This is a genomic window from Rivularia sp. UHCC 0363 (assembly GCF_034931125.1).
GTDB lineage: Bacteria > Cyanobacteriota > Cyanobacteriia > Cyanobacteriales > Nostocaceae > Rivularia.
In genome coordinates this window covers 1-42,002 of the sequence record NZ_JAYGHM010000068.1, presented here as the reverse complement: position 1 = coordinate 42,002, position 42,002 = coordinate 1, and the positions used below count along the sequence as shown (strand labels likewise).

37 protein-coding genes and 3 pseudogenes are annotated in these 42,002 nt (G+C 39.8%); 22 read left to right on the top strand and 18 right to left on the bottom strand.

What is annotated here, in order from left to right; translation table 11 throughout:
• Positions 1-216, bottom strand: a pseudogene (locus tag VB797_RS28160) (ATP-dependent helicase); the annotation flags it as partial.
• 333 nt (positions 217-549) lie between these two features.
• On the opposite strand from VB797_RS28160, the gene VB797_RS28155 reads away from it, so the two are divergent.
• Positions 550-1,956 carry a WD40 repeat domain-containing protein gene (locus tag VB797_RS28155; RefSeq protein WP_323241073.1) on the top strand — a complete coding sequence of 469 codons (1,407 nt, stop codon included), beginning with the start codon at positions 550-552 and terminating at the stop codon, positions 1,954-1,956.
• Between the two features lie 51 nt (positions 1,957-2,007).
• Here the strand turns inward: VB797_RS28155 and VB797_RS28150 are convergent, their stop codons facing one another.
• Both VB797_RS28150 and VB797_RS28145 read right to left on the bottom strand, forming a co-directional pair.
• Positions 2,008-2,145 carry a calcium-binding protein gene (locus VB797_RS28150; RefSeq protein ID WP_323241072.1) on the bottom strand — a complete coding sequence of 46 codons (138 nt, stop codon included), beginning with the start codon at positions 2,143-2,145 and terminating at the stop codon, positions 2,008-2,010.
• Between the two features lies 1 nt (position 2,146).
• Positions 2,147-2,377, bottom strand: coding sequence for a calcium-binding protein (locus VB797_RS28145; protein ID WP_323241071.1), 231 nt, complete (start codon positions 2,375-2,377; stop codon positions 2,147-2,149).
• A gap of 125 nt (positions 2,378-2,502) precedes the next feature.
• Between VB797_RS28145 and VB797_RS28140 the strand changes: the two genes are divergently transcribed.
• The 4 genes from VB797_RS28140 (at position 2,503) to VB797_RS28125 (ending at position 5,296) form a co-directional block, all read left to right on the top strand.
• Entirely contained in the window at positions 2,503-3,306 is an 804-nt protein-coding gene (locus VB797_RS28140) for a hypothetical protein (RefSeq protein ID WP_323241070.1), read from the top strand.
• A 2-nt stretch (positions 3,307-3,308) separates the two neighbouring features.
• On the top strand, positions 3,309-3,620 hold the full coding sequence (locus VB797_RS28135) for a hypothetical protein (RefSeq protein ID WP_323241069.1): 312 nt from the start codon (positions 3,309-3,311) through the stop codon (positions 3,618-3,620).
• A gap of 105 nt (positions 3,621-3,725) precedes the next feature.
• Complete coding sequence (locus VB797_RS28130; protein ID WP_323241068.1) at positions 3,726-4,109, top strand: hypothetical protein; 384 nt, start codon at positions 3,726-3,728, stop codon at positions 4,107-4,109.
• A 46-nt stretch (positions 4,110-4,155) separates the two neighbouring features.
• Positions 4,156-5,296, top strand: a protein-coding gene (locus VB797_RS28125; protein WP_416350944.1) for an IS630 family transposase whose coding sequence is annotated in 2 segments (ribosomal slippage) — positions 4,156-4,941 and positions 4,943-5,296 — 1,140 coding nt in all. Because the reading frame shifts where the segments join, the coding sequence is not laid out codon by codon here.
• Positions 5,297-5,457: 161 nt separating this feature from the next.
• Here the strand turns inward: VB797_RS28125 and VB797_RS28120 are convergent.
• Both VB797_RS28120 and VB797_RS28115 read right to left on the bottom strand, forming a co-directional pair.
• Positions 5,458-6,641, bottom strand: a pseudogene (locus VB797_RS28120) (IS630 family transposase).
• A gap of 330 nt (positions 6,642-6,971) precedes the next feature.
• Complete coding sequence (locus VB797_RS28115) at positions 6,972-7,898, bottom strand: LysR family transcriptional regulator (protein ID WP_323241067.1); 927 nt, start codon at positions 7,896-7,898, stop codon at positions 6,972-6,974.
• A 94-nt stretch (positions 7,899-7,992) separates the two neighbouring features.
• Here VB797_RS28115 and VB797_RS28110 point away from each other — a divergent pair, with 94 nt between their 5' ends.
• Positions 7,993-8,763, top strand: coding sequence for an SDR family oxidoreductase (locus VB797_RS28110; RefSeq protein WP_323241066.1), 771 nt, complete (start codon positions 7,993-7,995; stop codon positions 8,761-8,763).
• Between the two features lie 71 nt (positions 8,764-8,834).
• Here the strand turns inward: VB797_RS28110 and VB797_RS28105 are convergent, their stop codons facing one another.
• Positions 8,835-9,518: a TetR/AcrR family transcriptional regulator gene (locus VB797_RS28105; RefSeq protein ID WP_323241065.1), complete on the bottom strand. Its 684-nt coding sequence runs from the start codon at positions 9,516-9,518 to the stop codon at positions 8,835-8,837.
• Positions 9,519-9,651: 133 nt separating this feature from the next.
• On the opposite strand from VB797_RS28105, the gene VB797_RS28100 reads away from it, so the two are divergent.
• Entirely contained in the window at positions 9,652-11,067 is a 1,416-nt protein-coding gene (locus VB797_RS28100) for a cytochrome P450 (RefSeq protein WP_323241064.1), read from the top strand.
• Between the two features lie 42 nt (positions 11,068-11,109).
• Here VB797_RS28100 and VB797_RS28095 read toward each other — a convergent pair whose 3' ends face one another.
• On the bottom strand, positions 11,110-11,451 hold the full coding sequence (locus VB797_RS28095) for a hypothetical protein (RefSeq protein ID WP_323241063.1): 342 nt from the start codon (positions 11,449-11,451) through the stop codon (positions 11,110-11,112).
• Between VB797_RS28095 and VB797_RS28090 the strand changes: the two genes are divergently transcribed.
• Together VB797_RS28090 and VB797_RS28085 are read left to right on the top strand one after the other, a co-directional pair.
• Complete coding sequence (locus VB797_RS28090; protein ID WP_323241062.1) at positions 11,450-12,118, top strand: Coq4 family protein; 669 nt, start codon at positions 11,450-11,452, stop codon at positions 12,116-12,118. The two genes, VB797_RS28095 and VB797_RS28090, sit on opposite strands and share 2 nt — an antisense overlap.
• A 137-nt stretch (positions 12,119-12,255) precedes the next feature.
• Entirely contained in the window at positions 12,256-13,464 is a 1,209-nt protein-coding gene (locus VB797_RS28085; RefSeq protein WP_323241061.1) for an MFS transporter, read from the top strand.
• Between the two features lie 344 nt (positions 13,465-13,808).
• Here the strand turns inward: VB797_RS28085 and VB797_RS28080 are convergent, their stop codons facing one another.
• Complete coding sequence (locus VB797_RS28080) at positions 13,809-14,438, bottom strand: NADPH-dependent F420 reductase (RefSeq protein ID WP_323241060.1); 630 nt, start codon at positions 14,436-14,438, stop codon at positions 13,809-13,811.
• Between the two features lie 468 nt (positions 14,439-14,906).
• Between VB797_RS28080 and VB797_RS28075 the strand changes: the two genes are divergently transcribed.
• The gene (locus VB797_RS28075) at positions 14,907-15,713 is read left to right on the top strand and encodes a DUF928 domain-containing protein (protein WP_323241059.1); all 807 of its coding nucleotides are present in this window, start codon (positions 14,907-14,909) and stop codon (positions 15,711-15,713) included.
• Here the strand turns inward: VB797_RS28075 and VB797_RS28070 are convergent.
• The 3 genes and pseudogenes from VB797_RS28070 to VB797_RS28060 form a co-directional block, all read right to left on the bottom strand.
• A pseudogene (locus tag VB797_RS28070) lies at positions 15,710-16,147 on the bottom strand (CHAT domain-containing protein). The gene VB797_RS28075 and the pseudogene VB797_RS28070 overlap by 4 nt on opposite strands.
• 1 nt (position 16,148) lies before the next feature.
• Complete coding sequence (locus VB797_RS28065; protein ID WP_323241058.1) at positions 16,149-16,391, bottom strand: CHASE2 domain-containing protein; 243 nt, start codon at positions 16,389-16,391, stop codon at positions 16,149-16,151.
• 75 nt (positions 16,392-16,466) lie between these two features.
• Positions 16,467-16,883 carry a VOC family protein gene (locus VB797_RS28060; protein WP_323241057.1) on the bottom strand — a complete coding sequence of 139 codons (417 nt, stop codon included), beginning with the start codon at positions 16,881-16,883 and terminating at the stop codon, positions 16,467-16,469.
• Positions 16,884-17,198: 315 nt separating this feature from the next.
• Between VB797_RS28060 and VB797_RS28055 the strand changes: the two genes are divergently transcribed.
• A complete protein-coding gene (locus tag VB797_RS28055) occupies positions 17,199-17,417 on the top strand; it encodes a DUF928 domain-containing protein (protein WP_323241056.1) in 219 nt (72 codons plus the stop codon).
• Between the two features lie 19 nt (positions 17,418-17,436).
• Here the strand turns inward: VB797_RS28055 and VB797_RS28050 are convergent, their stop codons facing one another.
• From VB797_RS28050 to VB797_RS28040, 3 genes are all read right to left on the bottom strand, one after another.
• Positions 17,437-20,097: a CHAT domain-containing protein gene (locus VB797_RS28050; RefSeq protein ID WP_323241055.1), complete on the bottom strand. Its 2,661-nt coding sequence runs from the start codon at positions 20,095-20,097 to the stop codon at positions 17,437-17,439.
• Positions 20,094-23,261: an S-layer family protein gene (locus VB797_RS28045; protein ID WP_323241054.1), complete on the bottom strand. Its 3,168-nt coding sequence runs from the start codon at positions 23,259-23,261 to the stop codon at positions 20,094-20,096. The genes VB797_RS28050 and VB797_RS28045 overlap by 4 nt, the downstream gene beginning before the upstream one ends.
• Before the next feature lie 255 nt (positions 23,262-23,516).
• Positions 23,517-25,838 carry a CHASE2 domain-containing protein gene (locus VB797_RS28040; protein WP_323241053.1) on the bottom strand — a complete coding sequence of 774 codons (2,322 nt, stop codon included), beginning with the start codon at positions 25,836-25,838 and terminating at the stop codon, positions 23,517-23,519.
• A gap of 360 nt (positions 25,839-26,198) precedes the next feature.
• Between VB797_RS28040 and VB797_RS28035 the strand changes: the two genes are divergently transcribed.
• From VB797_RS28035 to VB797_RS28000, 8 genes are all read left to right on the top strand, one after another.
• Positions 26,199-27,128, top strand: coding sequence for a calcium-binding protein (locus tag VB797_RS28035; RefSeq protein ID WP_323241052.1), 930 nt, complete (start codon positions 26,199-26,201; stop codon positions 27,126-27,128).
• A 268-nt stretch (positions 27,129-27,396) separates the two neighbouring features.
• A complete protein-coding gene (locus VB797_RS28030; RefSeq protein WP_323241051.1) occupies positions 27,397-28,566 on the top strand; it encodes a calcium-binding protein in 1,170 nt (389 codons plus the stop codon).
• A gap of 261 nt (positions 28,567-28,827) precedes the next feature.
• On the top strand, positions 28,828-29,568 hold the full coding sequence (locus tag VB797_RS28025; RefSeq protein WP_323241050.1) for a hypothetical protein: 741 nt from the start codon (positions 28,828-28,830) through the stop codon (positions 29,566-29,568).
• Between the two features lie 28 nt (positions 29,569-29,596).
• Positions 29,597-30,409, top strand: a complete 813-nt coding sequence (locus VB797_RS28020; RefSeq protein ID WP_323241049.1) for a peptidylprolyl isomerase — start codon at positions 29,597-29,599, stop codon at positions 30,407-30,409.
• 153 nt (positions 30,410-30,562) lie between these two features.
• Positions 30,563-33,469, top strand: a complete 2,907-nt coding sequence (locus VB797_RS28015) for a peptidase domain-containing ABC transporter (protein ID WP_323241048.1) — start codon at positions 30,563-30,565, stop codon at positions 33,467-33,469.
• Between the two features lie 54 nt (positions 33,470-33,523).
• Positions 33,524-35,050 (top strand): HlyD family efflux transporter periplasmic adaptor subunit, encoded by a 1,527-nt coding sequence (locus VB797_RS28010; RefSeq protein ID WP_323241047.1) that lies wholly within the window; start codon positions 33,524-33,526, stop codon positions 35,048-35,050.
• 19 nt (positions 35,051-35,069) lie between these two features.
• Entirely contained in the window at positions 35,070-35,456 is a 387-nt protein-coding gene (locus VB797_RS28005; protein WP_323241046.1) for a HEAT repeat domain-containing protein, read from the top strand.
• Between the two features lie 64 nt (positions 35,457-35,520).
• Positions 35,521-36,117, top strand: a complete 597-nt coding sequence (locus VB797_RS28000) for a HEAT repeat domain-containing protein (RefSeq protein ID WP_323241045.1) — start codon at positions 35,521-35,523, stop codon at positions 36,115-36,117.
• Here VB797_RS28000 and VB797_RS27995 read toward each other — a convergent pair.
• The 4 genes from VB797_RS27995 to VB797_RS27980 form a co-directional block, all read right to left on the bottom strand.
• The gene (locus VB797_RS27995; RefSeq protein WP_323241044.1) at positions 36,114-37,490 is read right to left on the bottom strand and encodes an AAA-like domain-containing protein; all 1,377 of its coding nucleotides are present in this window, start codon (positions 37,488-37,490) and stop codon (positions 36,114-36,116) included. The genes VB797_RS28000 and VB797_RS27995 overlap by 4 nt on opposite strands.
• Before the next feature lie 298 nt (positions 37,491-37,788).
• The gene (locus tag VB797_RS27990; protein ID WP_323241043.1) at positions 37,789-38,133 is read right to left on the bottom strand and encodes a hypothetical protein; all 345 of its coding nucleotides are present in this window, start codon (positions 38,131-38,133) and stop codon (positions 37,789-37,791) included.
• Positions 38,134-38,277: 144 nt separating this feature from the next.
• Complete coding sequence (locus VB797_RS27985) at positions 38,278-39,081, bottom strand: dienelactone hydrolase family protein (RefSeq protein ID WP_323241074.1); 804 nt, start codon at positions 39,079-39,081, stop codon at positions 38,278-38,280.
• A gap of 69 nt (positions 39,082-39,150) precedes the next feature.
• Positions 39,151-40,053, bottom strand: coding sequence for an AraC family transcriptional regulator (locus tag VB797_RS27980; protein ID WP_323241042.1), 903 nt, complete (start codon positions 40,051-40,053; stop codon positions 39,151-39,153).
• A 301-nt stretch (positions 40,054-40,354) separates the two neighbouring features.
• Here VB797_RS27980 and VB797_RS27975 point away from each other — a divergent pair, with 301 nt between their 5' ends.
• The 3 genes from VB797_RS27975 to VB797_RS27965 are packed head-to-tail and all read left to right on the top strand — an operon-like array spanning position 40,355 to position 41,772.
• Positions 40,355-40,702: a metalloregulator ArsR/SmtB family transcription factor gene (locus VB797_RS27975; RefSeq protein WP_323241041.1), complete on the top strand. Its 348-nt coding sequence runs from the start codon at positions 40,355-40,357 to the stop codon at positions 40,700-40,702.
• Positions 40,686-41,183 (top strand): SRPBCC domain-containing protein, encoded by a 498-nt coding sequence (locus VB797_RS27970; RefSeq protein ID WP_323241040.1) that lies wholly within the window; start codon positions 40,686-40,688, stop codon positions 41,181-41,183. Before VB797_RS27975 ends, VB797_RS27970 begins: the two co-directional genes overlap by 17 nt.
• Before the next feature lie 31 nt (positions 41,184-41,214).
• The gene (locus tag VB797_RS27965) at positions 41,215-41,772 is read left to right on the top strand and encodes an SRPBCC family protein (protein WP_323241039.1); all 558 of its coding nucleotides are present in this window, start codon (positions 41,215-41,217) and stop codon (positions 41,770-41,772) included.
• Positions 41,773-42,002 lie beyond the last annotated feature (230 nt).

The following is a 42,002-nucleotide window of genomic DNA, read 5'->3' as shown; positions in this document are numbered from 1 at the left end:
CTGTTTGATAACTTTCTTGGCAGTTTCAATTTGGTACCAGTGTTTGTCAATATTGTAAAGTTCCGCCAGACATACTAATTGGTCGTAGTCAGCCAATATAGATAAATTAAATAGGGACAGTCTGGCTTCATAGCTTTCATATGAGCTAAATTGGCGGTTTTTGAGAGCATAGGCAGCTTGTGAATCTTCAAATTTCAGCGAATAACTATCAGTCATTTGAAATTTAAAATGGTACTAATTTTAATTTTGGCAGAAAAAATAGATTCCGATTACTTTTGATACAACTCTTTAGCTTAACCAAACGCCTAAAAGCTGTTTGAGAATCTAGATTAACTTTTGCTGAAGTAATAAAACTATAAAATAAAAATGTAACTTGATTGTGTCGCTTTTTACACTATTTTAGCTTGTATAGTGATGGTGTATTTAGGTAGACCTCCCATTGGTTAAAGTTTTCGCCTTTAGTAATCCCAAAAAGAAACACATTTTCAGTAATTCCTCAAACCCTGGCTGTATATAAGTTAGAGAACATCTTAGTTTAAAATAAATTTTATGTATAAAAAATCCTTGAAGCTATTTACATCTGTTGCTGTTAGCGCCATCCTCAACATCACATTTGTTAATTCAAATACCTCAGCGTCTACATTAGTAACTGAGAAAAATACTGATGCCAAATATTCCTCAGCCGCTAATACCAAGCAACTGAAGAATCAAACACCATATAAAAAAATTCTAGTCGCTCCCGGTCAGTGGAAGATAGCTCGTTCTGTAGCAGTCAGTCGGGATAGTCAAATAATTGTTAGCGGTGATGATCAAGGAGAAGTGCAGTTTTGGTCGCGAGATACGGGAAAATTAATTCGTACTTTATCCGCACATTCCAATTGGGTTCAGTCCATTGCGATTGCCCCAGATGATAATACTATTGCTAGTGGCAGTGTGGATGGTACCATCAAACTTTGGAATCGGAATGGTGAATTAAAGAATATTTTAAGAAACTCTAAGCCAGTATATGCAGTAGTTTGGAGTCCTGACGGTCAAATACTTGCTAGTGGGGATGGTGATGGTATTTCACTTTGGAATAGAAATGGCAAATTAATTCGTTCTATCAAAGCCCATTCTGGTAATGTTGTTTCTGTAGCAATTAGTCCTAATGGCAAGATAATTGCTAGTAGAAGTTTTGGTGATGAACAAATCAAGCTTTGGGACTTGAATACAGGTAGATTAATTCGCAGTATCGCTGCTGATAGTGTCGGTGGGGTTAATTCTTTAGCTATCAGTCCTGACGGTAAGAAACTAGCTGGGTATTTCAACGATCAAACGGTGAAAATTTGGCTCCTGGAGACGGGGGAAGCTGTTGAAACTTTAGATATTGGAATTAATCGACCCCATGCGATCGCTTTTAGTCCTGACTCTGAAACTCTAGCTGTTGGGGGATTTGGTTCGGAAATTCAAATTTGGAGTGTGTCCACAAGCAAGAAGCTCAGTACTCTTTTTTCTCCCGATCATACTTATTCTCTCACTTTCGCTCCCGATTCCAAAACTCTTGTTAGTAGTGGTGGTCAAAATGGAGGTTCGGTAACTATTTGGTCGTTAAATGAATCTACAAGTAATAGTGGTAGTAGAGCATTTAATCTCACTTTTGATAAAGACAAAATATCTACGGTAGTTTCAAATAGTGTGATCCGTGGAGAGCGTGACAAGTATTACTTTAATGCTCAACCCGGACAGCAGACTTCCATTGCTATAGCTTCGATTGAAAATAATGCTGTATTCCAATTGTCTTATAAACAAGGGGGTATATGGCGAGAAGTTCCCGATACCGCAGAAGGACAAGACACAAGAGTTTGGCATGGTAAGTTACCAACATCTGAATCTAATAGTTATCAGATTTCAGTCGGGGGAACCCGTGGTAATGCTACTTATGATCTGTTTGTTGGCATCTCGGCGGTTAATTATTAAATGAAGCTTAGTATTTTGATAAGAAAACCTTAGAAGATATGCCGACATTAGTTAAAATTCGTATCCCATATCTACCCAATAATGCCAATCAGCCGTAGCTTCCGCCGTTTCTTCATCAACCTCAATCGGATGAATATCTTCAAGACGTGCAGAAAATATATCATCAACTTCCCCTTCTCTGTACCGCACCTCAACAAACCGGACAGCGCATACATTCGTCTGACGGTGACATTTCTACTACCTCAATTTCCTTCCCTTGGGGACGCTGACGATTCACCCACTTAGCTTGGAAAGGAAATTCTAGCTTGTCTTCCAAGTAATAGTACCATCCCATTACTCTTTCATCTTCGTTGTAAGCATCGACAACAACTTCCATGTCAATGCGTTCTTCTCGACTTTTATCTGGTGCTATATCGGACATAAAATTTATCTCCACTGATCGGTTTTGTTACAGTATTTAATTAAAATATCTTCCATTATTTTCCCATCTTTGAATACATTTATGTTTAAAATTTAATTGATGGAGATAAATTTAGGAAGGGTGCTGTGAGCGAATACCAATATTACGAGTTCCTAGCATTAGATAAACCGCTAACTGCTACAGAAAAAGCTGATATTGAAAGTCTTTCTAGTCGAGTACACATAACGTCTAATCAAGCAACATTTGTTTACAATTACGGAGACTTTCGTGGTAATCCCCAAGAAGTTCTAGAGAAATGCTTCGATATCATGCTGTATATGGCTAATTGGGGTTCGCGTCAATTGATGTTTCGTTTCCCCAAATCTTTAATAGATGTTGCAGCACTAGAACCTTATTGCTTAGAAGATTATATTACAGTTTCAACGAAGCGCAATTCTGTAATTTTAGACATCAATATCAGGGACGAAGATATTAGCGGTTGGATAGAAAGTGGTGAAGGTTGTTTGTCTGGTATGGTATCGCTGCGGGATAAAATATTGCAAGGTGATTATCGGTGTTTATATCTTGCTTGGCTAAAAGCTGCGACGATTCATTTTGATTGTGAAGAAGAAGATTTACTCGAACCTTCGGTACCTCCTAATTTGGATAATTTATCAGGTTCGCTTTCATCTTTCATTGAGTTTTTTGAAATTGATCAAGATTTGATTGCTTCTTCGGTTACAGCTAGTGAATTCCAACAAGAGGAAGGGGAATTGGAAGATTTGATACCAAAATTGAGCGAACGAGAAAGAAATGATTTTTTAGTTCGACTCCTCAAAGGTGAATCTCATCTTGGCATACAGCTAACTCACCGACTAAGAGAGTTAACGGGTAAAAGAGAGTCAATGTTAATAGTAATACCAGCAGACGTACTTTATCCCAATTATTAGGATTGGCAGAGAAAGAAACCAATCAACGACTTGAAAAAGAAGGAGAATTAGAACGTCAAACTAAGATACAAAAATTAGAAACATTAGCGAAAAAAGTAGATAAAGTATGGGAGCAGGTATTTGAAGCAATTGCACTTAAGCAAGCGAAACCCTATGACCAAGCTGTTGCTAGTTTGATTGATTTACGGGATTTGGCTGAGTATCAAGGAAAGTTAGAAGAGTTTCAAACAAGCATCAATAAAATACAAAAAGATTATAGTAAACGTCCTGGGTTAATATCGCGGTTGCACAAAGCAGGATTGTTAGAGAAGTAGAAATATTTATAAAAATTATTTGATTTTGATATTTATGGGTACTGTTCTTGATTAATCAATACTTGTCGTTGAAGTACGCGCTGCCACAACATTACCAACTTTGCAGTGGTGCGTGAAAAAGATGCTGTGGTTGGATTCCAAGTCACTCTGGCAGAAGGTGTTACTAAAGCCAGAATTGAAATCAGCCCTGGAAGTAACGACAATACCTTAACGGTTCATCATATTCTTCTTCCTCAACAGCAGTGTTGTTGTTTTTTAAAAACTTTAAGTAAGGTTTATATGTTGGCGGATTATTCGCACATTCACCTGAAATGTCTGGTGCGTTTGGTTTCTAAAAAACTTTGTACTCCTAGTAGTCTACCAAGCCAACTTTGCAGCTTGGGTGAGGGAGTAGGGAGCAGGTTTGGGAGGAGTAGTGGAAATAAAATTACCCTGCAAACTTCCCTTGGTGGAATACTAGTAGTCTGTCACATCAACTTTGACGGGTAGATTCAATTTGTGGTAGGTTATTTTCGGGTGCTTGAGGCTGAAGCTTATGAGTAAAAAGTATACCGTAAATTTAAGCGAACCAGAAGTTGAAAAATTGCGATCGCTAATTAGGTCTGGAAGAAACAAGGCAAGGGTTGTAACTCGTGGACGAATATTGTTAATGAGTTCGAGCGGATGTATTGATTCTGAGATTGCGACAACGCTTTGCGTGAGCGTATCAACAGTTGAACGAACTCGTGCAAAATATGTTCAAGGTGGTTTAGATATGGTTATCGAGGAGAAACCACATCCACCTAAACCAACTAGATTAGACCTCAAGCAAGAAGCACATTTAATCGCCACTGCATGTTCAAATCCATTCAACGGGAATGCACGTTGGAGTTTGAGATTGTTAGCAGGGAAAATAGTTCACCTGGGAATTATAGATTCAATCAGTCATGAAACAGTACGGCGAACCTTGAACAAACATTCTGTAAAACCTTGGTTGAAAGAACAGTGGTGTATACCTACTGTTGATGCCGAGTATGTTTTACGGATGGAAGACCTGCTTGATCTATACAATGAACCATATGACCCAAAACGCCCTGTAGTCTGTTTTGACGAACGTCCATACGCATTGTTAGAGGATGTTAGAGAACCATTACCACCCGAACCAGGACAACCATTACGATATGACTGCGAATATACACGTAATGGTTGTGTAAATTTATTTGCAATGATTCAGCCTTCTGCTGGTTGGCGTCATATTGAAGTTACACAACGACGCACTAAAAGAGACTTTGCTCTCCAGATCAAGGACTTAGTAGATGTTCACTTGCCCCATGAGTCACGTTATTCGTTTGGTAGTTGACAACTTGAATATTCATAGTCGGGCAGCATTATATGAAGTATTTGAGCCATCTGAAGCACGTCGAATTGTCCAAAAATTGGAGTTTCACTACACACCAAAGCATGGTTCATGGCTCAACCAAGTTGAAATTGAACTTTCAGTTTTATCTCGTCAATGTTTGGAGCGACGAATCCCTGATGTTGAAACATTATCTCACGAAATAGCAGCTTGGGAGGAAGAACGGAATAGTCAGTGTATAGGTATTAATTGGCGCTTTACAACTACTGATGCACGCAATAAAATGGGGCGACTATATCCAGATATTTCACCCGTCAAAGTTGGTGTGACAGACTACTAGTACTTGACCACATAAGTTATGAGGGGTTAACGTAGTGCGAGCGTCTCGCTCGCTCGTTGCTTTTAGCCCGCTCGCTGGTTGTAACGAGCGACCAAGATGGTCGCACTACGAATTTATTACCCATCAAAGTTAATGTGACAGACTACTAGTAGTCCTTTTCATTAGTTCTGATGGGTTGGATAAATCTTAGATAGCTTATTCCTAGCATCTTCTGTACGAAAACGCCAATCTACACAAACTTTATTATTATTGCGATCGCCCTCCCAAATGGAAACTTCTTTTTCTAAGGTTTCGACATTCGGAATTCGTCGATTTAAGCATTGCCGCGCAAGTACAGATAGCTCAGATTCAACCATATTTAACCCTTCGGGTTCGCCAGTTGCTTCAAGTCGGGGAACCCGCCCAACGCACTGGCTCACCAACTGCCATGTTTGGGTGTATGGTGAATCTCTAATTTCTTGGCGATTCTTCTGGCATATAAGGGGGTAAATACTTCATATAAAGAAGCGATTGTATGAGTGTTCAAATTATCCATGACTAATCGAATTACTTCGGCATCAGTGAAATGAATATCAACTAGTTCTTTCATGCAGTACGCAAAGTCGATTTTGGTTCTTCTACTAGTAACTTTGATGTGTCTCCATCCTAAATATGGAGCAAAAAATGCGAACAAATTACAAGTTCCATTACGCTCGTATTCATAGTCAATTTTTTCTTTTTTACCTGGTTTATTTTCGATTTTAGGGGCAGGTGGGATAGAGTCATAAACATCCTCTATTAATGGGCATAGTTTTTCATCGAAACATACTAATGGACGTATTGGGTCTAATGGTTGAGCGTATAGATAAGCGTACATCTTCCATTTTAGAGACAAACTCCGAACTCACTTTAGGAATACACCATTGTTGCTTTAACCAAGGCTTTAATTCGTTTTTTTTAACGTGCGAAAAACTGTACTTTCACTCACAGCATCAACGACTTCTAAATTCACTAGTTTATCTGCTAACATTTTTAAAGTCCAACGAGCATAACCACTTGGTGGATTGCTACAAGTTGTTGCGATTAAATATGCCTCTGCTGAACTTGTTAGCTTCGCTGGCTTACCACTACGTGGACGTTCTCTAAGCGTTGTTTCTAAATTTTCTAAACAGAATTTTTTACGAGTTCTTTCAACAGTTGGGATTGATATATGTAAAGTTTCAGATATCGCTTTATCTGTTTTACCATCACTTGCCATTAATAGGGTATGCGCTCTACGAATTTCTCTAGCACTACTTGAACCTTTTTTTACAATATCAAGTAGTTGTTGCTTTTGTTCTGCACTAAGATCAATTTTATGCTTCATAGTAAGTACACCCATCTGACTGGCGATCGCAATCTGCTCGTGAACTTAAAAGTTCACATTGCTGCTATAAGTAGTATAGAATAAAAAGCCATCAAAACAAATGAAATGGACTACTAGTACTTGACCACATAAGTTATGAGGGGTTAACGTAGTGCGAGCGTCCCGCTCGCTAGTTAATAGGAGGGAGCGGGACGCTCCCACTACCAATATCTTACCCCGCAAAATTAATGTGGTGGAATACTAGTTAATAATTGTACTTTGAGTTGTAAACACAATAGCAAGCCGATTTGTCACTGCCGTAGAAAATGCTACCGTTCGACTCTTTTCGGCTTAGGTTGTCTCAACGTTTTGAGAAATCATCTTGATTGCACTGCGTAACCAACAATTGGCTTCATCTTGATCGCTCAGCGTACTCCACAGCATCGAAACCGTCCATCGGTTCGTTTTGACTGGCAGTTCAAACATTGTTAGATTACAGACCTTTGCCAACCGGAGGGCGATGCGACGGGGAACTGCTGCGACTAAATCACTAGATGCGATCGCAAACGGTAGAACCATCATATGCGGGGTTGTGAATGCAATCCGACGCTTCTGGTTTTGTTCATTCAACGCCTTATCGATTGCGCCTGTGGTATCTCGACGTAGGGTTGCAAGGGCATGGGAAAGCTGGGTAAAAGTTTCCAAACACATGGTTCCCTGCTTGAGTGCCGGATGTCCTTGACGGGCAATTCCTACAAATCGCTCTTCAAAGATGGGTTCCCATTGGGTTTGTCGGGGCGGCACAGGGAAAACACCCAAAGCCACATCGATCGCCCCTTGCTCTAGCAAATCTCCCACACTGTCTTTTTCAAATCCAATCATCCGAAAGTTGATGAATGGGGACGCTTGATGACTATACTTAAGCAGCGATGGCATCAAGACAAAGCTGGTGTAATCTGAACTACCAATGGCAAAAGTGCGATCGCTAGAACTTGGCACAAAGGAGTGACTGGCAGTGACAGTTTGGCGGATATGTTGCAATGCTGCCAAGATGCCTGGGGCAATTGATTGGGCTTTGAGCGTTGGTTGCATCTGCTGCCCTAACCGCACAAACAATTTGTCTTCAAACAAAACACGCAGACGACTGAGCGCTGCACTCATCGCAGGCTGACCGATCTGAAGCTGTTCGGCAGCTTTTGTAACACTGTGCTGTTCGAGGAGGGCTTCAAAAGCAACCAACAGGTTCAAATCAATCGCCGCTAAATTTATTGATTTCATTGATACTATTTATCTAAAATATCATCTTGTTTAATAGTTTAGGGGTTATTACATTTAATGATGTACCTAATTTATTCAAAGGAATTTGACGAACATGACACAGAAAGTCGCCGTAATCACGGGTAGTTACAAAGGATTAGGCTACGCGTTGGCGACAGCCACTCCCTCCGGGAGTATCGCTCGTCAGCTAGCTCAGCAAGAGGATATTCGGGTTGTGTTGACGAGTCGTCAGGAACAAGATGGTTTAGCCGCTCAAAAGCGTCTATCCAGCGAAAATATTCAAGTCGATTTTCATGCGCTAGATGTCACAAGCGATATCAGCGTGCAACAGTTCACGACCTGGTTGCAGCAAACTTACGGTAAAGTCGATATTTTGGTCAATAATGCGGGCGTTAACCCCACCATGCAGCCAGAAGAATCCAGCCTGCTCACGGTTCAAATGGAAACGATGCTGGCAACCCTGACAACGAATGTTTTAGCCGTTGCTCGCATCACCCAAGCGCTTATGCCATTGATGAAAGCACAAAACTACGGACGAATTGTCAATGTGTCTACTGAAATGGCTTCCATCTCCTCTATGGGCAGCGATTACTATCCTTTGGCTCCGTCCTATCGCCTTTCCAAAGTTGGGCTGAATGGTCTAACGGCACTCTGGGCGAAGGAACTCCAGGGCAGCAATATTTTGGTGAATGCCTATTCTCCTGGCTGGATGCAAACCGACATGGGTGGCTCTAATGCGCCGTTCACAGCGGATGAAGGCGCGGAAACGGCTGTATATCTAGCAACACTCCCAGAGGGTGGCGTACAAGGTCAGTTTTTTGCCGAAATGCGGAAGTTTGGGGGTGCAGTGGCGCTGCCTTGGTAATTGAATAAATTTGAACGCTTTTACCCTTTTACCCTTCCACTTAACCCTGCCTTCGTTAGTTTAGCGGACTACTAAGAGCTTTCTTCCGTCCGCTGCCGTGAAGTGTTAGGTGGCATTTCACCCGAAGGAAAATAGCTTTGTAGATAGCTCAACGTCAAACGTTTTGTCTCGATCGCAAGCTGCTGGCGAAAGGGTTGCTCCTGACTAAGAGCCAACCACAGCAATGTCCCGATCGCCTTCACTAACACAAACGCGATCGCTTCATAATTAGCCTGCTCTAAATTTGAAGTGCGTAATGATAGAAATGTTGCTAACTCATGGATTAATTGGGCATCGGCGGCAGTTTCAATCGCCTCCAGTTCCGGGATTTTGTTTTGAACTTGCATGAAGATAGCGTAATAGCCAGGATGATCGGTAAAGAATTGATCGGTAGCGTCAATCACCCGATCAACATAGCTTGATAAAGGAAGAACGGCGGTTTCAGAAGTGTGCAGAGAGGCAAAGCGCTGGTGGAGTAGCTCCATGTAGCGCATTGTTAACGCTTGTACAATTGCCGCCTTATCAGGAAAAAACTGGTAGAGCGACCCAATCGGCACTTTGGCACGAGCAGCGATCGCATTGGTCGTCGTGGCATCGTAGCCCTCAGAAATAAACATCTGTTCCGCCACATCCAAAATTTGCTTGACCCGCTCTTGGCTCCGAGCTTGGCGGGGTTGACGGCGCATTCCAGACGGTTTTGATGAATTCGTAGCCATGTATTGGGGTTGTACCTCTGAAAATAAATGAGTGATACTCACATTTGGGTTGACAAAACATGATTGATACTCGTATTTTAAATAAGTGAGCTTTACTCATATCTCAACCCAGTCTATCATAGAGGAAATGGCAATGAGTCAAAATCTAGCGACCTTACCTAGCCCTAAAGCGAATCAAGCCCTCACGGAATATAATCGAGACCCGTTAGGGTTTATGACTCGCTGTGTCCGTGAATTTGGGGAGATTGTTCCATTACGGTTTGAAGGAGAGTTATTTTGTCTGCTTACCAACCCCGACCATATCACCGAAGTTCTTAAAGATAGATCGTTGTTTATTAAGGCGAAAGACTTACGTATTCTGCGAGGGTTACTTGGCAATGGTTTGCTCACGAGTGAAGGAGATTTCTGGCAACGGCAGCGACGGCTGACTCAACCTATTTTTCATCAGCAACGCATCAATTCTTATGGTGCCGTGATGGTGGACTATACACAACAGATGTTACAAACTTGGTACGAAGGCAAGGTTGTCGATGTGCATGATGAGATGATGCGGCTAACGCTCAACATTGTGATGAAGACGATCTTTGACCAAGACGTAACAGACAGGGAAGCAAGTCATGTATCTCATGCCTTAGATGAAGCAATGCATTGGTATACATCAAGGGAAATATATGAAGACTCTGAAGCTAGTACCAATTCCAACAATATTCAAGCCTGGATCAATTGTGGAATGAAGGCTGTGGCGAGATCGCTTCAAGTGCTTGGGTTGGGCGATGTATCTAATGGTGATGACAATCGCCGCTACCGAGAGGCGATCGCGCTGCTAGATGAAACCGTGTATGCCATGATCGCTCATCGTCGGGTTAGTGGATCGGAAGGTGATGATTTACTGGGAATGTTGATGCAGGTACAAGATACTGACGATGGTAGCCGCATGAGCGATCAACAATTGCGCGATGAAGTAGCTACGTTAATGTTGGCGGGGCATGAAACCACAGCAAACACTTTGTCCTGGGTATGGATGCTGTTAGCGAACCATCCCCAAGTAGGCGAGAAACTGACTGAGGAATTAAAAACAGTGCTGAATGGGCGCACCCCAACGATCGCTGATTTACCTCAGTTGTCTTACACACATAGAGTGGTCAAAGAAGCCATGCGGCTTTATCCACCCGTGACGGATATTAGTCGGGAGGCAACGCAAGATTGCGAAATTGGCGGCTACTCGATTCCAAAAAGCACCACGTTGATTGCCAGTCAGTGGGTGATGCACCGTAATCCGCGTTACTTTACCGAGCCAGAGGCGTTTAACCCAGAACGGTGGACGGATGATCTAGAGAAGCGATTGCCACGGGGCGTTTATTTTCCCTTTGGCGATGGTCCACGCATCTGTATTGGCAAAAGTTTTGCCCAGATGGAAGCTGTGTTAATTTTAGCAACAATTGCTCAAACCTTTGAGTTAGTGCTGATTCCCGACCAGACGATAGAGCTTCAGCCTTCCATTACATTACGCCCAAAACATGGCATTCAAGTTGTGCTGAAAAAAACCTAGATTCATCAAATTTTCAGACGCTTGATTTTTAACTCGCGAGTATTAAATCAAGAATTTACCATCAAAGTGTTTTACTAAAATTGTTGGGATGCAATTATGAGTTGCTCGTGTTTTATCAAGTGCTACTTTGTTGGGTTTCGCTTTCTGCGCTACAAATTCTACCCCTGGATTACTCTGGCGATCGCACTGCTCAACCTGCTGACAACTTCGGGTGTCGATCGCACCAATGCAAAAAACCGCTATATGAGCGCGATGAGCAAAATTAACTTCGCGGATGTTTACGCTTTGCTCAATGAATTGCTGTGGTAAATAGATGATTTCCAAGATTGATGGATGGCGCTCAGTCAGTTGATTTCTTCTTGATTCTCTAGAGGTTTTGATCATGAAAGTCGTTCAAATAATGCTGATTTTTAAGTCTTTCTTTGCCATGCTGGCGGGTGACGAGAGCCTGCAATCAGTCGGTGAGATGTCATACGCTTTGTTGGAAACCCCTGCTTTTGATTTGGCGGCTCAACATCTAAACCGCGATCCTGCTTGTGTTGAACTGATTTGCGATCGCTATATTCCCCCTGCCCATGACCTCGATCAATTACTTACCTATCCTGAAAATTCCCTAGGCTATATCTATGCCACAGCTATGAAAAAATCAGGATTTGACCCGAATTTACACGCCGGGATGACTGCCAAGTCGGATGCTCACTATGTGGAACTACGACTAAGCCAAACTCACGATATCTGGCATATCATCACTGGATTTGATACTTCCGCGATCGGTGAAATTGGCTTGCAGGCATTTCATCTCCCTCAGTTTCCTTACCCATTGGCGACAATGTTGATTGCCAATAGTTTGATGGCTAGCACTTTGTTCGATCCAAAACAATTGCCATCCTTGCTAAACGCGATCGCCCAGGGTTGGCAGATGGGCGAAACATCTCAGGCTTTATTCGCCCAAAAGTGGGAAGAGGCGTGGGATAAACCCGTAACACAATGGCAAACAGAGTTGAACATTCAGCCTGCTCAGAATTTTTATACACATAGCCTTACTAGTTAGGACGTGGGAGTGTGTGTTCGTAGGGATGCGCTAGATTAGCACCCAAATCTTCTCTCAAACCTAACCTTTTGACTTGTCTAACTACAGCTAAAGTTTAGTTTTCAGATTTTCAGTGCCGAGTTGTAGTGAGGTAAATTATGTTGCGCTCTGTATTGCAACTGCCCAACTTTCGTTTGCTTTGGTTAGGACAGACTTTTATTCTCTGTGCGTCTCAGTTCTGGTTTGTAGCATTAACCTGGCTGATACTGGAAAAAACGGGTTCAGGTTTGGCGATTGGCACCGTATTGATGGCAGCCGCAATTCCACGCGGAATTTTCATGCTAATCGGAGGGGCGATCGGCGATCGCTTGCCAACGAACTCTGTTGCTGCTATTGCCGCATCGGTCAATACCGTTTTGATCGGACTGGTTGCGGTGCTGCTATTTTTCGATGTCTTTCAACTGGGTACTGCGGTTCTTATTGCTGCCCTGTTTGGCTTATCAGAAGCTTTTTTGTATCCCGCGATTCTTGCTTTGGTTCCCCAGGTAATAAGCAAACCTCGTTTAAGACAGGCAAATGCTTGGATGCAAGGAAGCGAACAAATTACCAACGTCATTGGACCGGCGGCGGCTGGAATCATCATTGGTGCGCTGGGTTTACCGATCGCTTTTACAATCAACATGGTACTGCTTACGGTCGGGAGTGGCTTTATTTACTGGGTACGAATTCGACGGCGATCATGGACGGGCGATCAACTCAGCACAGGTGCATTAGCTGGAGAAATTATGGCAGGTCTTCGCTATGCGTGGAAACAGCCTGCGATTCGGATCAGCTTGCTGCTGATTGCCACGATCAACTTCGCAATTTTAGGTCCAATCGTCATTGGCGTTGCTGAACTGGTGACGGTACGTTTTGGCGGCAGTGCCACTATGTTTGGTTACTTGCAATCTGCCTACGGCATTGGAGCATTACTGGGAGTTTTGATTGCCAGCCGCTTGAGTGCTATTAAAAATCTCAAAACACCTTTAGTTCTGCTTGCCTGTAGTCTTGGTGTAGGATTAATTTTACTGGGATTCATGCAACAGGCTTGGATGGCAGCAGTAGTCATTGCTCTAATGGGTGTGGGTGGTGGCATTGTGGGGGTGCTAGGACTCACCTGGTTACAACAGCAGACTGCAACTTATATGCAAGGAAGAATGATGAGTTTAGTTATGTTTGCTGCGATCGCGCTTGATCCATTTTCTCAGGCAATTTCAGGAGTGTTGCTGGAAATAAACTTGACAGGTTTATTTGTATCAGCAGGTATGATGATGCTGCTGACTGCTCTAGTTTCATCCCTGAGCCAAACCAGCGATCGTTCTAGATAAAATCTTTCAAGCAGGAGCAGAACCGCCTCGCAGTTACTGCTCAGGTGACACCTAAAGTTTTGAGAATGAGTTTCCCAATATGTTCGAGACTAGCATCATATTTGCGTGAGACAAGCAACTAAGCGATCGGGCATGAAAAAGAAAGGACTGTGAGATGAAGGCAGTTGAAATCGCTGTATCACACTAACGCGGCTCAACATCAAAGTTTGTAATTGATGGCTAACAGCGTAAATATTAAATGTTCCAACAGTTTGTGTTCTGCTCTAAATAAGACTTAACAGCAAATAGAAAGCGATCGCCTTTTATCTATCAGCAAAATCCTGTTGGAAAGACTTTTATGTGTCTTAGCGACGCAACAAACTAAAGGCGACCTGTCCCATTTGTTGTACATAAGCAAGCTGAATCAACACCATCATCGCGGGTTCAATATATCTAGCCGTACTCAGTCCGCCTACGTCGATTGCTTCTACTGCTGTTTCCTTGAGTAATCCAGCAACAACAGTTTTTGCCTCTGCATCATCACCGCAATAAAACACCGTGGCTTCGGTTCCATTGAAGCTTGTATCGCCAGATTGTAAGACTTCGGCAAACAAAGGTAAGCCTTCCACTACTCGCGCTCCTGGTGCTAGTTTGGCAATTTCTTCGGCTGCCGAAGTCGTGGTTCCGACTGCCATCCCACTCATATCGGGTTTGAGGGCATTGACGCAACTAAAGAGGATTTTACCATTGAGCGAACCTGCTGCTTGCAATGCTTCCGGAACAGCTACCCAAGGTACAGCGAGTAAAACCACATCAGCAAATTGTACAGCTTCCGCAGGTGTTCCCACTTGGGCAGTGTCGCTTACCGATGCGGCTAAATCTTTTAACTTTTGTTCATTTCGAGAAAAACTGAACATTAACTGATGTCCATTCTTTGCCCAGAACTTGCCTAAGCCATTCGCCATATTACCGCCGCCAATAATGCCAATTTTCATAATTTGAGTCCTTGCGATCGCTTGTAGTTGTATATTTCAGAACGTCTAAACATTAGACTTCTCTAATGACTATTAGCATTTATTGGTAAACAGAGAAAGCAATTGTGCATTATCTAGCTGAGCGATTTGCGAACTGATCTGAAAATACCTTTTTCTTCTAATTTCTATAGAGTTATTAATCATTTTTTCTTGTTCAGCCATAGCTTGAAAAACTTGCTAAACTACATTGTAGTGTGTGGATTATCAATTGTAGCCAAGCGAAAATCATGATTAACCTACAGGCTCATTCCGTGCGGCTGAACGCGAGTTAAGACAAGCTCACTTTTATGTATCGCTTTTTTTGCCATAGCTGACAGCCAGCTTTCTGAAAGAATACAGTTAGACTTTGTAGTTATATTGGCGTGAATCTTGTCTCCGGGATTCTCCCCGTTACAAAGTTCATGTGACAATAAATAAAAAATGTAGCCAATGTTGTTAAATCGTACAAAAAGTTTATTTTTCTTCCTGTGGGTATTAGTTAGCTGGACTAGCTATTCAATAATTTTATTTGCATCAGCACAAACGGAAGTTACCAAAAACCCAATATCTCTAGCAGAAACTAATTTAATTTCAGTCGAAAAAGATCCCCCAAGCAGGGGAACACCTCCAGGAAAGGAGGGAACGGGAAGCAGAGGTGATTGTATTCCTCAGCAGGATAAACCTCCTCTAACTCGCATGGTTGGTGGTAATCAATCTTATTTTACTGTTAGGGATTATCCAACTATTTGGGTTTATTTGCCTTATACCGATCAAGACGCAACTAGCGGAGAATTCTCTTTACAAGATGGGGATATTGAGGTTTATCGTACTAATTTAAAGTTACCTAATAAATCTGGGATTGTTGGTATTAGTTTACCATCAACCATTCCAGCTTTAAAAGTTGGTAAAGAATATCGATGGTATTTTGATATTAATTGTTCTGGGAATAGTGATGTTAATAATTCACCAACTCCTGCTTCTGTTACAGGTGTTGTACGAAGGAAGTTAATATCGGTAGAATTTGCTAGAGATTTAAAAATAGCAAAAACTCCATTACAGAAGATTTTTGTTTATGCAAAATACAATATTTGGTATGAGGCAATAACTGACCTAGCTAAATTACGTTTAAGTGAGCCAAATAATGCGACTTTGAAGAAAGCTTGGGTTGACTTGTTTAATAATGGTAATCTGGATTTAGAAAACATTTCTCAAGAACCAATTGTTGGAAGCATAAATTTGAAGCCAACAAATCATTAAAGCCAATTACATACTAAAATAAATGTACCCCAATGATAGAGACGATTGTAATCTCTATGTGTAGATTCTTTTAAAAAGGCAATTTGAGTATTTCTTAAAGCTTCCGCTTTTGTAATTTGTTTACGATTAAGTTCTTGGTAAAACTTCACCATAAATTCGGCTATAGAAGCATCATTAATTTGCCACAAACTAGCGAGAGTAGTCCTAGCACCCGCTCGAATGGCTACTCATGCTAATCCCAAAGTCGCTCTTTTATCACCAGTTGCTGTTTCACAAGCACTCAGGATTAATAATTCAATTGGTTTAGTAGTTCTTTGATAATTCAAATGCAGTAATTGGTCTAAATCTTTAACATTAATACGTTCTTTCCAGTCCAGAATATAGGTTTGTTCGGGACTAGAACTAAATTTACCGTGAGTTGCTAAATGAACGATATTAAAAATTTTTGATTTTTTCAGCTAAGTTTTTGTATTCTGCTCCTAAAGAAGATTCCCGATAAATATCCAAACCGATGGCTCGTGGTTTTGCTTGTTCTAATTTTGTCAGTAATTGCTCAAAAGCACGCTCGCATAAAGAAGCAGCTTTACGTTCTGTAATCGGTTGAGACTGCACATCTTTGTCTGTAATAGTCACTAATAACAACCGTTTATCCATACCTTCATGGGGACGCGATCGCATTATTTGGTCGTAAGCTTAAGATGTGAAATAATTTATTCTTTGGAAGTCCCTAACATATTACGCAATCGCGACTAATTAGATAGTTTTTGCCACCGTCAAACCAATTTCCTGTCCGTAAGATAGTTCGAGAGTGTGACCATCTGGATCGTGTAAAAATGCCCAATAACCGATTGGATATCCAGAGTTTTTTGGTTCTTCAATCAGTACACCTGACTGACTAGCCTGCTCACAAAGTGCATCCATCTCTTCGCGACTTTTACAACCAATTCCTAGATGTGCTAACGGAGACAACACAGGATGTACGGAATCTGTCTGAATTAAAACAATTACAAAAGGTCGAGTATTGTCAGTGAGCCAAACTACGGCAACACCTGTTTCTGCATCAATGCGCCGATGAACAACCTGCATTCCTGCGTAGGTCGAATAGAATTCGATACTCCGCTCTACATTTGAAACAGGAAGCGCGATATGAGTAAGTCCAATATCAATCATTGTCAGTTGCAGAAGATGCTAATTAATAATCTTCTTTCTAAAATTATAAATAGTTTCAACCAGTGATCTTTATAACTAACAATTCGTAACAATTATTTAGCACAGTCATAACTTATATGTTGACTATACTACAAATCAGCTTCATTTTGTTCCAACAGAATCCTTTTTTCTAATCTAAATATCGTTTTTTGTAAAATCTATACTTCATTTTTCTTCACTATCAATACTTTTTTTCTCTTTTTTCGTACTATAACAGCCTTTGTACAACTATTTAATTGTTAACTTATATGTGACTAATGATAGTGAATTCTCTCAGTGGAACTTGCTAAGGATTTAAAAATAGCAAAAACTCCATTTGAGAAGATTTTGGTTTATGCAAAATACAATATTTGGTATGAGGCAATAACTGACTTAGCTAAATTACGTTTAACTGAACCTAATAACTTTATTTTCAAAAAAACTTGGATTGATTTTTTCACAAAAATAATCTGGATTTATAAAACATTTCTCAAGAACCAATTGTTGGAAGCATAAATTTGAAGTCAACAAATCATTAAAGCCAATTGCCTACTAAAATAAATGCACCCCAATGATAGGGACGATTGTAATCTCTATGTGTAGATTCTTTTAAAAAGGCAATTTGAGTATTTCTTAAAGCTTCCGCTTTTGTAATTTGTTTACGATTAAGTTCTTGGTAAAACTTCACCATAAATTCGGCTGTAGAAGCATCATTAATTTGCCACAAACTAGCGAGAGTAGTCCTGGCACCGGCTCGAATCGCTACTCCTGCTAATCCCAAAGCCGCTCTTTTATCACCAGTTGCAGTTTCACAAGCACTCAGGATTAATAATTCAATTGGTTTAGTAGTTCTTTGATAATTTAAATGCAGTAATTTATCTAAATCTTTGACATTAATGCGTTCGTTCCAGTCAAGAATATAGGTTTGTTCGGGATTAGAACTAAATTTACCATGAGTTGCTAAATGAACGATATTAAAAGGTGTTTTATTAATCTTGGCTTGAAGATTTTTCTTAATAAATTCTTGGTTTTCCAGCGTCTGATTCTGTTGAGTATTCGCTTTAATTCCTTCTAGTTCAACTGCGACATTATCAATCGCGCTTAATCTTTCTTTTTTAAAGCTGGGAGCATCAGTTGCACCAGCAATCAAAACGCTGACTGCTTCTCTCTGTAAGGGTTTGGGTTCAAGTAGCTGTAATGTGGGGGTTACACTCACAGCATATCTTTCGACTAAGTATCTTTGTCCATCATGCAAAACTGCCATTGGAAGATTCCGCAACGAACCATCAAGGACAAATATTAAAGTTTTAATCTGGCTTTGCGATCGCGTTTTTGTGGTTTCTAGTTCCGATGCAAAAGGTTTAATTAACCAATCATAAAATTGTTTCGATTCAGTTTTTAGCTGCTGTAAACTCGTACTGCGTCGTTTGAGGGACTTTTGCAGTTGCGTGACTGCTGCATCAATTTGGCTTTCCGAAATATTCATATTGGCATAATGCCGTAAATTATCCGAACCCGGTAATTTAACAATTACTTCCAAACGATTTGGTAAAATAATTGGGTAAATAACGGCTGCATGAGAATCTAACTGGTCAATATTTACCTGTTGAGGCTTAGCGCAAGCATCACCGAAAAAGTTATCTAATTCAGCTAATTGCAACGCTTCCATGACCTTACGAGCTTGAATAAGATAATCTCGATTTGGTAATGCCGATCGCACATGAGTGTCCACTGTAGGCGATCGCAACAGTAAATCAACTAATTGCCGATACACAGGTTCGACACTTTCTCGAAAGGAAAACTGCACTTCTGGATTCAATGCAACTAAATCACTGCGTAAATCACTGATATTTTTAAAAGCCCCGGTGTAATATGTAATTGCTTTTTGAGTTGAATTTTCTGCTTGCAACAATCTCCCCATCTGCCATTGCCATTGATAGCTTATATCTGGTGCATTAATTGCTTGGGCAATAACTAAAGCAGACTGAGTATTTTTTTTAGCATTATAAATATCTCCTGCTTGCTCGTACACAGCACCAAGAGTACCGAGGGTGTATGATTTCGCTCGCGGGTCTGCTAAACTTTTAGCTTGCTCAATTGCCGTTTCTAGTATCTGAATAATTTGTTTACTTGTTCCCGACATTTTCAACAAGCTTTTAGCAAAATTGATCCGAGCATAAATAGATACTCTACTTGCTGGTAATTGATTAATTGAAGTTGTGATTTCTTCAATTAGAGGTGTAGTTAATGTAAATTGCTTAGTTTCAATTATTGCCGCTAAATAATTAAGTTGTGCCTGAATTTTTGTCGTAGGTAAAGTTGCTATCTCAATGGCTTTTTGATAAAAATCTAATGCTTTTTGGCTATATTGCTCAGAGCGTTGGGCATCTTTTAATTCTTCTGCTCGTTGTGCAATTGCTAATTCTGTATTCCCTAAATTGAGCAAAACTGTACTTTCTGCTTCCGGTAAACGCAATTTTTGGGCAATGGTCAAACTCTGAGTTAAAATTTCCTCAGATTTTTCTAAATCCCCGTCAAAACGGCGAATATTACCAAGATTGAGTAAACCAGTGACTTTGAGAGGGGAGTCAGGTTGTTGGTAAAGTTGTTGTTCGACTTGCGTTAACAGTTTCTCTGCACGACGGTAAAGTCCTAAAGCTTGTAGTGCTACAGCTTGATTCATCTGGCTACCAATAATAGTAACGCGATCGCCAGATTGAATATAGAATTTATCAGCTTTTTCCCAACTTAAAACAGCAGCTTCTGTTTGTCCCTGTGCTAATTGCCAATGTCCGAAACTATTCCAGACTTGGGCATGAATGCGGTTTAACTCTTTATCGGATGGTAATTTCTCCAATAAATTTAAACTAGTGTCAATTGCTGTCTTGGCTTCTTGCCAATGTCCTAATTTTTGCTCCACCAAGGACATTAAACTTAATGTTTGAGCTTGACGAGCGATATCTCCCGAAGCTTGATAAATTTGTGCTGCTTGTTGCAAAAATTGTGCTGCTGTGGAGAATTGACCCGCATCATAATATTTTTTACCAGATTGTACTAACGTTAAAACTGGTTGCGGTTGACTTTGCTGAATTTTGTTCGGGGGATTTTGGGCAATGACAGGAAATACTACTGCTATCCCCAAGCTAAATATTAATCCGAGAATGGTAAGTAGAATTAACCGCAACAACCGTTTCATGAATCACCTCTCAACATCCGACAATCTTGGGGATGCAACCAAGTACCTTGAGGTGTCACTATAGCTGGTTTTGCTGTAAAGATCACATCACCATTGACATCTTTTACCCAACCTTGGGCTTCAATAATTGTTGGAGATGCTTTCCCCTTTTGCGGTGATGAATTATTAGTTGTTGGTATGGTTTTTGTTGGGGGTTGTGATGATATCAACCAATCTTCCCAAGTAGTATCTGCATTAAAAATTTGATATGGAGAAGCAGGTAAACCACCTTTACCAGTAATAATAAATTCGCTTGCTTGGGATGCAACGCAAAGATTTTGGTTAATTAATCCAGAAACATCGACAATATCTATTGGTAATTCTTCTATTCCTCGACTGGGGTCAGTATCAGGTGTGTTGAGATTTACCTCACCATTTAAGGAAGGGTTAGTTTGGGAAATCGCAGTGATGTCACTGGTTGGTAACTCATTGGGTTTTAATTTTGTTGGATCAGTTGTTTGTAATAAGCGCTCCACTTCTTGACGACTCAGAGGTTTTAGTCCAAATATACCAGCAGCGTTGATATTAACTTTGCCCCCGCTACCTTGAAAAGCATTTGCGGTGATGTCACTGTTTTCATTTGGGGGCGCAACAATAAAGCCTTTGGGTACATTTATGGTAATATTGCCACCATTACCATCTTGTTGTGCGGTTCCGGCTGTGGAGGAGATTTGACTGTTACGACGCAGCAGCAAGAAATCCTGAAGTTGCATTGTAATATTGCCACCATTTCCCTTTCTGGCTAGGGTGGTTATGCCTGCTTGGTTGTCCAAATCAACGGAGCGAGCGGAGACTATCAAGCTACCTGCATCACCCTTGTCGAAGGTTCCAGCAAATATTTCTCCGTTATCTCGGATGATTAACCGATCCGTTTCCACAGTTAAATTGCTTCCATCACCTATCGCACCTGGATTGACTGAGGTGAATAAACCGCTTGTGTCTCCAATTAGTTCTACTGACTCGCGAGCTGAGACCCTTAAGGTACCCGCGTCTCCCTCACCCAACGTCCCAGAGCCTATCTGTGAGCCATCTCGAACGATTAACCGTCCTGTTTCCACAGTTAAATTGCCTCCATCACCTGTCGCACCTTCTCCGGAAGAAGTAAATAAACCACTTGAGTCCCCAATCACTTCCACGGACTCGCGAGCCGAGACTATCAAGCTACCCGCATCCCCTGCACCCAATGTCCCAGCGAATATCTGTGCGCCATCCCGGACGATTAACCGCCCCGTTTCCACAGTTAAATTACCCCCATATCCTACCCCTGAATCGACTGAACTAAATAAACCACTTTGCGATTGAGCTTCTGATGAGGTTCCAATCAGCTCTACCGACTCGCGAGCCAAGACTGTCAAGTTACCCGCATTTCCTTCACCGAAAGTCGTAGCTTGTATCTGTGCGCCATCTCGGACGATTAACCGCCCTGTTTCCACAATTAAATTACCCCCATCTCCTACCCCTGAATCGACTGAAGTAAATAAACCACTGACAACCTGATAATCTGGTGTTGTTCCAATTAGTTCTATCGACTCGGTAGCCGAAACTGATAAGTTCCCCGCATCCCCCTTGCTAAATGTCCCAGAGCCTATCTGTGCGCCATCTCGGACGATTAACCGCCTTGTTTCCACAGTTAAATTACCCCCATTTCCTGTCGCCCCTTCATTAGTTGAAGTAGATAAAATACTGAGAAACTGACCATCTGCTGAGGTTCCAAACACTTCCACCAATTCGCGAGCCGAAACTGACAAGTTCCCCGCATTTCCTTCACCGAAAGTCGTAGCTTGTATTTGTGCGCCATCTCGGACGATTAACCGCCTTGTTTCCACGGTTAAATTACCCCCATTACCTGTCGCCCCTTCATTGACTGAAGTAGATAAAATACTGAGAAACTGACCATCTGCTGAGGTTCCAAACACTTGCACAGATTCGCGAGCCGAAACTGACAAGTTCCCCGCACCCCCCTTACCAAATGTCCCAGAGCCTATCTGTGCGCCATCTCGGACGATCAATTGTTCGGTTGCTACTGTTATATTGCCCCCTGCGCCTGCCGTTCCGGGATAAACTAAAGCACCTAAACCGCTAAAAGACTCTCCATCACGTGTTGTTCCTATCAGTTCTATTAACTCCGAAGCCTTGACATTCAATGTTCCTCCCGATTCCGCTCCCAGGGTGCTAGCTTCAATTTGCGAACCATCCTGTAGTGTCACTCGCCGACCTTGAACCTGGATATCACCACCACCAGCACCACTTGCATCTATTACTGCTCCACCAGAAAATCGAATGTCCCCAAAAGTTGGTACGTCTGCATATCCGAGAGCAAAACCAGTATCTATCGGGGTTAAACTAACTACACCACTTCCGGCAACACTACCTAATTCAATCCTTCCCCCTGCTGTCTTGATGGTTCCACCTTCTAGGGCTAAATTACCACCGACTAAAGCTAAGGTTTGATTAGGCTGCACGCGCAAAGCATCAATAGGTTCAACGAGTTCAGACGTGAATCTTTGACCTTGACCATTTCCCTGTACCTGAATACTTCCGAGATTATCCCCAAATTGCAAACCAAGGGGAGCAGTTACTGTTAGTAAGGGTTTATCTTGGGACGCGATCGCACTAAACTCTGTACTATCACTAAACTTAATCGCATTCGCCGTACTCCCTATAAACGAACCACCCAGATCCAAACTGGCATTTTGACCAAAAACTATCCCATTAGGATTAATCAAAAATAAATTCGCGTTTCCATTAACACCCAATGTCCCCAAAATATTCGAGAGATTATTACCTGTAACTCGACCCAAAATATTATTTATTCCCGTAGGATTTGAGAAATATACTCGCTGTCCATCTTTAATATTAAATTCGCGGAAACTGTGAAAAAGATTACTATTTCTGATTGCTCCACCATCAATTTGGTCTGCCGTAGCACCTTTTATATTTATATTGGGGGTAATCACTGAACTTTCTGCGCCTAAAGTTGTATCAGGTGTAATTTGGGCTAAGTTACTAACATGAGGAAATACGATAATAGCTAATCCTCCGGTCAATTGGAACAATCTAGCTAAAATTGACCAAAAAACAATACTATCTTCACCCCATCCACAAATCTTTTTACCACTTCTCATCAGCTTCCTTATGATATTAGATCAGAACAAATATTTATATATTCTTTGTATATTGAATTATTAAAAGCTTTTAATCATATTACTTCTCAGCAATTTTACTATTTATTATGTAAATCATTATCAAATCAGAAAAATTATTAATAGTTCGCAACATTTTATATATCAATATGGAATCATTCATAAACTTATTTTATTCTTCTCTTAGCACTCTCTACGGCTTAGTGGTTAACTATTAATTTTATTAACTCAATCACTTCACTTATTATCATCAAACATTTTATACCTATAAATAACTAAACTAGTTTCTACACTCACCAATGCCAAAGCAGAAGAAACCAAAGGTATCCACCCCCCTTTAAAAGTCAGCATACCCCAACAACTTGCATACAAAATAGCTAAAGCCACTCCTCCACTGAGTAAAATTAGACGCAGTGACTTCAAACACCTAGCAAACAAACCTCCTACTAACGACCAACCCCAAATCCAGATAATTTCAACAGGTTTTGACCAAGACCAAATCAAGGGTCGTTTATCCAAAACTGTACTGAGAATTTGACTAACCATGTGTGCTTGGATTTCTACACCCGTCATAGTTTTAACTGAATAACCGCTACTATAGGGGGTATGCCAATGATGGTCGTTAAAACTGGGGTCTGTAGTTCCAATAATAACAATCCGACTTTTAGCGATATTTGGGTCAAATTGATTGCTCAAAAGTTTTTGCAAAGTAACTTTTTCAGCAATTTGTTTAGAGGCACGATAGTTAAGTAATAGTTGATGACCGCTAGCATCAATATTGTAATAGCCACCTGTATTTTTTTCTAAAGTTTTAAATACAACTTCCCCTAATTTTAAGTAATTATCTGATGTAAAATCTACTTGAATTCCAGCTTCTTTTAAATAACTAACTGCCAACTTCCAAGCAAAAGAATATTTACTTGCACAGGGAGAGGCAGAATCTACAGCTAATGTTTGCCGACGGATTACAGCATCAAAGTCAAGTTCCACATTATTAAAACCTTGTCCCTGTTTACTCACTTCTAAAGGAGGTTTAAGACCTGGTTTTCCATAGTGACAAATCATAAAAAGATTGTGACTATTTTTGATTTTTTCAGCTAAGTTTTTGTATTCTGCTCCTAAAGGAGATTCCCGATAAATATCGAAACCGATCGCTCGCGGTTTTGCTTGTTCTAATTTTGTCAGTAATTGGGCAAAAGAACGCTCGGATAAAGAAGCAGCTTTGCGTTCTGCAATCGGTTGAGACTGGACATCTTTATCTGTGATGGTGACTAATAGCAACCGTTGATCCATACCTTCATCGAGACGCGATCGCATTAGTTGGTCATAAGCTTGTAGTTCCCATGCTTGTAAAAAGCCCAGAGTCCTGATGCCAATAACTATACTAGTAACGGCAAAACTTGCGATCGCAACTTTCCAGAATGGGAGAGCTATTTGGTGATTATTTTGCTGATTTAACTGTTTTTGGAGCCAATTTAAGTCAAAAACGGTTTTATATATGGGATTTTTAACAATTAAATTACCTCGATCCAGCTTAACTAAACCAGAAAGACGCAATTCTAAATAAGTCTGGGAATTAGCCGCAGGTACTCTACCCCGCTGCCAAACTTTTTTATACAATAACAGCAAAGATTGACTAGAACGGGAATTTCTGAGAATGCGATCGCGTATAGTCCGCAAATGCTCCGGTTCGTCTTGAGATTCCCAATTTTCAATAATACGTTTTCTAACTAAATGCTTGACAGATTGTGGTGTTTGCATTTCAGTTTCTTGGGAAATCAACCAACAAAGTTTTTGGGTTAAAAATGGTTGTCCTCCAGTCCAATCTAAAATTTCTTGCAAAACGGCTTGAGGATTGCTGACTTTTGCAACTAAACCTTGCATCAAACTCACACTTTCATGGAGTTGAAAACCTTTTAATTCAATTGCACGACCAATATTAAAGGGAGTTGCATTTTCATCTTGAATCAAATCAGCAGGTGTCGCAACACCCAATAACGCAAAAGAAAGTCTTTGATATTCGGGGTTACTTGCTCTTTTATCGTAGCAGTGACGAATCAAAGCAAAAAATTCATCCGTGGGGAAACTTAAACTCAGAACGCTATCAATTTCGTCAATAAAAATCACAATTTTCTGCTGAATTTGGGCTAGCAAAACATTTTCAATAAACCCACCCAAAAGTTGTACAGGTGATAAATCGTCCCGTTCCCGCAACCAACTACGACGGTTTACCTGAAGCTCGAATCCACTGATTAACTCTTGAATAATCCCTCCATACCATTGTGATGCGGTAATTTGTTGACTACCAATCCCGCTCAATTCAATTTCCACACAGTTAATATCTTGCGATCGCAATTTGCACATAGTCCGAATTCGCAAGCTAGATTTACCCATTTGTCGGGAATTAAGCACATCACAATATTCCCCAGCTAACAAAGCATTATAAAGCTCACGATCTGCCTCTCGGACAATATACGTAGGAGCATCAGGGGGTAGACTCCCACCGGGTTGATATTTATAGTTATCGATATCACCATTGCGGGAGTCGTCACTAATCATTGTTTATTGATCGGGGTTTGAGATATTTTTATTTATTCCCGCTTACTCAATTAATCATAATATTTGTCGGCTGTATTAGGTAGAACACCGTAACTATTCTGGGAATCTAAGTGTAAATTATCAGATTTTTACTTAAAAAAGTTACAAATTATCTCTTTACCTGAATTTACCTGAATTAAACTGAGTTTATCTGAACTCAACTAAATTCAGTAATTTTAATTAGCCAAAAATATACCTGATTTTGACTAAACAATTTAATTAAATTTTCAGAGAAGATGTTAACAAGTCGAACAAAGCGAGATTGTAAACATATCTCATTCGTCTGAACAACAAAATCACATTATTTTTGGAGAAATCAAAATGGCTAATATTCCAGGTACTCCTGGTAATGACACACTAGATGGTACTGATTCCGCAGATACAATCAATGGTCTAGCAGGCAACGATATAATCCATGCAAAAGGTGGCAACGATGAACTCAGAGGTGGTGACGGAGACGACCAAATGTATGGTGAAACTGGGAACGACTACCTAAATGGTGGTTCTGGTGCTGACCAAATGTATGGTGGAACCGGGAATGACAATTATATTGTTGATAATGTCGGTGATGTCGTTATCGAGAATGCTTCTGAGGGACTTGATACCGTAGCTACTACCGTCAGCTTTACTTTGGGAGCAAACGTCGAAAACCTGACCTTGACTAATTCTGCCGATATTAATGGTACTGGTAACGACCTGAGCAATTATATGCTGGGTAACGCTGGTAATAATTTTCTTAAAGGTGAAGGCGGAGACGATCAAATCAATGGTAGAGCCGGAAATGATAACATTTTTGGTGGCGCTGGGAATGACACGCTGTTAGGTGATGTGGGAAATGACTTACTTGATGGTGGAAACGGTAACGATGTCCTCTACGGCAACAATGATAATGACAGACTTTTTGGTAGTGGTGGCGACGACATCCTCTATGGTGGTAATGGAAACGATGTTTTAGCTGGTGGTGGGGATATTTTTCCTGCTGGTAACAATACCCTTTGGGGTGGTGCAGGTGCGGATGGCTTCAGATTCTATTTTGCTCCCACTGGTATAGACACCATCAAAGATTTTCAAAGGAGTGAAGTTGACAAAGTTGAAATTCACCCATCCTTTGGTGCGACTTCTCTCGATCAATTCAGCTATGACAGCAATACTGGTGCCTTATCCTTTAATAATACTCAGTTCGCAACTGTAGAATTTGGGAATAAGCCTGCTGATTTCTCAGTCCAAAAAGATATTGTTCTATTACCGTAAAGATGCATTTTCGATCTGATTTCTAACGCTAAATAGCTATTTAGAATAGTATTTGCACATAATTAATAACATAAAATCAAGGCTGAAATTATTGCCCAATGAAGAGTCACTATGTAATTAGTTCTGTGTGATTACTTACAAGTAATGTCGGAACAACTTTCTTTTTTAATCAAGCTTCAACAGAGGTTTACAAGGGAAAATACTTATTTTGTATCCCCTAAAAACCTCATTAAAACACATAAGAAACTCATAAGGAGTAGCAATAATCATGGCAATACGTACAGGTGACAAAAGGGATGATACCCTCGATACCAGAGAACTAGGTGAGAGCAATGACCAGCTTTATGGCAATGGTGGTAATGACAAGATGTATGCTGGTGCTGGTAATGACCTGATGTCTGGTGGTACTGGTAATGACCTGATGTATGGTGATGCTGGTAATGACAAGATGTATGGTGGTGATGACTATGACCAGATGTATGGAGGGGCAGGTGCCGACGAGATGTATGGGGACAATGGTGATGACTGGATGGATGGTGGTGATGGCGGCGATACAATTATCGGCGGAAACGGCAAAGATAGAATTTATGGTGGTAATAGTAATGACTACATCGATGGTAGAGATGATAACGATATAATCTACGGTGAAGAAGGCGCTGACTTCCTCATTGGCGACAATGGTGATGACTACATCGATGGTGGTGATGGCGGCGATACAATTATCGGTGGAAACGGCAAAGATACGCTTTATGGTCGTAATAGTGATGACTACATCGATGGTAGAGATGATAACGATATAATTTACGGCGACCAAGGTAATGATTACCTCATTGGTGGCAACGGCAATGACAAAATGTATGGTGGCGATAATAATGACTTGCTATATGGTGGTTCTGGTAATGACATCATCAAGGGTGATTTAGGCGACGATGAGATGTATGGAGAAGCGGGTACAGATACGCTTGAGGGTAGTTTTGGTAATGACTACCTCAATGGTGGAGATGGTAACGACAAGCTGTACGGCTACTGGGGTAATGACACCATCGACGGTGGCAATGGCAATGACTACCTCGAAGGTAGTGATGGTAATGACACATTACTTGGCTCTTTTAATGATGACATCCTTGTAGGTGGTAATGGTAACGATAAGCTGTATGGCGAACCGGGCAAAGATACGCTTACTGGTGGTGCTGGAGCGGATATATTCGGTTTTTACTCACCTCCTTCAGTTGGCGAAGGTATTGATGTAATCAAGGATTTTAGTATCGTGGAGAGCGATAAGATTGAAATCACCAAGAGTAGTTTTGGAGCATCCTCAGTATATCAGTTTAGTTACGACCCAAATACAGGTGGGTTGTACTTTGAGAGGACTCTGTTTGCAACTATCGAGAATAAGCCGACTGAATTCTCCAGAGACACTGATATTGTTTTGGTATAAGGATGCATTGAGTTTGATGTGATTTTTCACGATAAATACTTGCAGAATGGGGCAGAAGGATAAAACTTCTTTCTTCTGCCTTTTCTTAAGGAAAGCAAGTAAAGCTAACTGGTTTATAAAGAGACTTAATACGAAAATCGAGTAGCTAATAGCTGTATAAATGCAAAAACCAAACGTTTAATTCTAATAGTAAGTTTCTTTTAAATAGAACCAATGCTACTGCTTGGAAGCTCACGTTAATTTTAGTATTAGGAAGAAAATATGAAAGCTACCTTACGACAAATTTTAAAATTAAAGAAAGAGTACAACCACTTACCATTTTTTGATTTTTTACGAGATGAGAGCTTATCCGCTCGTCAGCGTCTAGAATTTTATCCTTGCATGGCTCCTTTTATTATGAGCTTTGGCGACCTAAATCGTTACGTCATGCGCTTAGAGCCAACCTCGGATGCTTATCAAGCGATGGTAAACGAACATTCCTATGAAGATGACCATCATTGGCAATGGTATTTGGAAGACTTTATCAAATTGGGCTTTGATCGCAATCAAATTTCCTCGACTGAATATTTACATTTTCTCTATAGCGATCGCACTGTTGTAAATCGTCTGCTGTCACACAAGCTGGCTCATTTGATTTATAGTTCTTCGAGTATTGTACGTTTAGCTATTATCGAAGCGATTGAAGAAACGGGTAATGTATTGTTTGAACTGATTGGAAAATTAGCGGTACAAATTGAAGCAGAAACTGGTCTGGAATTACGCTATTGTGGGGAGTTCCATTTCAGTAAGGAATCTGGTCATGCTATGACTTGCGACCATGCCATGATAGCGCAGATTGAAATGGATGAAGAAACACGTATCGAAGCTATTGAAAAAGTCAATTTGGTGTTTGTTTGGTTTAGGGAATGGACGGAAGAATTACTAACTTATGCCAAACAAAACTCGAATTATTCTGATGAGGTACTTATTCCGAATTTACACAAGAAAATGACTTTAGTTTAACTTGTAATCTAGTAAGGTGGATGGATTAATGAATGATTCGTTGAATATTTTAGAAATTAATCATCAAATTATTAATTCAGATGAATTAATCCCCTTGTTAACAAGTTATCAAATGTTGCCGCAACTGTTACGGGAGATGATTATTGATAAGTCAATTTCTCAATGGGAAGATTCTACAAATATACCGATTAATTTTACCCATGAAGAAATTAATCGCGTTCAAGCACAATTTTTCAAACAGCAGCAAATTACCAATGCTGCTCAAGAAACAGCGTGGTTGGAACGTCATGGGATGACGAAGACACAATTAACATCTCTAACTACTCGTAAACTGAGAATTGAGAAATTTCAGCAAGCAACTTGGGGGCATAAATTAGAATCTTATTTTCTGCAACGTAAAAAAGATTTGGATCGAGTTGTTTATTCGATGCTTCGCACTCAAGATGCAGGTATTATCCAAGAACTATATTTTCGCATTCAAGCTGACGAACATAGCTTTGCTCAACTGGCTAAAACCTACTCAATTGGTCCAGAAGCTCATACAAATGGTATTGTTGGTGCCGTGGAAATGGGGACATTACACCGAAGTCTGGCAAAACAATTACAGGTAAGTCAACCGGGACAACTTTGGCAACCGACAAGATTTGGGGAATATTTCGTAATTATTCGTTTGGAAAAATTACTTCCCGCTCAGTTAGATGTTTTTATGCGTCAACGGTTATTAAGAGAGTTATTTGAAGTTTGGTTACAAGATAAAATTCAACAGTTACCTGCTTCAGAACGCGCTTGGTTAGTATCAAAGCATACGGTAGAACAAATTGATCGCAAAACTGTTGCTTAGAAATAACATAAGTTTTCAGAAGTTTGTAGTTGGGCTTCAGCACATCCGAATTACGTAATTAAAATGCGCTGAAGCGCTACTACGAACCTTAATCTAAAATCCATTGACGCGCAAGCGTCTTCTCGTAGAGTAATTCAAAATCTAAAATTCAAAATGACATCTACATATATCGATAATAAAGAATTTTTAGCTGATGTATTTCCCTTTAATCGTTTATCGGAAGAGATGTTAGTAAAGTTACGTGAGAAAATGCAATTTACGCGCTATCGCATGGGTCAGACAATCGTCACCAAAGCGGTAATGCCAACCCAAATTAACATTATTTATCAGGGACAAGCTCGTTTGATCGGTTACGATCTATTTACAGAGAAACCTATTACTTTAAAATTACTACAACCAGGGGAAATTCTTGGTTGGGTTTCCCAGATACGGGAGGTTGCTTGTGAAACTGCGATCGCATCTACGGAGGTGGTATGTCTCAATTTACCGATGACGGATTTTCTCAACTTGTTAAAGCGGGAATATGATTTTGCAGAGGTTTTGCGTACCACACCTGCACTGGTTGAAGTTTACGATTTGTTAACGGCAGAATTTCGCGATCGCGCTCATGCCAGTATTGATGTAGCAAAATTAGCACAGTCTGCTATCAAGGAAGCTGTCATAATTTCTTCTTCTAGGAAAACTCAGCAGTTAGATTCGCAGTTTTTATGGTTGGTTAGCAGCAGTTCAAATCCAGATTTTCCTGTAGGTAGTCGCTTTGAATGCGTCTCAATAAAACCCAATATGCGTCTGCTGGGTTTACCGAAATATTTGCTCCCAGAATTACTATCTCCTCCACCCACGGAAATTGTCGCGGATTTTGTTGATGTCCCCTACGCAGCAGATATTACGATTCCACCAGCGAAGCAATTTCAAAATCAAAAGTTTCCCTATATTCGAGCAAAAGGTATTCAAGAATCCATACTTGCTTGTTTGCAAATGTTGAGCTTGTATTTTCATCTGCCTTTTCGCAGAGATATGCTACAGCGAATTTTGGTTAAACAAATCGAACAAACTGGTACTGTTTCACTACAATTTTGTGGTGCAGTAGCAGAATTGATGGGTTTGACGACTCAAATCGTTAAGGTACCAGTCACAACCCTGGGAAAATTACCATTACCTGCAATGATTGCTTGGCAAGATACTTTTGCGGTTGTTTACAAATATAATAACCAAGAATTACTCATTGCTATCCCCGAATTAGGACTGGTACGTCGCAAAGTTAAGGATTTTGCTAAAACTTGGCAACAGGGAGAAGTGCTGCTGCTGCAACCAAGTAAAAATTCCCCCAAATCCAGGTTTAGTCTGCGTTGGTTTATACCGGAATTACGACGCTACCGCAAAGTTCTCATTGAAGTGCTAATTGCTTCAATGGTGGTACAAGTATTTGGGCTGGTCAATCCCCTGGCAACACAGGTAATTATTGATAAAGTCATTGTTAATAACAGTCCGGACAGCTTGGAAGTTTTTGGTATCTTTTTAATCGTAGTGGCAATTGCGGAAGCAGTATTAACAGCCATTCGGACTCAATTATTTGTTGATACTACCAATCGCATCGATTTATCTTTAGGTTCAGAAGTTATCAATCATTTGTTACGTCTACCTTTATCTTACTTTGAACGTCGTCCGGTGGGGGAATTAGCGACAAGGGTAGGGGAATTAGAAAATATTCGCAAGTTTCTCACAGGTACAGCTTTAACTGTGGTGATGGATGCCGTATTTTCGGTCATCTACATCTTAGTAATGGTGATTTACAGTTGGGTATTAACCCTAGTTGCATTGGCAACAGTACCCTTATTTGTTGTCATCAACTTATTAGTATCGCCTTTAATTCGACGACAACTGCAAGAAAAAGCCGAACGCAACGCAGAAACGCACTCCTACTTAGTTGAAGTTATGGGAGGAATGCAAACTATTAAAGCCCAAAATTTGGAAACGCGATCGCGCTGGCAATGGCAAGAACGTTATGCACGTTATATTAGTGCTGGCTTCAAAACTATTTCTACCCAAACAACAGCCAGTTCCGTGAGTGGTTTTTTCAACAAGCTTTCTAATTTAATGGTGCTGTGGGTAGGTGCGTATCTGGTTTTGCAACAACAGCTAACTTTGGGACAACTGATTGCTTTTCGTATTTTAGCTGGTTACGTCACCAGTCCCCTATTACGTTTAGTCCAAACCTGGCAGAATTTTCAAGAAACAGCACTGTCATTACAACGTCTGAGTGACATTCTCGACACACCCCAAGAAACGGAAGCTGACACCCACAATATTCTTATGCCGACGATAGTTGGTAATATCAAATACACAAATATTGACTTTAGTTTCCGAGAAAATGGTGCATTACAATTGTGCAATCTTAACCTTGATATTCCTGCTGGTTCGTTTGTGGGTATTGTCGGTCAAAGTGGTTCTGGTAAAAGCACTTTGTTAAAATTATTACCCCGACTTTACGAACCAAAATCTGGGAAAATTTTAATTGATGGCTACGACATCAGCAAAGTTGAACTTTATTCCCTGCGTCGTCAAATCGGAGTAGTGCAGCAAGATACATTATTATTCAACGGTACCGTGCGGGAAAACATTGCGATCGCATCTCCTGATGCTAGTGACGAAGATATAATTGCGGCTGCTAAAGTTGCCTACGCTCACGACTTTCTCATGGATCTACCCAACGGCTACAATACCCAAGTTGGTGAGCGAGGTAGTGGACTTTCCGGGGGACAAAGACAAAGAATTGCGATCGCTCGTACTGTCCTCCAAAATCCGCAATTACTGGTTCTCGATGAAGCAACTAGTGCCTTAGATTACAATGCCGAAGCTCAAGTTTGCCGCAATCTGGCTGAGGCTTGCCAGTGTAAAACAGTATTTTTTATTACTCATAGACTGAGTACAATCAACAAGGCAGATATGATTTTAATGATGGATTCTGGTTCGATTGTAGAACAAGGAACTCATTCAGAATTGATGGCAATGAAGGGTTATTATTATTGCCTTTATCGACAACAAGAAGCCCAGATGTAAAAAGCAAATTAAAATCCATAAATTTAAGTTAAAAAAATCAACAAACTAGAAATTATGACTACCACATATAACTTTGACCAACCAGTTCTTTTACAACAAACTTCGATTTGGTCGCGAACAATTGCTTGGGGAATTGTGAGTATTAGCGCTTTTGTTGTGATTTGGGCAAGTATATTCCAAATAGATGAAGCAATTCCCGCAACTGGAAAACTAGAACCACAAGGGAAAGTTACCGATATTCAAGCTCCCCTTGGTGGTGTGATTCAAAAAATTCATGTTAAGGAAGGACAACTAGTTAAAAAAGGACAAATTCTGATCGGTTTAGAAGAAACTACAACCAAAGTAGAAATTAATTCACTACAAGAAAATCGTGTGGCTTTAGTCCAAGAAAATGAATTTTATCGTAGTAAACTGACAGAAACAAATTTAACTCAACAAATGCAAACGCAATCAGTTAAATTAAAAATTCCTCCAGAAATAGCTGCATTAACTCAAAACAGAGGGCAATTTATCGCCGAAAACCAACTGTATCGTACTCAGTTGCGAGGTTCTACTATTGGAATTCAACTCACATCAGAACAACAATTACGTTTGCGATCACGTCAGTCGGAATTAAGTTCGCAATTATTAGGAATGCAATTCGAGATTCAACAAACTCAACAACAATTACTTCAGAATGAAGCACAAATAGTTAATGCAAAAGCTGGACTAAAAATCAATCAAAAGATTCTCAATGATTTGCAATACTTAAGTAGAGAAGGTGCTTATCCGCGATTACAAACTTTGAAACAAGAACAAGATGTTCGTGGGAAAGAAGCCGAAGTTGTAAAATTTATGAAAGAGCAGCAACGCTTGCAGTTGGTAATTGCTCAAACAAAAGAACAAATGATTAAAATTGCCGCTCAATCTCAAGAGGATATTTTATCCCGAATTACATCTAATGAGAAGAATATTGCGGAGATTAATAGTCAACTGACAAAAATAGTTGTGGAAAATCAAAAAAAAATCCATGAAATTGACAGTCAATTAAGTCAAGCTGAAACTAAATTGAAATACCAGAGAATAACTGCTCCTATAGACGGAACTGTATTTGAATTAAAACCGAATAACGCCGGGTTTGTTGTTAATTCCAGCGAACCAATTCTCAAAATAGTTCCTAACGGCATTTTATTTGCCAAAATTTATATTACGAACAAAGATATCGGCTTTGTCAAAGATAACTATAAACAATCTGAATGTCTTGAATTAAATATCAATAAAAAGCAATCAAACAATCATCAATGCCCAGAAGTTGATGTCCGAATTGATTCCTACCCGTTCCAAGAATATGGTGATATTAAAGGTAAATTAGTCTCAATCGGTTCTGATGCTTTACCTCCAGACCAAATCAATCCTTACTGGCGTTTTTCAGCCAAAGTAAGTTTAGATAAGCAAGCAATGCTATTACGTCAAGGTGGGGAACTACCTTTACAATCGGGTATGTCAATTAATGCGAATATAAAACTCCGAAAGCGGACAATTCTGAGTCTTTTTACTGATTTTTTGGTTAAGAAATCTGAGAGTTTAAAATTCTTGCGATAAATCAAAAAAACTAATCATTATGAAACACCATATAATTGCAAACAGCTTACTTTTTTTAACTTTGACTGCTTGCAACTTAGATAAGATTAAAGATTCTAATGTACAGCGTTTAACAGCCGAAAAAAACGTCAAAGAACTCATTGATAATTACATTAGACAACCTCCTACTTTTGGCACAGATCAAGCTGCTGAAGCATTGGGAAACTTAGGAGATAAGCAAGCAGTTGATCCCTTAATCACCGTGCTGAATACCCCGGTAAATCCCTCAGCATCCTCTCCCGAAACGAAAACTCATGTAGCTGCTGCGATCGCATTAGGAAAACTAAAAGATACCCGTGCAATCAAACCTTTAGTCGCTAATGTTAAACACCCAAATATTGCGATACCTTCGGTGAGCTTCGCTTAACGCAACTGCGGCTAAAACCGGATTAAAAGACATTGCTATTAACAATCCCAAGATTATCGAACAGTTGCTACTGGATTTCAAAAAAGATGATGCGAATGCTGTGACTGCTTTGGGTGCGATCGGGAAACCAGCGTTAGAACCGATGCTAGTTGCTCTCAAGGAACCTGATGCCACAACAAGAATAAATGCTGCCAGTGTTTTGTATGATATTGGTGACTCCAAAGCGATCGAGCCATTGACTAAAAATTTAACTGATTTACCATCTAGCCCAATGGTTGGTTTAGCATTAGAAAAACTCAATTGGAAACCAATATCGCCAGATGATAAAGTACATTTATTAATAGCTCTAAGAAAAGGTGAGGAATTACGTCACAACTGGCAAATCACGAAAACTGTTCTACTCAAAGATTTAGCATCAAGCGACCCAATAAAAACAGATTATGCACTATATTCATTTATTGGTATTGGTGGCAAAGATACAACAGAAACCTTAGTGAAAGCGCTAAAGGAACAAGGTAATAAGAACTTAGCTTTAGCCTATCTCAATTGTGGGAAATCAACACTGGAAAAAGCTGCTCATGATTGGGCAAAAAGTAGAGGATATAAAGTAATTAAAACTACCCAGAAAGACCAATATCCAGTCAAATGGGTTTCATTTTAAAACTCTTTTAAACGCATCCGAAAGTATTGACGATATAGATGGCAGCGAATTTCTGCTAAATTGCCAGAAAGTTTCACTAAACCCATACTTTGTAACTGATAAGCTACAATCGGTTCTAATAGGATTGGACTGTTAGAATCAACAATTTGATGGACTGCAATAGCTAATTCGTGATGCTGTTGTAAATTTAGCCAGTGTTCGCGTAAATGATGAGCGTAAATACCAGTTTCTGTTGTTGCTTCTATTAATATCTGCTCAATCCTAATATTTGAATGATTTTTAATATGGGAGAAAGCCATTTCTAATAAATAAGGATGTCCCCCGACCAATTTAATCAGAGAGTCAATTGCAGTCACATCTAAATTCAGTTGATGTTGCTGGGCAAAATCTTGTACTTGTTCGTAGGTAAATTCTGATAATTCTAAAGGTAATCCAACATTAAACGGTGATTGATTAATATTGAGTCGAATATAAACATCGGTAGAATGTATTAGTACCAATCGCAACTTTTTCCAAACTTGTCTGCTTCTAGCTTTTTCATACCAAGAACGTAATAGTCCGAAAAAATCTTCATAAATTTCTGGGTATGGAAAAAGTAAATCAACATTATCTAAACATAAAACAAGAGAACTATCGACAGCAACTAATAAATATTGTTCAAAATAAGTAGTGCAACTTACTTTTGCTCCCATGCCTTCTTCATCCCAATATTCATCTAAATTGCTAGGTAAACTCAATTCTCGACTAATATTGCTACAAAACCATCTTAAAAATTTATTGAGTTGGCTAAAATGGGTATTTCTATCTGCTAATTCAAAACTTAAAATAACATTGCGATAATCTTTTTTTGCTAATTGATTAATAACCTGAATTATTAATGATGTTTTTCCCATTAAACTAGGAGCTTTAATCCTAATTAGAGAACCAGGTTGTAAAAGAGTTTCATAACAAATTATTTCTAGTTCAGGTCTTCTGACGTAAATCTCAGGCTTGAAATTTTCAGAATAAGGGCTTTGACTCAATAAATCCGTTTTAATTTTAGTATCTAAATTATTATTGACTTTGACATAAGAAGGATTAGTATCAGCATCATATATAGATTTTTCCCATTGACGTTTAAGTGCTTCTTTGAAGTTACTTTTTTTAACTTTTTCCTCTAGAGAATCACCGAGTATTTTCCAAAGTTTGGGCGCAACATCCTGGCTGAGATAAGTAGTTGCATACTGATTTTGAGCAGCTATCTCATCATACTCTTGTCGCTGCCATGCGCCTTTGATAATAATAATTTCAATATCTGTTAAATTTCTATTGAATTTACTATTGACTGCTTTATTTGCAACTTTTATCGCTTCATCTAAGTTAAAATTTGTCATTATAATTTCGATTTTTATTATTTTAAATCATAGTTATTTAGTGCTTTTATGCTATACTACCAGCCAAATCGCTTAAAAATATAAACAAATGTATAAAAATATTACTGTATTTCTTGTTCTTATTTACACTTGAAGAAGATCTAGTGTTTGCTGTAAATATAGTAATAATATTTTGGGTGCATTTTCAGCCATGAACAATAAAAGAGGCATTAAAATTTTAACAGAGCTTTTTGTGTTTAAACTAATTCCATAATCACCGCAATTTACAACATAATTAAACCCAACCTTATCCTTACCGTTACAGCTTCGTAGCGACGGGAATATCGGGATTTTCTAGTTTGAAAACTGCAACATCAGTAGTAGGGTCGCGTCCTATAAGCGAAACTGGCTCTTTAGTAACATTTGCCAGAGTCACGGTAATGTCTTCGTAACGTTTGAGGGATTCATCGGAAGTCACAATGATACCATTGCGCCAGTGAATACCGCTGGGAGTAAAGCGTCTGTTAGCATTGACTGAAACGATCGCTTTACCTGCTTGTGCGACAATTTCGGCGATGTTGTTTGATAAAGCTTGTAGCGCTTCGGTGGACATAAAAATAAAGAATAGCAACGATGTTTGTATTGTGCCGTTTTGTTCTCGCATACAACATCGGATATTTGGGGAGAATTGAACCTAGAAGAATGGGGAGGTATTGCAAAATCTGTTTCTTAAATAAACTCCAGTTCATCTATGAAAACAAACTTGCGTTTAGTTGGTGAGAACCCTTAGAAACTTCCATAATCGATTTTAAAGATGATTTTGAAAAAGTTCGAGAACCTGTAGCCAAGCATCAGCAGCAGCTTCTTGATTTAAATCTGGACTTTTAGCGAAAAATGGGTATTTATCAACAAAAAATCCGCCAAAAAAGCCGTGTATTGCATCGTATCGAAATACACGATGGTTAATTTGATGTTTCTGTAATTCTGCTTCGATTTTTTGGTTTTCTTCTTGGGAAACAAATATATCTTTCGTAGCAAAAAAAGTATAAATACTACCTTTTATATCCTTCGTCCGATTCAGTGTTGGTATCTCTTCTCCATAGCTAGAAGAGGTGATTCCACCACCATAAAATGATGCAGTCGCTTTAATATCGGGTAACGTTGCAGCCATATAAGCAATATGACCACCAAAACAGAAACCAATACAGCCAATGGAATCAGGTTTTACATTAGGTAAAGTTTTGAGGTAAGCAATGGTAGCTTGAATATCGCTGAATATTTCCCAATATTTTACTTGTTGGTAATATTCTAAACCAAGTTTGTAAGCTTCTGGACTATAACCGATATCTGGTTCGCTAAACCCAAATTCAAAACCGGGAGCAATACGTTGATACATTGCAGGTGCGATCACAATATATCCCTGTTGGGCAATTAATTCGGTAATCTCCCGAATATTCTCGTTAACTCCGAAGATTTCTTGAAAAACAATAACTGCACCAAATGCTCCTTTACTAGTTGGTTGCGCTAGGTAAGCATCGATTTGTAAATTATTATTAGGTATTTTGATATATGTCGTATTAATTTCGATATTTTTCACTTGTATTTTCCCAATTCTATACGCTCATAGTTTAGAAAATTTGTTATTGGGAACTCTAGAAAAAAGTTGCGCTGTTTTATTAAATTATTGCGATCGCTCTTTTAGGAATTGTTTTGGTGTCACACCCACAATTCGTTTAAAATACTGAGTCAAATGACTTTGATCGCAAAAACCTACCCTGACAGCAATATCAGTAATACTCAGTTTGCTATGCTGCAATAAATACTTGGCTTGATGAATTCGACACTGCAAAATATATTGATGAGGGGTTATTCCCAAACTTTGCTTGAATAAACGTAGAAAATGATAAGGACTTATTTGTACAATCGCAGCAAGTTCGCTTAATTTTAAATCTCGATCCAAATATTCGTTAATATATTCTTTGATCTGTTGTAATTTAATACCTGATAATCCATCTTGATCACTATAATTTTTGGGTTTTGTAATGCAATATTTCCGTAATAAGTGAATTGATAATGTTGTTTTCAAGCTATCAATAAGTAAATTACCACCGATTTGATTTGACTTTAATTCATCTCTCAATGTGAAAAAAATTCCCTGTATCAGTGCATCTTGCTCGGACATAAATTGAGGAATTAATTGAATGCGATCGCTATCTATAAAATCTTCACCGATTTGTTTTAGTAGTGTAGGTTCAATGGCTAAAATTGTAAACTCAGATTCTGTATTCCAATTACAGCGATGGGAAATACCAGCAGGGATAATTGCAATATCTCCAAGATTCCGTCTTTCTCTTGTACAAACTCCATCTAACCACCGCTCTCCCCATGAGTTACCAGCATAACCATAAGCGATAGTGTGCCATGTATGTTGATGTTCGTCTACTTCAAAGGCTGGTTGTTGATGGTGTTCAAAATGGATATTGCTCCAGTAACCAAAACTAGAAAGGGTAGGAAGATTAGGTACAAACCCATTTGATGCATTTTCTTGATTGTAATCCAGTAGTTTGACATTTTGCTCCGACATTTTTATCTAACTCCCAAAATTTAAACGTTGTGAAAGTATGGTTATTTAATTTACTCTATAAGCCTTTGGTGTTATCCCTGTAGATTGACGAAACTGTTTACTCAAAAAGCAATTTCCAAAATTGAGTGTTTGCTTTGTTTCACTATCCGTTGCTGGAGCAAGTATCGATAGGGGGCTTTACCCAGCGACTGCTTGAACAAATGACTAAAATGAAATACTCATAATTTATTTAGCTAGCACTTGACATTCTTAGGCAAATTATTTAACCTAGTAGTTAATTAACTGAATAGTTAAATACAAAATGTCTTCCGATCGATTAAGCCTCATCTTTTCAGCCCTTGCTGACCCCACGCGACGTGCTATCCTCGCCCGTCTCGCTAAAGGTGAAGCATCAGTTACAGAACTAGCTCAACCTTTTGAGATGAGTCTTCCGGCAATTTCCAAGCATCTCAAAGTGCTGGAACGGGCCCAATTGATCGTGCGAGGTCGAGAAGCAACTTGGCGACCTTGCTATCTGAATACGGAACCACTTAAAGGTGTTGATGACTGGCTTTACCAATATCGTCAACTCTGGGAGGAGAGGCTCGATCGCTTGGATGATTACCTTAACGAATTACAAGCTAAGGAGAAAAATGATGAGCAAAAATGATTCGACAGATACTCAATGCGATCGCGAAATTGTCATCACCCGCATTTTCAACGCACCCCGCAAACTGGTATTTGAGGTGTGGACTCAGCCGGAACACGTAGTGCAGTGGTGGGGACCAAAAGGTTTTACAACTCGTGTAACTGAGACAGATTTGCGTCCCGGTGGGAAATCGAGCTACGTTATGATTGCCCCAGATGGTAAAGAATATCCAGCCAAAGGAGTATTCCGGGAAATTGTGCCTTTTGAAAGGATTGTTACTAGCGATGAGTTTGATGAGGGCTTTGAAAAAGTCATGAATACCGATCTACCCAGGGGAATGGTGATGACAGTTATTTTCGAGGATTTAGCTGGCAAGACGAAACTTACTCTGCGGATTATGCATGAATCTATCGAAGAACGCCGTAAGCATGAAGAAATGGGAGTTGTCGCAGGATGGAACTCAAGCTTTGACTGTATGGATGAGTATTTAGCGCAACTGTAAAAGTTTTAAAACATTGCTGGCTGAGATATCTATGAGCGAAACCAGTATTTTCGATCAACTAAAAAAATGGAGAAACGTCATGACTACAAGCGATAATTCAACATTAAAGTTAACATTACCCTCAGAACGAGAAATTTTGGTGACACGAGTTTTCGATGCACCCCAAGCCCTTATCTTTGAAGCATGGACAACACCAAACCATGTGAAGCGCTGGTTCGGTTGTGGAAGCATGACGATGATTGTCTGTGAAATCGATCTACGGGTGGGTGGTAATTGGCGTTATGTTCTACACGATTCTACGAATAATACTGACTTTGGATTAGCCGGGAAATACCACGAGATCGTACCATCAGAACGGTTAGTTTCCACTGAGCAATACGATGAAATTTCCGACAGCGAACATATTGTAACGCTAACTTTGACAGAGCAGGAAGGAAAAACGACGTTGCAAATACACACTCTATACCCATCGGTTGAGCATCGAGATCGGGAGATTCAAGCAGGAATGGATACAGGCTTAAGTAAAACTCTTGATCGCCTTGAAGAACTTCTGAATCAAAACGCCGTAAGCACGAGTAAACAAGTGTAATTACAGAGTGAAACTTCAATTTTGACTATCTTGAGGTGTTTTTGAAGGTTTAACTACGTGGACAATTTAATTCAACGGATATACAATACATTTGTTCTACTATTCAGAGGTAAAAGTTATGGCAGTTCAACCGATTCCTGAAGGTTATCGTACTGTTACACCTTACCTGATTGTACAAGGAGCAGAAACCCTAATTGAGTTTCTCAAGCGGGGATTTGCAGCCCAGGAAG

Excerpts from the sequence above, each read along its gene's own strand:
- VB797_RS28115 (WP_323241067.1), bottom strand. The coding sequence starts at position 7,898 with ATGAAATCAATAAATTTAGCGGCGATTGATTTGAACCTGTTGGTTGCT.
- VB797_RS28080 (WP_323241060.1), bottom strand. The coding sequence starts at position 14,438 with ATGAAAATTGGCATTATTGGCGGCGGTAATATGGCGAATGGCTTAGGC.
- VB797_RS27980 (WP_323241042.1), bottom strand. The coding sequence starts at position 40,053 with ATGTCGGAGCAAAATGTCAAACTACTGGATTACAATCAAGAAAATGCA.
- VB797_RS27965 (WP_323241039.1), top strand. The coding sequence starts at position 41,215 with ATGAGCGAAACCAGTATTTTCGATCAACTAAAAAAATGGAGAAACGTC.
- VB797_RS28090 (WP_323241062.1), top strand. The coding sequence starts at position 11,450 with ATGAAAGTCGTTCAAATAATGCTGATTTTTAAGTCTTTCTTTGCCATG.
- VB797_RS28095 (WP_323241063.1), bottom strand. The coding sequence starts at position 11,451 with ATGATCAAAACCTCTAGAGAATCAAGAAGAAATCAACTGACTGAGCGC.
- VB797_RS28040 (WP_323241053.1), bottom strand. The coding sequence starts at position 25,838 with ATGATTAGTGACGACTCCCGCAATGGTGATATCGATAACTATAAATAT.
- VB797_RS28030 (WP_323241051.1), top strand. The coding sequence starts at position 27,397 with ATGGCAATACGTACAGGTGACAAAAGGGATGATACCCTCGATACCAGA.
- VB797_RS28065 (WP_323241058.1), bottom strand. The coding sequence starts at position 16,391 with ATGCGATCGCGTCCCCATGAAGGTATGGATAAACGGTTGTTATTAGTG.
- VB797_RS28020 (WP_323241049.1), top strand. The coding sequence starts at position 29,597 with ATGAATGATTCGTTGAATATTTTAGAAATTAATCATCAAATTATTAAT.
- VB797_RS28035 (WP_323241052.1), top strand. The coding sequence starts at position 26,199 with ATGGCTAATATTCCAGGTACTCCTGGTAATGACACACTAGATGGTACT.
- VB797_RS28085 (WP_323241061.1), top strand. The coding sequence starts at position 12,256 with ATGTTGCGCTCTGTATTGCAACTGCCCAACTTTCGTTTGCTTTGGTTA.
- VB797_RS28050 (WP_323241055.1), bottom strand. The coding sequence starts at position 20,097 with ATGAAACGGTTGTTGCGGTTAATTCTACTTACCATTCTCGGATTAATA.
- VB797_RS28015 (WP_323241048.1), top strand. The coding sequence starts at position 30,563 with ATGACATCTACATATATCGATAATAAAGAATTTTTAGCTGATGTATTT.
- VB797_RS27970 (WP_323241040.1), top strand. The coding sequence starts at position 40,686 with ATGATGAGCAAAAATGATTCGACAGATACTCAATGCGATCGCGAAATT.
- VB797_RS27995 (WP_323241044.1), bottom strand. The coding sequence starts at position 37,490 with ATGACAAATTTTAACTTAGATGAAGCGATAAAAGTTGCAAATAAAGCA.
- VB797_RS28155 (WP_323241073.1), top strand. The coding sequence starts at position 550 with ATGTATAAAAAATCCTTGAAGCTATTTACATCTGTTGCTGTTAGCGCC.
- VB797_RS28105 (WP_323241065.1), bottom strand. The coding sequence starts at position 9,518 with ATGGCTACGAATTCATCAAAACCGTCTGGAATGCGCCGTCAACCCCGC.
- VB797_RS28110 (WP_323241066.1), top strand. The coding sequence starts at position 7,993 with ATGACACAGAAAGTCGCCGTAATCACGGGTAGTTACAAAGGATTAGGC.
- VB797_RS28100 (WP_323241064.1), top strand. The coding sequence starts at position 9,652 with ATGAGTCAAAATCTAGCGACCTTACCTAGCCCTAAAGCGAATCAAGCC.
- VB797_RS27975 (WP_323241041.1), top strand. The coding sequence starts at position 40,355 with ATGTCTTCCGATCGATTAAGCCTCATCTTTTCAGCCCTTGCTGACCCC.
- VB797_RS27990 (WP_323241043.1), bottom strand. The coding sequence starts at position 38,133 with ATGCGAGAACAAAACGGCACAATACAAACATCGTTGCTATTCTTTATT.
- VB797_RS28060 (WP_323241057.1), bottom strand. The coding sequence starts at position 16,883 with ATGATTGATATTGGACTTACTCATATCGCGCTTCCTGTTTCAAATGTA.
- VB797_RS28010 (WP_323241047.1), top strand. The coding sequence starts at position 33,524 with ATGACTACCACATATAACTTTGACCAACCAGTTCTTTTACAACAAACT.
- VB797_RS28145 (WP_323241071.1), bottom strand. The coding sequence starts at position 2,377 with ATGTCCGATATAGCACCAGATAAAAGTCGAGAAGAACGCATTGACATG.
- VB797_RS28005 (WP_323241046.1), top strand. The coding sequence starts at position 35,070 with ATGAAACACCATATAATTGCAAACAGCTTACTTTTTTTAACTTTGACT.
- VB797_RS28075 (WP_323241059.1), top strand. The coding sequence starts at position 14,907 with ATGTTGTTAAATCGTACAAAAAGTTTATTTTTCTTCCTGTGGGTATTA.
- VB797_RS28045 (WP_323241054.1), bottom strand. The coding sequence starts at position 23,261 with ATGAGAAGTGGTAAAAAGATTTGTGGATGGGGTGAAGATAGTATTGTT.
- VB797_RS28025 (WP_323241050.1), top strand. The coding sequence starts at position 28,828 with ATGAAAGCTACCTTACGACAAATTTTAAAATTAAAGAAAGAGTACAAC.